At 55.3% G+C, this 57,671-nt stretch carries 50 protein-coding genes (2 of these 50 only partly in view); 29 read left to right on the top strand and 21 right to left on the bottom strand.

All coding sequences use genetic code 11. The annotated features are described in order from the left end of the window. Positions 1–227, bottom strand: the beginning of a protein-coding gene (locus tag VNX88_03720) for a PQQ-binding-like beta-propeller repeat protein (protein ID HWY67745.1). 1,375 nt of this gene lie to the left of the window's left edge; 227 of the gene's 1,602 nt are visible here — the first part of the coding sequence; it begins with the start codon at positions 225–227; its stop codon lies off the left edge, out of view. A gap of 813 nt (positions 228–1,040) precedes the next feature. On the opposite strand from VNX88_03720, the gene VNX88_03715 reads away from it, so the two are divergent. Beyond that, on the top strand, positions 1,041–2,600 hold the full coding sequence (locus tag VNX88_03715; protein ID HWY67744.1) for a TIGR03118 family protein: 1,560 nt from the start codon (positions 1,041–1,043) through the stop codon (positions 2,598–2,600). 240 nt (positions 2,601–2,840) lie between these two features. Here the strand turns inward: VNX88_03715 and VNX88_03710 are convergent, their stop codons facing one another. Beyond that, entirely contained in the window at positions 2,841–4,904 is a 2,064-nt protein-coding gene (locus VNX88_03710) for a sigma 54-interacting transcriptional regulator (protein ID HWY67743.1), read from the bottom strand. Positions 4,905–5,155: 251 nt separating this feature from the next. Between VNX88_03710 and VNX88_03705 the strand changes: the two genes are divergently transcribed. From VNX88_03705 to VNX88_03695, 3 genes are read left to right on the top strand one after another with little or no spacing between them, the layout of a single operon-like run. Beyond that, on the top strand, positions 5,156–5,611 hold the full coding sequence (locus VNX88_03705; GenBank protein HWY67742.1) for a response regulator: 456 nt from the start codon (positions 5,156–5,158) through the stop codon (positions 5,609–5,611). Position 5,612: 1 nt separating this feature from the next. Then, a complete protein-coding gene (locus tag VNX88_03700; GenBank protein HWY67741.1) occupies positions 5,613–6,578 on the top strand; it encodes an aldo/keto reductase in 966 nt (321 codons plus the stop codon). 20 nt (positions 6,579–6,598) lie between these two features. Beyond that, on the top strand, positions 6,599–6,823 hold the full coding sequence (locus tag VNX88_03695; protein ID HWY67740.1) for a hypothetical protein: 225 nt from the start codon (positions 6,599–6,601) through the stop codon (positions 6,821–6,823). Between the two features lie 24 nt (positions 6,824–6,847). Here VNX88_03695 and VNX88_03690 read toward each other — a convergent pair whose 3' ends face one another. Further along, positions 6,848–7,063, bottom strand: coding sequence for a hypothetical protein (locus tag VNX88_03690; protein ID HWY67739.1), 216 nt, complete (start codon positions 7,061–7,063; stop codon positions 6,848–6,850). Position 7,064: 1 nt separating this feature from the next. Here VNX88_03690 and VNX88_03685 point away from each other — a divergent pair, with 1 nt between their 5' ends. From VNX88_03685 to VNX88_03675, 3 genes are all read left to right on the top strand, one after another. Further along, positions 7,065–7,427 (top strand): hypothetical protein, encoded by a 363-nt coding sequence (locus VNX88_03685; protein ID HWY67738.1) that lies wholly within the window; start codon positions 7,065–7,067, stop codon positions 7,425–7,427. 621 nt (positions 7,428–8,048) lie between these two features. Beyond that, positions 8,049–11,213 (top strand): efflux RND transporter permease subunit, encoded by a 3,165-nt coding sequence (locus VNX88_03680; protein HWY67737.1) that lies wholly within the window; start codon positions 8,049–8,051, stop codon positions 11,211–11,213. Positions 11,214–11,249: 36 nt separating this feature from the next. Continuing rightward, a complete protein-coding gene (locus VNX88_03675; protein ID HWY67736.1) occupies positions 11,250–12,470 on the top strand; it encodes an efflux RND transporter periplasmic adaptor subunit in 1,221 nt (406 codons plus the stop codon). A 294-nt stretch (positions 12,471–12,764) separates the two neighbouring features. Here the strand turns inward: VNX88_03675 and VNX88_03670 are convergent, their stop codons facing one another. The 4 genes from VNX88_03670 to VNX88_03655 all read right to left on the bottom strand — a co-directional run bounded on the left by VNX88_03670 (position 12,765) and on the right by VNX88_03655 (position 20,871). Then, positions 12,765–14,450, bottom strand: a complete 1,686-nt coding sequence (locus tag VNX88_03670) for a hypothetical protein (GenBank protein HWY67735.1) — start codon at positions 14,448–14,450, stop codon at positions 12,765–12,767. Between the two features lie 279 nt (positions 14,451–14,729). Beyond that, a complete protein-coding gene (locus VNX88_03665; GenBank protein ID HWY67734.1) occupies positions 14,730–16,571 on the bottom strand; it encodes a hypothetical protein in 1,842 nt (613 codons plus the stop codon). Between the two features lie 380 nt (positions 16,572–16,951). Then, positions 16,952–17,986 (bottom strand): VWA domain-containing protein, encoded by a 1,035-nt coding sequence (locus VNX88_03660; protein HWY67733.1) that lies wholly within the window; start codon positions 17,984–17,986, stop codon positions 16,952–16,954. Between the two features lie 335 nt (positions 17,987–18,321). Beyond that, the gene (locus tag VNX88_03655) at positions 18,322–20,871 is read right to left on the bottom strand and encodes an AMP-binding protein (protein ID HWY67732.1); all 2,550 of its coding nucleotides are present in this window, start codon (positions 20,869–20,871) and stop codon (positions 18,322–18,324) included. Positions 20,872–21,450: 579 nt separating this feature from the next. Here VNX88_03655 and VNX88_03650 point away from each other — a divergent pair. After that, a complete protein-coding gene (locus tag VNX88_03650; protein ID HWY67731.1) occupies positions 21,451–22,170 on the top strand; it encodes a hypothetical protein in 720 nt (239 codons plus the stop codon). Positions 22,171–22,186: 16 nt separating this feature from the next. Here VNX88_03650 and VNX88_03645 read toward each other — a convergent pair whose 3' ends face one another. Next, a complete protein-coding gene (locus tag VNX88_03645; protein HWY67730.1) occupies positions 22,187–23,698 on the bottom strand; it encodes a glycoside hydrolase family 27 protein in 1,512 nt (503 codons plus the stop codon). Positions 23,699–23,796: 98 nt separating this feature from the next. On the opposite strand from VNX88_03645, the gene VNX88_03640 reads away from it, so the two are divergent. From VNX88_03640 to VNX88_03625, 4 genes are all read left to right on the top strand, one after another. Next, positions 23,797–24,912, top strand: coding sequence for an aldose epimerase family protein (locus VNX88_03640; GenBank protein ID HWY67729.1), 1,116 nt, complete (start codon positions 23,797–23,799; stop codon positions 24,910–24,912). A 74-nt stretch (positions 24,913–24,986) separates the two neighbouring features. Beyond that, positions 24,987–25,631 carry a MarC family protein gene (locus VNX88_03635; protein HWY67728.1) on the top strand — a complete coding sequence of 215 codons (645 nt, stop codon included), beginning with the start codon at positions 24,987–24,989 and terminating at the stop codon, positions 25,629–25,631. 44 nt (positions 25,632–25,675) lie between these two features. Next, on the top strand, positions 25,676–26,440 hold the full coding sequence (locus tag VNX88_03630) for a DUF1080 domain-containing protein (protein ID HWY67727.1): 765 nt from the start codon (positions 25,676–25,678) through the stop codon (positions 26,438–26,440). Between the two features lie 15 nt (positions 26,441–26,455). Beyond that, positions 26,456–27,739, top strand: coding sequence for an FG-GAP-like repeat-containing protein (locus tag VNX88_03625; GenBank protein ID HWY67726.1), 1,284 nt, complete (start codon positions 26,456–26,458; stop codon positions 27,737–27,739). Between the two features lie 6 nt (positions 27,740–27,745). Here the strand turns inward: VNX88_03625 and VNX88_03620 are convergent, their stop codons facing one another. Beyond that, positions 27,746–29,263 carry a patatin-like phospholipase family protein gene (locus VNX88_03620; protein ID HWY67725.1) on the bottom strand — a complete coding sequence of 506 codons (1,518 nt, stop codon included), beginning with the start codon at positions 29,261–29,263 and terminating at the stop codon, positions 27,746–27,748. Between the two features lie 186 nt (positions 29,264–29,449). On the opposite strand from VNX88_03620, the gene VNX88_03615 reads away from it, so the two are divergent. Then, positions 29,450–30,085 carry a hypothetical protein gene (locus VNX88_03615; GenBank protein ID HWY67724.1) on the top strand — a complete coding sequence of 212 codons (636 nt, stop codon included), beginning with the start codon at positions 29,450–29,452 and terminating at the stop codon, positions 30,083–30,085. A 68-nt stretch (positions 30,086–30,153) separates the two neighbouring features. Here VNX88_03615 and VNX88_03610 read toward each other — a convergent pair whose 3' ends face one another. Further along, a complete protein-coding gene (locus VNX88_03610) occupies positions 30,154–30,720 on the bottom strand; it encodes an MEDS domain-containing protein (protein HWY67723.1) in 567 nt (188 codons plus the stop codon). Between the two features lie 229 nt (positions 30,721–30,949). Between VNX88_03610 and VNX88_03605 the strand changes: the two genes are divergently transcribed. Then, positions 30,950–31,750 carry a fibronectin type III domain-containing protein gene (locus VNX88_03605; GenBank protein ID HWY67722.1) on the top strand — a complete coding sequence of 267 codons (801 nt, stop codon included), beginning with the start codon at positions 30,950–30,952 and terminating at the stop codon, positions 31,748–31,750. A 191-nt stretch (positions 31,751–31,941) separates the two neighbouring features. Here VNX88_03605 and VNX88_03600 read toward each other — a convergent pair whose 3' ends face one another. Beyond that, entirely contained in the window at positions 31,942–33,036 is a 1,095-nt protein-coding gene (locus VNX88_03600; protein HWY67721.1) for a hypothetical protein, read from the bottom strand. A gap of 457 nt (positions 33,037–33,493) precedes the next feature. Between VNX88_03600 and VNX88_03595 the strand changes: the two genes are divergently transcribed. The 4 genes from VNX88_03595 to VNX88_03580 all read left to right on the top strand — a co-directional run bounded on the left by VNX88_03595 (position 33,494) and on the right by VNX88_03580 (position 36,134). Further along, positions 33,494–33,820, top strand: a complete 327-nt coding sequence (locus VNX88_03595) for a hypothetical protein (GenBank protein ID HWY67720.1) — start codon at positions 33,494–33,496, stop codon at positions 33,818–33,820. Positions 33,821–33,873: 53 nt separating this feature from the next. Continuing rightward, on the top strand, positions 33,874–34,368 hold the full coding sequence (locus VNX88_03590) for a DinB family protein (GenBank protein ID HWY67719.1): 495 nt from the start codon (positions 33,874–33,876) through the stop codon (positions 34,366–34,368). A 141-nt stretch (positions 34,369–34,509) separates the two neighbouring features. Next, positions 34,510–35,412, top strand: a complete 903-nt coding sequence (locus VNX88_03585) for a sugar ABC transporter substrate-binding protein (GenBank protein HWY67718.1) — start codon at positions 34,510–34,512, stop codon at positions 35,410–35,412. A gap of 164 nt (positions 35,413–35,576) precedes the next feature. After that, positions 35,577–36,134, top strand: a complete 558-nt coding sequence (locus VNX88_03580) for a hypothetical protein (GenBank protein HWY67717.1) — start codon at positions 35,577–35,579, stop codon at positions 36,132–36,134. 83 nt (positions 36,135–36,217) lie between these two features. Here the strand turns inward: VNX88_03580 and VNX88_03575 are convergent, their stop codons facing one another. The 3 genes from VNX88_03575 to VNX88_03565 form a co-directional block, all read right to left on the bottom strand. After that, positions 36,218–36,556: a PilZ domain-containing protein gene (locus VNX88_03575; protein HWY67716.1), complete on the bottom strand. Its 339-nt coding sequence runs from the start codon at positions 36,554–36,556 to the stop codon at positions 36,218–36,220. Positions 36,557–36,574: 18 nt separating this feature from the next. Next, entirely contained in the window at positions 36,575–37,024 is a 450-nt protein-coding gene (locus VNX88_03570) for a PilZ domain-containing protein (GenBank protein HWY67715.1), read from the bottom strand. Between the two features lie 186 nt (positions 37,025–37,210). After that, the gene (locus VNX88_03565; protein HWY67714.1) at positions 37,211–38,731 is read right to left on the bottom strand and encodes an AlkA N-terminal domain-containing protein; all 1,521 of its coding nucleotides are present in this window, start codon (positions 38,729–38,731) and stop codon (positions 37,211–37,213) included. Between the two features lie 305 nt (positions 38,732–39,036). On the opposite strand from VNX88_03565, the gene VNX88_03560 reads away from it, so the two are divergent. The 6 genes from VNX88_03560 to VNX88_03535 all read left to right on the top strand — a co-directional run bounded on the left by VNX88_03560 (position 39,037) and on the right by VNX88_03535 (position 45,377). Continuing rightward, complete coding sequence (locus tag VNX88_03560) at positions 39,037–39,921, top strand: nuclear transport factor 2 family protein (protein ID HWY67713.1); 885 nt, start codon at positions 39,037–39,039, stop codon at positions 39,919–39,921. Between the two features lie 35 nt (positions 39,922–39,956). Beyond that, positions 39,957–40,340 carry a LytTR family DNA-binding domain-containing protein gene (locus VNX88_03555; protein HWY67712.1) on the top strand — a complete coding sequence of 128 codons (384 nt, stop codon included), beginning with the start codon at positions 39,957–39,959 and terminating at the stop codon, positions 40,338–40,340. Positions 40,341–40,837: 497 nt separating this feature from the next. Continuing rightward, on the top strand, positions 40,838–41,977 hold the full coding sequence (locus VNX88_03550) for a glycoside hydrolase family 88 protein (GenBank protein ID HWY67711.1): 1,140 nt from the start codon (positions 40,838–40,840) through the stop codon (positions 41,975–41,977). A gap of 302 nt (positions 41,978–42,279) precedes the next feature. Next, positions 42,280–42,807, top strand: coding sequence for a DinB family protein (locus VNX88_03545; GenBank protein ID HWY67710.1), 528 nt, complete (start codon positions 42,280–42,282; stop codon positions 42,805–42,807). 61 nt (positions 42,808–42,868) lie between these two features. Next, on the top strand, positions 42,869–43,006 hold the full coding sequence (locus VNX88_03540) for a hypothetical protein (GenBank protein HWY67709.1): 138 nt from the start codon (positions 42,869–42,871) through the stop codon (positions 43,004–43,006). Between the two features lie 70 nt (positions 43,007–43,076). After that, the gene (locus VNX88_03535; protein ID HWY67708.1) at positions 43,077–45,377 is read left to right on the top strand and encodes a GH92 family glycosyl hydrolase; all 2,301 of its coding nucleotides are present in this window, start codon (positions 43,077–43,079) and stop codon (positions 45,375–45,377) included. A 329-nt stretch (positions 45,378–45,706) separates the two neighbouring features. On the opposite strand, the gene VNX88_03530 is transcribed toward VNX88_03535, so the two are convergent. Then, the gene (locus VNX88_03530; GenBank protein HWY67707.1) at positions 45,707–48,166 is read right to left on the bottom strand and encodes an ABC transporter permease; all 2,460 of its coding nucleotides are present in this window, start codon (positions 48,164–48,166) and stop codon (positions 45,707–45,709) included. A 301-nt stretch (positions 48,167–48,467) separates the two neighbouring features. Between VNX88_03530 and VNX88_03525 the strand changes: the two genes are divergently transcribed. Beyond that, positions 48,468–49,256 carry a hypothetical protein gene (locus VNX88_03525; protein ID HWY67706.1) on the top strand — a complete coding sequence of 263 codons (789 nt, stop codon included), beginning with the start codon at positions 48,468–48,470 and terminating at the stop codon, positions 49,254–49,256. A gap of 77 nt (positions 49,257–49,333) precedes the next feature. After that, positions 49,334–49,747: a glyoxalase superfamily protein gene (locus VNX88_03520; GenBank protein ID HWY67705.1), complete on the top strand. Its 414-nt coding sequence runs from the start codon at positions 49,334–49,336 to the stop codon at positions 49,745–49,747. Between the two features lie 3 nt (positions 49,748–49,750). On the opposite strand, the gene VNX88_03515 is transcribed toward VNX88_03520, so the two are convergent. Next, the gene (locus VNX88_03515) at positions 49,751–51,784 is read right to left on the bottom strand and encodes a serine hydrolase domain-containing protein (protein HWY67704.1); all 2,034 of its coding nucleotides are present in this window, start codon (positions 51,782–51,784) and stop codon (positions 49,751–49,753) included. A 912-nt stretch (positions 51,785–52,696) separates the two neighbouring features. Here VNX88_03515 and VNX88_03510 point away from each other — a divergent pair. Then, entirely contained in the window at positions 52,697–53,236 is a 540-nt protein-coding gene (locus VNX88_03510; GenBank protein HWY67703.1) for a DinB family protein, read from the top strand. Between the two features lie 28 nt (positions 53,237–53,264). Here the strand turns inward: VNX88_03510 and VNX88_03505 are convergent, their stop codons facing one another. Then, positions 53,265–54,194 (bottom strand): hypothetical protein, encoded by a 930-nt coding sequence (locus VNX88_03505; GenBank protein HWY67702.1) that lies wholly within the window; start codon positions 54,192–54,194, stop codon positions 53,265–53,267. Positions 54,195–54,393: 199 nt separating this feature from the next. Then, positions 54,394–54,792 (bottom strand): VOC family protein, encoded by a 399-nt coding sequence (locus tag VNX88_03500; protein HWY67701.1) that lies wholly within the window; start codon positions 54,790–54,792, stop codon positions 54,394–54,396. A 291-nt stretch (positions 54,793–55,083) separates the two neighbouring features. Between VNX88_03500 and VNX88_03495 the strand changes: the two genes are divergently transcribed. Continuing rightward, a complete protein-coding gene (locus VNX88_03495; GenBank protein ID HWY67700.1) occupies positions 55,084–55,392 on the top strand; it encodes a helix-hairpin-helix domain-containing protein in 309 nt (102 codons plus the stop codon). Next, a complete protein-coding gene (locus VNX88_03490) occupies positions 55,379–55,978 on the top strand; it encodes a PadR family transcriptional regulator (protein ID HWY67699.1) in 600 nt (199 codons plus the stop codon). The genes VNX88_03495 and VNX88_03490 overlap by 14 nt, the downstream gene beginning before the upstream one ends. Before the next feature lie 166 nt (positions 55,979–56,144). Here VNX88_03490 and VNX88_03485 read toward each other — a convergent pair whose 3' ends face one another. The 3 genes in view from VNX88_03485 to VNX88_03475 are tightly spaced (each overlapping or abutting the next) and all read right to left on the bottom strand, a layout consistent with a single transcriptional unit that may run on beyond the window. After that, a complete protein-coding gene (locus VNX88_03485) occupies positions 56,145–56,588 on the bottom strand; it encodes a hypothetical protein (protein ID HWY67698.1) in 444 nt (147 codons plus the stop codon). Beyond that, on the bottom strand, positions 56,585–57,517 hold the full coding sequence (locus tag VNX88_03480; GenBank protein ID HWY67697.1) for an MBOAT family protein: 933 nt from the start codon (positions 57,515–57,517) through the stop codon (positions 56,585–56,587). The genes VNX88_03485 and VNX88_03480 overlap by 4 nt, the downstream gene beginning before the upstream one ends. Continuing rightward, positions 57,498–57,671, bottom strand: the 3' portion of a protein-coding gene (locus tag VNX88_03475) for a DUF4440 domain-containing protein (protein ID HWY67696.1). Its footprint extends 285 nt past the window's final position; the window shows 174 of its 459 coding nt (coding positions 286–459); the start codon falls outside the window, past its right edge; the stop codon is at positions 57,498–57,500. Before VNX88_03475 ends, VNX88_03480 begins: the two co-directional genes overlap by 20 nt.

The raw sequence follows: 57,671 nt of genomic DNA, 5'->3' as shown, positions 1-57,671 counted from the left end.
GTTGTGAATACCCATTTTGGGCTGAGGTTCCTGACGGTGGCAGGGCTTATTGAATGCTCTGCCGGCTGGCTCCACGTGTTACCAAGATTCTGTCCGGCGATTTGCCACTGCTTAGATACGGGCTCCTGTGATTGATTTTGCGCGCTTAGTACCGGGATCAAGAAAAGAACGCTGGTCAACGCCGTAATTGGCAAGAACCAGTTACGATTCCTCACTACTCTGTCCATTTATTCTCCTTGGAATTCGCGTGCGGTCTGCTCGCTTGCATTCTCTTGCGTGCACGCACTCTGCCAGAGTTGGGGACCAAGAGGAACCTGAGGTTTTGCTCGATTGCCGAACAACTTAGCCGCTGATCTTTGATAGTGAAAAATGCACACCCAGATAAAGTGACAAAATCCCGTCTCGACAGTGTCTAACCGTCGACTCTGTCGACGACTTTCTCAACTCCCTCGTCTTCATTGCTGCGCTCTTGGCCCAACGTAATGCCTTTCATCGATGATTATGGTGGAATGAACTTGCTCGGAGATCTCCTGCAGCCAAACAACACGATTGCCATTGTTCGCGCGAGCAGCAGCAGAACTGTACTTTCATCGAGACAACGGATCCGTTCGAACGAGCAGATCACGCAAGCGTGAGACAAGATTTGATCGTCGCTGGAAGTGAGCGGTTCCCGCAATAGGAAACGTCTCTTCTGGCCTCTGGCTTCACACAGCGGCCAGTGGTAAGGGCTCTCTTCGCTAGCCGTCTAAAAAAGATCTGCTGTCGGACAAGTCTAGCCATCGACGCACGCGACGAAAGCTCGTCGCGGTTCTGCGGGCTCCACCCATCTCATCCCAGCCAGCGACGCGCTAAGTTGTTCCGCAATCAAGTAGAAGCGTCGAAACTTCTGGCGATGCCTACTTTGGAACTACTTGTGCTGCTCACTCGCCGGGCGGGAGAGCAGCAGCCATTTCAAGGATAAAAACAGTTCCTTCCAACAAGTGCTGACAAAACAGCGGTCTGTTCCGATACTTATCTCAACAAATGCAACTGGAGTACCGATGATTAGTAGAGTCGCTTTATTATTACTTGCGCTGGGCACAATGATAAGCAGTCCTTCCATTCTTTTGGCTCAGCAAATCGGCTACAAGCAAACGAACTTAACGGCCAACACGAGCGGTGTGGCGAATCAAACAGACCCTCAACTGATTAACCCGTGGGGAATAGCTTTTCTTCCGGGTAATCCATTCTGGGTTGCCAATAATCGTAGCGGCACTTCAACCTTGTACGATGCCCAAGGCAACAAGCAGCAATTAGTGGTGACGATACCGAGCGCTTCGGTGAGTCCTTGCAGCCCCGGCTGCCCGACCGGGATCGTGGCTAACAGCAGCGCCGATTTCAACGGAGGCGCTTTTATCTTCGACACCGATGATGGCACTATCGCTAACTGGACTGGCACCAACAGCGCCGTCGTGGCATTCGACAATTCCCAAAGCGGGGCGGACTACAAAGGCCTCGCATTGCTGAATAATGGCTCGGCCAACTTCCTTTTGGCCGCCAACTTCAGCAGCGGGAAAATCGACGTGTTTGACCGCAACTTCAAGCCCACATCACTCTCGGGCTCGTTTACCGATCCCAACCTTCCGCCGGGATTTGCTCCACACGCTGTCCACGTCATCAATAATCAGGTTTATGTTGCATACGCGATGCAAGATGCCACAATGCGTCGTCCGGTTCGCGGTGCTGGGATCGGTGTCGTGGACATCTTTGATATGAATGGAAACTTTGTGAAGACATTCGCGACCGGCGGACAGCTGAACGCTCCCTGGGGAGTGGTTGCGACACCAGCGTCCTTTGGAACGTTTTCGAATGCCATCCTGGTAGGGAATTTCGGCGACGGTACGATTAGCGCATTCGATTCCACGGGAAAGTCTCTGGGCCAAGTTACCGACAGTGCAAACAATGTGATTGCCAACCCGGGCTTGTGGGACATGGTATTTGGAGCAGGTGGGACAGGAGATCCAAATACTCTCTACTTCACGGCAGGAGGACCTACTCTGAGCAGTGGCTTGTTTGCGACGATGATACCTGCGAGCGCCGTTACCACAGGCGACTTTACATTAATCGTCTCATCACAAAGTCTGAGTCTAGCCCAAGGACAGTCGACTGATATATCCGTCAGTGCTAGCGGGAGCGGAGGGTTTAGCGGAGCGATCTCGCTGAGTTGCACTGCTCCGGCAGGTGTAACTTGCTCTTTCTCGCCGACGACAATTACTCCTGGATCGAGCATTGCTAGCTCTACGTTAATGCTCGCTACATCTGCGATGGCCCCGCCCGGGGGGTACGTCACAGCTGGAATGATGGGTTGGTTGCCCTTCTCTGGCCTGGCTCCGCTGGGTATGGTATTTGCTTTCCGCAGACGGAATCGCCAATCCATGGTTAGGCGATGGAAACTTATACTCTGGTCAGGAATAGTGTGCGTGCTGGCGCTTGGCCTGCTACTTACGGCAGGTTGTGGTTCCAGTTCCAATTCGTCCACTGGCAGCACGGTGACAGTAATGGTAACCGGTACGTCTGGTGCGATAAGCCATACGACACCTGTGGCACTCACCATTCACTGAACAGGCTATCTCATAACAGAAAGAGGGCACATCTGGAAACAGATGTGCCCTCTTTCTCCTCACTGACGGGCGTAGGTCCCAGAATGGGATAGATGTTTGGGGATGGACGTCCCGATTCGCAGCTTCTAGCTCGTTACGGCCTTGCTTGCATGGCTTCCTTTTCTTTCTCTTACTAGCCAGATCGCCGCGACTGCATTGATAACGGCAAAGGCAAATGGCCGCAGTTCCGCCAGTCTGTAGCTACACCGGCTGACGAGGGATGCCGAGTCGGCGCATCTTGTAGATCAATGTTGTGCGCGGAATGCCCAGCTTGACGGCGGCTCCTTGATCGCCTCCGAGCACCCAATCCGCGTCCTTTAAAACACGCACAATGTGCTCTCGCTCGGCGTGTTGGAGTGAGTTGCCGTTTCCGTTCTCATGTGGAGTGAGTTTCATCTGGTTCGTCAATTCACTGAGCGGTGGGCGCAATACTTCATCGGAAGAGAGGATCACAGCGCGTTCGATGAAATTCTGCAGTTCGCGAATGTTGCCGGGCCAATCGTACCGAACCAGGGCATCCATCGCGGTGGAAGGAATCGTCTTTACCGGCTTTTTCATGCGCTCCGCATATTTCGATGCAAAGTACCGTACCAAAGCGGGAATATCTTCGCGGCGTTCACGGAGGGTAGGAAGCGTAACCGGGAAGACCCTGAACCGGTAGTAGAGATCGGCACGGAACAGCCGCTCCTCAACCATCTTGCTGAGATCGCGGTTTGTGGCTGCCACAATGCGAACGTCCACGCGAATGGAACGCGTGCCACCGAGCCTCTCAAACTCCTGCTCCTGGAGAACGCGCAGCAGCTTCGGCTGCAGCTCCAGTGGCATGTCGCCGATTTCATCCAGGAATAAGGTTCCTTTGTGGGCCAATTCGAATCGCCCAATCTTCTGTGTAAGCGCTCCGGTGAAGGCTCCTCTTTCATGACCGAACAGCTCGCTTTCGAGTAGACCGGAGGGTATGGCTGCGCAATTCACTTTTACAAACGTATGATCCCGTCGCGAGCTCAGATTATGAACGGTTCTCGCGATCACTTCTTTTCCGGTGCCGGTCTCTCCTTCAAGCAGAACGGTCGAATCGGTCGGGGCAACAGTTTCTATCTGCGTTAGCACGGCTTTCAGAGCGGGGCTGGAACCGACTACTTCATCAAACCGGTGCTCACTGCGAATTTCGTTGAGAAGATAGAGACGTTCTTTCACTAATCTCTCCCTCGATTCGCTGAGCTCCTGATAATTCAGCGCATTTTCCAGCGCTATAGCGACCTGACCTGCGATCTGTCCCAGAAACTCCACGTCTTGAACCGAAAACGCATTCTCGCGCCTGTCCAGCAGCAGCAGTACTCCCAGCTTTCTGTCTCCGCGAATGATTGGGATGAAACAACCTGAGTTGAAACCTTCTCCTGCATTGGTCTGAAGTGAGATCTGCGAGGAATTGTCTGGAGGCTTGCCAAAGGTAAACGGTTTGCCGCTATCGAAAGCGATGCCCGAGCTTGATCCGGAAATGGGAATCGCCATCTCTTCGCGCAGGACACCACGGCCGTCGCGAATATCCACTCCGTGCAGGCGCAGATCCCTGTTGTTCGCTTCGGGCAATGCGAGTGAGGCGGCATCGCACTGCATTGCCTGACGAACACTGGTCGGGATGGCACGGAAAAGCCCCGGCAAGTCGAGACTTGACACTACCGCGTTATTGATATCGAGCAACAGCTTAAGACGGTCGCGCTCGCGCCCCAGTTTCTCGCGTAGTTTCTGTACGGCCTCGAAGTTCAGCGCGTTCTCGACGGCCACGGCCACCTGGTCGGCAACAACTTGCAGCACTTCGAAGTCGTCCTCAACATACGCGCGCCTGTCAGAGCTGCCGAAGCTCAACGCGCCAAGACTCCGGCGCGGAGTCGCCAATGGAACACTGCAGATCGACCTCACGTCGTGCTCAACCAACAATTTCATGAGCTTGGCAAATCTCGTTTCTTCGTGAGTGTCAGCAATAATCATCGGCTTGCCGCTCCGCATTACGAAGGCGGCTAGAGATTCGTCGATTGCGAATTCCATCCCAGCTTGCAGGGGTAACGAAATCGCGCTCTGCAAAACGTGCATGCGCATCACGTCGCGGCTTGAGTCGTGGAGCACAACGCTGAGGTAATCAAAGGTCACCACCGAATGCAAAGTTGTGGCAAGGGCCTGGAAGAGTTCGGTCAGGTTGCTATGCGAAGCGATGGCGCGAGAGATTTCCCATAGGAGATGTCCGCGCGCCTGAGTTGCGCGCCGTGTCACCTCAGCGACGAGCGCTCCCAATGGCATACAGCGTTGGATTTAGAACAACTGCTGTCGGATTCACATCTGCGCCAAAAAATGTCGAACAGTGTCGATAGCTTGACGAAAATCCCGTGCCGGACACGTCACTTCGACTCCTGTCGCACGCTTAGTCCATTCATTTTTGTTGAATTTGTAAAGTCTTGCGATGCAAGTAGGTTTTGGAACGGAAATTGCCGTCTATATAAACGAGACTCGATTGGAGGCATGCAATGAGCGCAGGCAGCTTGAGGAATTTCGCACATCGTTATCGGATTCTATGTGTAGACGACAACGAGTTCGGCGTCTACGTGAACTCGGCGATCTTGCGGAACGAAGGGTACGACGTGGTGTCTTGTTCGGATGCCGAAAAGGCCGCGGCGATTGCCAAAGCACAAGAACAAGAAGAAATAGACCTTGCGGTGCTTGATTATCAGATGCCGATGATGAACGGCGCGGAGCTTGCCGCCCTTTGCAAAGCCGCTAATCCAGACACAAAAGTGATTCTCTATTCCGGGTGGCTCGGCATACCGAAACGTGAACTGGCACTGGCTGACTTGTTCATTCAGAAGTCGGAAGGCGTGCAGGCACTGCTTGACGGAATCGAAGCTCTGCTACATCAACAAGCGACACAACCGAAGCCGCCTGCGATAGAAGATAACAACGCAAACACGAGGATGGAATACTGAAATGGAAACGCGAAGGCTTGGTAACAGCAGTATGAACATCACGCCGATTGGTGTCGGTGCATGGGCGATCGGTGGCGGTGGTTGGGAATTTGGGTGGGGCCCGCAAGAGGACAAGAAGTCTCTTGCTGCGATCCATGAAGCCCTCGATCGTGGCATCAATTGGATCGACACCGCAGCAGTCTATGGACTCGGGCGCTCCGAGAGGGTGGTTGGACTTGCGCTGAAGGAATGCACTAGCCGCCCTTACATCTTCACGAAATCCTCACTGGTTTGGGATGAAAGCGGGCAGATTGGACACTCACTCCGAGCAAAGTCTATTCGTCGCGAAGTGGAAGACAGCCTGAAGCGGCTCGCTGTGGACGTCATCGATCTCTATCAGGTGCACTGGCCCAATCCCGATGTGGATATCGAAGAAGGCTGGACGGAAATGGTGCGATTGAAGGAAGAAGGCAAAGTACGCTACATCGGCGTCTCAAACTTCGACGTTGGACAGATGAAACGCGCACAGAGCATCGCGCCCATCACTAGCCTTCAACCTCCGTATTCGATTCTGGCCCGTGACGCAGAAGAAGAAATACTTCCGTACGCTCGGGAAAACGACATCGGCGTGATCGTCTATTCCCCGATGTACTCGGGACTGCTGACTGGGGCAATGACGCGGACACGAATCACACAGCTTGCGCGAGATGATTGGCGAAGGCGGAATCCGAATTTCCAGGAGCCACTACTCTCCCGCAACCTGCGTCTGGTTCAACTCTTGCGTGAGATTGGTGACCGCTACGAGCGCACTCCTGGTGAGGTTGCTATTGCCTGGACGCTGCGTAACCCTGCCGTCACCGCAGCCATCGTGGGCGTGCGAACACCTGAGCAAGTCAGCGGAGTGATCCGAGCCGGTGATTTCTACCTGGGTGCTCTCGAAGCAAAGCAGATCGAACTTGCGCTCCAACATGAAGCTGCTGTCGCCTGAGCAAGCGGGCGTAGCCGCCGGTGTCGATTAAGAAAAACTCGGGCGGCGTAAAAGGAGACGAGATGTTCTACGTAGCAATTTTTGATTTCGCATTAGCAGGACTTGGCCTGGCTACCTTTGGGTTCTTTGTCTTGTGCTGGGTGGCTTTTGGACAAGACCGCAAGATGCATCCGATTTACAGGCAAGCAGGGATTTCAGTCACGCGCCAGGTGGCAAAAGAGCGCGCGGAAGGACGTTGTGCGTAGAAGCCGCACGATCGCACGCTTGTTTCAATGTGGCACCTGCCACGTCGGCTGCTGTCGGGTTTTTACAGCATTGAGGAGCTTTCGCTGCTCCGGCAAATTCCGGAAGGCGTACCCGCTTGAATCGTTGGCGATATTCCGATTCGCCGGGTTGGCACCGTGATTACTTTTTCCCCACTCATACTGCTCGTTCCAAATGGGCAGATCGTCATCAACCAGGCTGAAAGCCTTAAAGGAGATCATAATGAAATCAAGTCGTACTTACTTACTCACTCTTTTGCTGTTAGGGCTATCGATTACCGCGTTTGCTGCGAAAAACAGCAAGGAGGTCACATTCGACAAGACCACCAAAGTGGGCAACACAGAACTTCAACCTGGCACATACAGAGTCGCATGGAGCGGCACCGGCCCTCAAGTAGAGGTGGACTTCTCGCAAAACAAGAAGAACGTCGCAACGGCAACCGCACAACTCGTAAGTGCTCGAAGCGAGTACGACTCGGCGATACGGGTTCGGGACGAGGGTGGCGTTTCCGCAGTTCTCGAAGAACTCGATTTCAAAAATCTTCAGCTAGTTTTTCCTCAGCAGGACCAGCCTTCAGGAAACTGATAGTCGACCAGATGCGGCGCGAGCCAGGTCCGTTCGCGTCGCGTTCATTTTGGGCCCTGCTGATCGGGGGAGATCCAAATGCGGAGACAGAATCTACGGAGAAAGACAATCGATGAAGAACCTATTAATGGCGAGGACCTCTTGGAGAGAATCCGTTACCTCGATCCAGACTTGCATTACAGAAGAGGTGACCTCATCGGCATTATCGTTTTGTTGTTGGTAGTCTTCTTGATTTGCGCCGTCGGGTTATCCCTTCATTTCCGCGGACTGCGACGGTTTTAGACCATCCTCACTCTAATTCTTTCGGTGCGAGGCGTTCCAGCCTGCGAATTCAGACCCTGCTCTGACAGCGATGCGCCAATGTCGAGTGCCGTCGACCACTAGACGCAAGCAAGTCTCAATATCCTCAAACCCAGACTCCAGCCGCACGTTCCTTTCCTCGTAAATGCTTCCATTTTCAGGACGTGCGCAGAGGTGCAGTCCGTGTGAGCGCGCTGGTACGTCAAATGCTTTCCCCTAGGGAACTGGGGAATGCGTTCTCAGCCCATTTGAGAGTACCGATGGTTACGAACTCCCTCCTTGAGAGGCATCGGCACCCGCGCATTCTCCAGGCCAATAATTATGTGGATAGTCCGAGTCGCGCTAAAGCGGCCATATACCTTTGTGGTAATGGCGATCCTGATCTTGATCCTGGGGATCGTCGCAATCTTCCACACGCCAACGGACATATTTCCTAATATCAATATTCCTGTCGTCAGCATCATCTGGAATTACAACGGTCTCGATGCGCAGCAGATCAGCGACCGGATCATTTCCGTTACGGAACGGAACATGACGACGATCGTTGACAACATTCAGCACATCGAATCGCAGTCACTGAATGGCATTGCGGTGGTGAAGGTCTACTTGCAACCCGGTGCCAGTCTCGATCGAGCTATCGGACAAATCACAGCGTCGTCTCAGACTCAACTCCGGCAGTTGCCACCAGGGACGACTCCGCCGCTAATTATCAGCTACAGCGCGTCTTCTGTTCCGATTCTCCAACTCGCGTTGTCTGGGACTGGGCTTTCAGAGCAAGCGCTCAATGACTACGGCCTTAACTTCATTCGGACTCGACTTGTGACCGTTCCGGGAGCATCAGTTCCTTATCCCTACGGTGGCAAACAGCGCCAGGTGCAAGTGGACCTGGACACTGCGGCGCTGCAATCCAAGGGACTATCGCCGTTGGACGTAGTAAATGCGATTAGCGCACAAAACCTGATCCTGCCTTCTGGAACATCGAAGATCGGCTCGAAGGAGTATGACGTTGATCTCAACGGGGCTCCTCAAACGATTGCAGAACTGAACCGTATTCCCATCAAAACTGTCGGCAGTTCGACCATCTACATTGAGGATGTCGCCAACGTGCGCGACGGCTTTCCGCCACAAACCAATATCGTGCGCGTGAATGGACAGCGCTCGGTCCTTCTTACCATTCAGAAAGCCGGAGACGCCTCCACGCTGAACGTGATTTCGGGAATCAAGGATCAGCTGACTCAGATCAAGGCCGCCTTGCCCCCGGCACTAGAAGTCCGCCCTCTGGCCGATCAATCCTTATTTGTACGTGCGTCCATTCAAGGTGTGCTCAAAGAAGCCACTATAGCGGCATGTCTGACCGGCCTGATGATTCTGATATTTCTTGGAAGCTGGCGTAGCACTTTGATCATTGCGGTATCGATCCCGCTTTCAATTCTCACTTCCATTGTGGTACTCAGCGCCATCGGTGAGACCTTCAACATCATGACTTTGGGAGGGCTCGCCCTGGCAGTCGGCATTCTCGTGGATGATGCGACTGTTGAGATCGAGAACATCCACCGCAATATCGCGCAGGGCAAGGAGATTCAGCAGGCGATACTTGATGGTGCAGCACAGATTGCTGTACCGGCTTTCGTCTCCACTCTTTCCATTTGCATCGTGTTTGTCCCGATGTTCTTTCTCACGGGCGTGGCTCGCTATTTGTTCGTCCCGCTTGCCGAAGCTGTCGTGTTTGCGATGTTAGCGTCTTACCTCCTCTCGCGAACCTTGGTTCCAACGATGGCAAAGTACCTGCTACGCGGACATGAAGAAGAGCCGGCACACCTTTCGACCGACAGCCGAAATCCGTTTGTGCGCTTTCAAGTTCGTTTCGAGGAAGTGTTCGAGGGACTGCGAGATGGCTATCACCGCTCCTTGAATCTGTGCCTGCACCACAGGCGCGTCTTTCTGGCCGGTTTCTTCAGCGTCTGCGTGACTTTGTTACTGCTCGTTATTCCGTGGTTAGGTCAGGACTTCTTTCCTGCAGTCGATGGTGGTCAAATCAAGTTGCATTTGCGAGCGCCTACCGGGACTCGTATCGAAGACACGGCCCGGCTCTGCGATTTGATCGAGCGTTCAATCCGCGAACATATTCCGCAAGAGGAAATCTCGAGCATCATCGACAACATTGGATTGCCTTACAGTGGAATCAATCTCTCTTATAGCAACTCTGCTCCCGTTGGGCCGGCGGATGCTGACGTACTAGTAAGCCTGTCTGCCAAACATCGTCCAACTGAGGAGTATGTCCACGATTTGCGCCTCGATCTTCCAAAGCAATTTCCTGGAGTGACATTTTCCTTTTTGCCGGCGGATATCGTAAGTCAGATTTTGAATTTCGGACTACCTGCTCCGCTTGATCTGCAAATTGTCGGAAATAACAAAGAAGCGAACCATCGGTTCGCGGATGGCCTGATCGAGAAGCTCCGCTACGTAGACGGAATCGCCGATCTGCGGATTCAGCAACCGTTCGATCAGCCAAAGTTGCACATCTGGGTGGATCGTACGAAAGCTCAAGAGATTGGGTTCACACAGCGAGATGTCGCGACAAACCTCCTGGTTTCGCTTAGCGGAAGCTTTCAGACTTCTCCGACCTTCTGGCTCGATCCCAAGAACGGAGTGAGCTACAACATCGCAGCGCAAACACCCCAATACCGCGTAGACACGTTGGAACAGCTGGAGAACATTCCCGTAACCGGAACAAATTCGAATGCGCCTCCTGAGATCCTGGCCAGCCTGGCATCGATCAACCGCGGAGTCGGTTCGCCGGTGATATCTCACTACAACATTCAGCCAGTCATCGACATTTACGGCTCGGTGCAGGGTCGCGATCTGGGCAGCCTCGCAAGCGATGTGAATCGCATTGTGCAGGAGAATCAGAAAGATCTTCCGCGGGGTTCGCAGCTCATAGTTCGCGGTCAGGTCCAGACGATGCGCTCGTCCTACATCGGCCTCCTTGGAGGTCTGGTTTTTTCGATCGTTCTTGTGTACCTACTGATCGTAGTGAATTTTCAGTCCTGGCTCGATCCCTTCATCATCATCTCAGCCACTCCCGCAGCTCTTTGCGGAATCGCTATCTTCCTGTTCGTGACTCATACCAGACTGAGTGTGCCCGCCCTCACCGGGGCGATTATGTGCGTGGGTGTTGCAACTGCCAACAGCATCCTGGTGGTCAGCTTCGCGAAGGAACAGATCGAAGAAGGACGGGACCCGGTGGCGGCCGCTCTCGCAGCTGGATTCACTCGCTTCCGGCCTGTACTGATGACCGCCCTGGCGATGATTATCGGCATGGTTCCGATGGCGCTGGGCCTCGGCGAAGGAGGCGAGCAAAATGCGCCACTTGGTCGCGCGGTGATTGGCGGTTTGCTCTTTGCTACTGTGGCCACGCTGTTCTTTGTTCCCACATTCTTCAGCGTCATGCACTGCAAAAGGACTGCATCGGTTGAGGCGCAATAAGCATTCTTAAAATAAAAAAGAAATTCCGGAGCACTCATGGCAATAACTGAATTAGAGCAACCACCAAGAGCGAAGGATATGAATGGTTCAGAGGGTAGTTCCCCTACACCGTTTCGCAGAAAAACGATCTGGCTTGTTGCTGTAATCGCACTCCTGCTTGTGACTGCGGTCATGTCGTTTGCTATATTGCCGCGAATCAAAGCAAAAGCAGCCGTGCATGGCGAGACCGCGGAAATGGCCGTACCCACGGTGACAGTAATACATCCCGAGCACTCAGCCCCAAGCAAGGAGATCGTCCTGCCGGCCAATGTGCAAGCCTTCAGCAGCGCGCCGATTTACGCCCGAACCAACGGATATCTGAAGCGGTGGTACGTCGATATCGGGACTCACGTGAAGAAAGGGCAACTTTTAGCTGAAATCGAAACACCAGAAGTAGATCAGCAGCTTCAGCAGGCGCGAGCGCAATTAGCAACCGCAAACGCGAACCTCAAACTTTCGCAGATAACGTCTAACCGCTTTCAAGAACTCTTGAAGAGCGACTCCGTCTCAAAACAGGAAACCGACAGCGCCGTGGGAGCCTACGAGGCTAATGTGGCCACTGTCCAGGCAAACGAATTCAATGTAAAGCGTCTTCAAGATCTACAGTCGTTTGAAAGGATTTATGCGCCGTTTGATGGCGTCATAACCGCTCGAAATACCGATATTGGTGCGCTGATTGATTCCGGCAGCGGCGGAGCCAAGACTGAACTGTTTCGTATTGCTCAACCCGGAGTGGTACGCGCATATGTGAACGTGCCTCAGGCATACTCCCAGAGTGCCAAAAGCGGCATCGCCGCAGATCTCAGGCTAGCCGAATTTCCCGGCCAACGTTTTCAAGGCAAGCTGGTGCGCACTGCCGAGGCGATCGATCCCGTGACTAGGACCCTGCTCGTGGAGGTCGATGTCCCCAATCCAACTGGATCGCTCCTTACAGGAGCCTATGCCGAAGTGCATCTAAAGATCCCCTCCGCTTCGTCAGCCTACGTCTTGCCGGTGAATACTCTGCTGTTTCGCTCCGACGGCTTGCGCATAGCCACGGTAAGAGACGGCGCTCACGCACAGCTCGTGCCGGTAACGATTGGGCGCGACTTCGGAGACCGCGTGGAGGTAGTTGCGGGACTCAATGGCGACGAGGCGGTCATCGTGAATCCGCCAGACTCCCTCAGTTCGGGCGCGAGGGTTCGCGTTGCGCAGTCACCAGCGGTCCTGGGCGGCTGATAATCGAGTTGCCAACAATCCACTCTGGAAACCACGCGAGAAGACTGAGCTGCGTCTGAATATTCGAGGTGAAAGGCTCGGAACGGGAATCGCTGTGATCTGGAGCGATTAGCGCGGTCGATAAAGAGGTGTGCCACTCCAAGCAAGCGAAAATACTTACGCTAATGAATTGTTGCCGCGCTGCACATGGCTGGTTGGCCATTCGCTAGGCGCGGCGAACAACTCACGGAAACTCCCGACTTTGCGACCGATTAAGGCATACAACCCTGCGACTTCATTAAGCGCGAGCGTTGGCTAGTTGCCTGAGGCAGCTGGAGCTCCTTTAACTGCCTTTCGCTTTTTTCCCTTTAGAGATGAAGCGACGGCCTTTACTTGGGCCTCGTCCACTGGGCTGGCGTTCGCCACCGTGAAGTTGCCATTGGCTGGAACCCAATAAAGGTCGACCTTGTTTTCACCGGAAGGCCCCTGGCGGACTTCGATCCTGCTCGCGTCCGCCTGTTGCTGGCCTTCACCCGCGGCCAAGTACTCCTTGGCATTGACAGCGCGAATGGCACCCAGCTGCGGTATAGCCGCTTCTTGTTCCGAGTCCGCCGACCCAACGAAAACCACCTTCCCCCCAGGGTCCTTCTGCATTCTTACCGCGACGTCATCAAGGTTGGCCTTGCATTCGTTATCGACGCGGGCAGGGCTCTTTGTGTTATTGAAATTGCACGCGCTCACCAAGCTCTCTGTTACAGGTGCTGGCGCCGCAGGCAGGGGTTGAACGTCTACGCGGGCCACGCAAGTTCCGGTTAGACCGCGTGAATCCGTGACGGCAACGTTGACTTCAATTGGTCCGGAGCTTACTCCAGACGTGTCCAGCGTGGCGGCTGATACCCAGGATCCTACTTGATCTCCGACGCTGGTGGATCCTTCTTTGATTGTCCCGAAATTGCTTGTAACGTTCCGCGACTTGATCGGTCGGCCGTCGGGAGCGGCCCCGCGCGCGGTAAGTGTGACCGGAACGTTGCTCCCGGCCTGGATCGAACTAGGGCTAGCGCCGCAGGCCACAGTCGGAGCTTGCGGTTGCCTCACCGTAAATGCTGTGGTGCAACTTGCACTGTTATTCTTCTTCTGTTTCGGGTCGGTCACATTGGACGTGACCGTATAACTTCCCGGAGTAAGTCCGTTGGCATCTATTTTTGCGGATGAGCCGCTGCTGGTAACTTGGCCGCCGGTGCTGCTCCAGTTGTAGGCCAGATCGTGCTTGGTATTGAAGTTAGTTGTGTTCACCGAGACACTTACCGGGGGATCATCGGGCAGCAGTTCAGACGGAGTTCCTGAGCAACTGGCGATGGGGGCGGGCGGCGTGGCACCGCCGAACATGAAATTAAGGCCGGCGGAATACCTCAGATTGTTCTGATTGCGATCGCGGTTGACCTCTCCCAATCCTGCGAAAAACAGTGGCTGGAACCGGGTGAGGAAGTAATCCAGCTGAAGAGGACGTAAGGCAATGTGTCGGCCGAGCTTCATATCCAGTCCGCCGCCAATTGCCATGGCAAAGGCACTCTGTGAGTTTGCGAATCTTCCGGTTGGCGCTGGGCTTGGGTTTATTGGTTGTGTAGGAAGAGGTGGCAACGCGAAGCTTCTGCTCACGTGCGTGCCGCCAAACAGAGTTTCAATGAATGGAGACAAACGTCCGCCCTTGTGAGCCATGATCTTCGGCCCAAATAGGTATGAAAAAGCAGTCGAGTCAAGCTGAACACCGCTGATATTTCCGTTGTGATAGCCGCCTAAATCAGCCACGGCCGCAAAATTCTTGTTGAAGTTGTACTGGATTGTCCCGATACCGCCGTTAGCGGTAAAGGCGGGTACGATAGTTGCGGAGTTCACTCTCAGAAACGAGTAACCCAGGTAGAGTTCCTCTTTCGGGACTTCCTGGGCAAAAGCAACTGTTCCAACCAGTACCAGGAGCGCAATGATTATTGATGTCTTTTTCATCGGGGTTGTCCTTTTGATCTGCGAGTTCAGTATCGTGCAGGGCCGGATCTTAGAACCGTGAACGTCGAGCGACTGCACTAACTACTTCGTCTTGGCTGCAACTATATTCAGTAATGTTTGTTAGAACACTGGCAAAAGTTATAGGAACTTGGCAGTCATGGAGTGGCGTGGGAAATGGCTCGAGCTGAAGGATTTACTAGGGACTGGTGCAACTTTAGCGGTACGGCGGGCGATTACCCGGCTAAATGTAATGCGACTAAAGGCTTCAGTCTGCCGTCCTCAGTTCGACGGATCGCCCTGAGCAACCAAAGGCAATCTGTTTGTCGACTGCGCGTTTGATTCTGAGAAGGTTCCTACGACAATTCCTCCGAACTGTACAACTCCGAACAGTTGATTTGCAGTCGCAAGTAGTTGGCGTAACGGCCGCTGAGATTCCGTTAAAAGATTCCACGTCGCCCCGGCGTCATTGCTTTCGAACACTTTGTCTCGGCGTGCGCTAAGGGCCACAAGATGCGCTTGCGAGGTGACGTTGATGTAGGAGAGCGTCGAGTGATCGTTGCCCGCGGTCACCGCATGCCATGTATTTCCGTTGTCGCTGCGAAACGCGCCTAGATCCGTGGTTACCCAGAGGCTGAGATCTGGACCGAACAGGACGCCAGTAACCAAGCGTGTGCGATTGGGCAAAGGGAGCTGTTGCCATGTTTGACCCAGGTCGCGTGAGATGAACGCATTTCGCGAATTACCGATGAACAGTTGATCTTGTTTGCAATCGAAATTGGTAAAATCACCGTTTCCGATCACTGCTCCGCCAACCCAGTGTTGTCCTTCGTCGCTGCTGGAGAATACGCCCTCCGATGTTGCGGCGATCCAGACCTCGTTTCCTTGCCGGTTGATCGTGCGAACGTGGAAGACTTTTCCGAGGTACGCCTCGGAGCCGTTAAAGTTGGCACGGGTCCGTGATTTTCCCAGTGACATCGCTCTCTGCATGAGGGAAGCGGACTGCCACATGCGACTGCCGGTCGGCAGTATGAAGACACCGTCATTGGTGCCGGCGATCAGTGTTCCCGTTGCGCTCCTTTCGAGAGCGTAGACATCGCGGTTGCCTAGACCCGCGCCGATGTGTTCCCAGTCGAGACCGGCATTGTGAGATCTATACACGCCTCCGAACTCCCGGTCATTGATCGAGCCGGCGTACAAGGTTTGCGTGTTCGGATCCGCCACTAATGCTTGCAATTGGCGATGGGAGAACCCTCGATTCGAGGGAGTGAAACTTCGGCCGGCGTCGGACGTTGTCAGTATTCCCATCCGATCGGAGGCGAGAATCACGTGAGCCGGCTCACGCCAGTCGACAATTACATCGTTTACTACTACGGCCGAACTCGTTAACTGCTTCCAGGACGCCCCTGCGTCCGTCGTGCGCCAGAGACCCTGGGTCGTGCCGGCATATACGGCACCGGGCGAATCTGACACCTGTTTCAAAACATGAGTGCGTCGAGCAGAGAACGGAATCCCGGTCAATTTGCGGAAACTCTCCCCGGAGTCCTCGCTCTTGTAGATACCTGAGCAAGCACTCGCATAGACAACCGAGGGATTCAGAGGATCGACGATGATGGAAAAAATGTCTGAGTCATCAAGAATGCCCTTGCTCAGCGCAGACCACGTTTGGCCTCCGTCCGACGTCTTCCATCCCAAGTGCCACGTTCCAGCGAAAATAACATCCGAATCTTGCGGAGAGATCGCTAGGGAGTGCACATTCTTGATCGTGGTTCCCTCAGACAGCTTTTGCCAGTGTGCGCCCGCATCCGCGCTGCGAAAGATTCCTTGCAATGCCCCGACAACGAGCACGTCCGGGTTGGAAGGTGCGATTGCTAGGGCGCGGATGCTCTTGTCCAGCATCGCCGGAAGCGACTGCCAGCTCTTGCCGCCATCGGCGGATTTGTAGAGGGCTCCTCGATTCTTGTCGTTGATGCTCCACAGCGCCACATACATGACCTGAGAGTCGCGGGGATCAATGGCAATTCGCTCGAGCACATACTCAGCATTGAAACCAAATTGGGCTGTGAACGTCCAGGTCCGCCCGCCATCATCTGAGCGAAATAGTCCGCCCGAGCTGGTTCCCAAGAACACTCGATCCGGATTCTGGGATGAGATAGCTAGACTCCGTGCATCGCCGCCGTCGGGTCCTATTGAAACCCACTGCGCACGGCACAGATTGCACGACGATATTAAGAGGAAGCTAATCAGGAGGGAACGTATGCTGTACTGAAGGGACCTTGTAATCGCCACGGTCGTTACCCAATTGGAACCTGCCTATTCTTAAGGAAATGCCCGTTTCCATATCGGGTCACGCTCGGCAATCCAAATTGCAGGTGTACGACAGTAGGCGCTTCTTTCCGAGTGAAAGGAACTGCTAAAAGTGCCAGCAGGCGACTGTAAACGCGTTGCGAGAAGTAGTTAAGTTGTCTTGATTTAGGGATAACTGATTACGTGCCGGCCCGGCCCTAACGAAAGGCGGTGTATCCCTTTTTGTAACGGACTTGCAGTGGGGCCGTGTATTTCTGTAATGGCACTGAGTTCCATGATTGTGCCATCCGAACTTTGATCTTGTGCCACTTGCCGTCGAGTTGGGACTCAGACGGCTTATAGCCAATGACGTACTGATTTCGCAGCTCTCTACTCACAGCGCCAGCGATTTCGGGGATCTTTTGCCCATCAGCGACGGAGATGGTCCGCCCTCCTGTAGCTTCTGTTAGGCCGGATAAGACACCGCCACCCATCTTCTCTTCTATGGTTCGGAAAAGCGGCAAGGCGTCAAAAGGACGGATCGCATACACGAGTACGTCGGATTCCCGCGCCAACGCGTAAACTTGCTTTGCCTTATACCTGCTCACATTGTCACCACCATCGGAAATGATGAGGATTGCCCGTCTCTGATACTTTGCGGAGCGCATCCTGTCGAGCGCCAGGTGAACAGCGTCCAGCAGCGCTGTGTAACCGCTGGGCTTGACTAGAGTCAGCTTTCCCTGGATGTCGCCGATGCTGGCATCTGAGTCGGCGATAATCTTTGCCCGACTAGAGACAGCCACAACGAAGTATTCATCCTCGGGATTCGACTGTTTAAGGAACTCCGCCAGCGCTTTTTGTTCAGCGGAGATTTTGTCGGCCATGCTGTTGCTTACATCGAGAATCAAGCCAACGGTGAGCGGCGCGTCCTCGGTGGACAGGAAGCGAATTTGCTGCGCTTGAGCTTGGTCAAATAGCAGGAAATTGTCCTTCTCCAAGCCGAGCACCGGACGGTTCATGGCATCCGTGACGTTCACCGGGACTAATACTAGATCTGCCTGAACCCGAATCGATACCGCTGGCTGGCCACATGCATCGGTTTGAGATCCCGGTTCCGCAGCGTCCTGGCAAGGAGTGACTGGATTTTGTATCGATGTCTGGGCTGACGCGCGAGAAAGGAAGAACGGACTGAGAAATAATGCACAAGTTGCTACAGCGCAAAGACCCTTGGTGTACGGCCCAAACTTGATCATGAGCACTCCCGTGCGAATGATCTCAGTGGCCTACGTTAGATGCAACTGAATTCGGTTCGGAGGCCAAGGCGACTGCTCGCGGGGCACAGACCCCGTCACTCTTGACAGATGAGACGCGCGAGGCTGAACCGAGCAATCAAAAGCGGAAGATAATTCCGGAGCTGATCTGGCCCTGCTGCGCGTGCACGGGATCGGAAACCGTGAAACAGCTGCTAAATCCGTTGCAGAACTATTCCTTGTTAGATTTCAGATAGTGCGTCCCCACTTTGCCTCAAGTCGCAATCCCCACCTGAGGTACAACGAAGTACGCATGAATGGAGTCTCAGGTCAACACTTCAAAGACTCTTTAGAATGTCCTCCAACGTCCTTGCAATGTCTTCTTCGCTGGTTCCAGGTTGGAACTGCACCGGCTTGCCAACTAGGACCTTGATTTCTCCGCGGCGGGCGAAGGTACGATCCTGCTGTTTCAGGGGAAACAGTCCATCAATGCGCATGGGGACAACAGGAGTCTTCAACGTCTGCGCCAAAATCCCTATGCCTGCGCGGAAGGGTGACATCTGTCCATCCATTGTCCGTCGGCCTTCCGGGAAGACGACGATGCTGTATCCACGGTCGACCGACTGGCCGGCGAAGGCGAAGCTCTCGCGGAATCCGGAGCGCTGAGGTAGAGGGAAGACATCGAACAATGCGGTGACCAGGCAGTAGGAAGCTACTTCGATCGCACGCTGAAAAATGTTCATCTCTGCTGGAGGTTTACGCATAGCTGACAGCACCTCGCCTTGCATTGCAATGGCAAGTCGATGCCGATAGCGGGCGGGCATGGCAAACATCAACAATCCGGGATCGATGTAGGTCGCGTGATTGCTGACGAAGAGCAAAGGACCCTTGACGTCCTGCAACTGCTTGCGTCCGATGACCGTTGGCTTGGCCATGAGCAACGTGGCTGGCCACGTGAACAAGTAGTAGACAGCAATCCGAATCAAGCGCACTACTGCGTGCTGTGCCCACCGCGGAAAATAATGACGCGACTCGATCGGTGTAACGCTTGCTCGATGCAGAATCCGTTCTATATCGGCAACAGTTGTCGCTTCGGCAAACTGATTCTCGTCGAGTTCTACTTGATAACGCTGCTCAAGCGCTGTAATGAGGTCCACACGATCGATGGAACTGAGGTTCAAATTGTCATCGAGCTTTGCACGGCTGCTTAAGTCGCTTCTTCCCAATCCAGCAATGGCGGCCTCCACGGCTGTGCGGGGAACGTTGCCATTGCTAGAACCTGTGAATTGCGCGCTCGCATATGCCGCGATCAGGTCCTGTCGCGGCTTCTGTGTCGAAGTGCGGGGAAAATCCGAGTCTGGCCATACCAGCCAGCGGCGAATCTGCTGGTTGCCTCCCAATTTGGAATTGGCTTCGGCAACTGCCCGCGATGCAGTTTCCGCTTCGTTGTTGACGACCAGCACCGCACAGGGCTCTGCATTGCCACCGCGCTCCACGCCAATCACGATGCAGTCTCGAACCGATGGCTGCGCACGGAGTGCAGCTTCCAGATCCTCGGGATAAATATTCATTCCCTCGGCTGTGACGATTACATTCTTCTTCCGGCCCTTAAAGTAGAGGTTCCCGCTCTCGTCTACTGATCCTAGGTCACCGGTGTGGAACCACTCACCTTCACCCGCGGCCATCCGCTGCCCATTCACCCAATAGGTCTTTGCGATGCTGTCGCCGCGCACGAGAATCTCTCCAGAGTCGTCAAGCTTGATCTCGCGCCCGGGCAGGGCCTTGCCTATCGACCCACGGCCGAGCTTGAACGGATGATTGAGACTCACCAGCGAAGTAGTCTCCGTTAGTCCGTACCCCTGAATAACGGCGAACCCAAGTCTTCGCCAGAACTCCTCATCGTCGTGATCGAGCGTTGCCCCGCCGCTGATGATGGCCCAGAACTTCCATCCAAATCTGGAATGGATGCGGCGGAAGCGCCACCACCGCCAGCCGAAATGCTCTGCGCCAGCCTTTTCCATTTGTGCGCGTAGTGATGCTTCTCCGATGGTGGCGCGTAACTCTGTTTCGAGCATCTCCCGCATCGAGCCGAGCAAGCGCGGAACGGTGATCAGAACTGAGACCCGTTTGTCGCGGATTGTGCTCACAATCTCCGATGGCTTGATCGATTCGAGGAACAGCACCGTTGCCCCGATAAGCGGAGGAACGAAGATTCCCATGAACTGCCCAAACACATGGCTGAGCGGCAATAGATTGAGAAAGCGCAAGGGGTGAAAGGTGCGCTCATAGCGCAGATACTTTTGGATCTCGCGTTCGATCGGCTCCAGGTTCGCGAGGATGTTGCCATGAGTAATGACCACGCCCTTCGGTTCGCCCGTAGTACCTGAAGTAAAGACGATTTGCACTGCGTCTTCACCCGTAACCGTGACCGGCGCAAGCGAGCGGGAAGAAGGAAGGGAATTGAAATCTTCGTAGTGGAGAGTGAAATTTGCTTGCGCAAGAGTCAAGCCGTGAGAGCTCACCAGCAGCTTGGCGTCGACCTGTTCGTAAACACGTGAAGCAAATTCTGGCGCTGCAGTGCGATCCATGGGAACCACAACTGATCCCCTCAGAAGGGCTCCCCAGAACGCAGCGAGCCACTCGCCGCAGTTCGCGCCCCACAGCATGATGCGGTCGCCTTTGCCGATTTCACGATCTTCGAGCAGAGTGGCAAGGCGCTGGGAGTATGAGAGTAAATCGCCATAAGTCCAGCGAAGTGTGCGGTAGCCGCGTTGAAAGACGCAGGCATGGTCGCGCTGGTAGCGTGAGAAATACTCCAGGTACTCGGTTACAGATGCGCGGGCCACGAAACAGTGTAGAAGAATCGGGCCATCGGGTGATCGGGTCATGGAGGAATCGGGTGATCCGGCGATCGGGTGATCGGGCGAAGTAGGAAACGTGCTATCGGCGCTCAGCACTCGGCGTGTAGCCGATTTACTTATTGCGACTTACAGAAGAATAGTTGCGGGCCGAAAGCTAAGAGCCGATTGCGGTTCCACTTCACCCGATGACCCGATGACCCGATGGCCCGATTCTTTCCTGTTTCCACTTGCATCCAAACCCGACCCCGGGTACCATTTGATTTGTCTTCCGAATGCCGCACACCCAGGTGCCGGCACCCGCGCTGACGGCCGGGAATTCCGAATTGAATCTGTTTGACTCGAGCCGGGAGCGCTGAAAACAGTAGATAGATCGCGAGCGATTTCCATAACCAAGATCTCAAGCGAAGCCGGAGCTCCGCATTCTGACTAGAGACCGCTTGCAGGTGAAAGTAACGAACTTATTCAGTGGCATTCGCGAGCAGCGAGTCCACCGTTTCTCAGGAATTACGGCTCTAACGAATAGAAACTGCCACATCAGAGCATCGGCGCGAGCCCACCTGGGCTGACCGCCTTCAGTTTGTCAAAACAAGCGTTTACAGGACATCGATGAATAAAGGACCTAACCAGCCTCAGCACCCCGGCAACCGGGGACGACGCCGCCATCGTCGCGGCAAAGGGCAGCACAATCAACCGGGCGGTGGCCAGCAGGGAATGCGCGGTCCCGGGGGGCAGGGTGGTGGTGGCCAGAGCCGTGGCCGGCGTCGGCACGGAAGTCCACAGTTTGTTGGTCCCATGGATCACAGCTACCGCAATGCCCCGGGCGCTGGCAACGATTTGTATCCGCAAAACGGACGCTATCGTGGTCAGGGACGAGGAGGGCCGCAGCAGCAAGTGAATGGCGCTCCCATTGAGCCGGCCCAAACAGCCGATTCTCCTACCAGGATCGTTTGCTTTATCGATGATCTGTTCTTCTTGGCCAAGATTCAGGAAACGGCCCGCAAGCTTGGCATCAAAGTCGAGTTTGCCAAGGCGGAGAAAGAGACTCTCGACCGGCTCACGAACGACGAAGAGGACAAGCCTTCACTCATCATCTTCGATCTCAACAACGCCAACGCCAAGCCGCTTACGACGATTCCCAAACTAAAAAGCAAACTAAAGAAGCAGACGTCAATCGTTGGCTTCCTCTCACACTTGCAAGGCGACCTTAAAGTTAAAGCTCAGGAAGCGGGCTGCGACATGGTGGTACCGCGATCGGCTTTCTCGCAAAACCTTCCCGCTCTGTTGCGGAGACACGGATCAGACTTGCAGGACGCGGGCGAGGCATAGCCTCGCCCAATCGCACTTACTTCGCAAAGACGCGGAGCAGCACCACGCCGTGGCCTGGCACCGTGGCCGAGTAGTCGGAACCGCTTATCTTTACGTCGGAATGCGACCATGCATCCCGCGCCTTACCCAGCTTATCTTTGATTCCGACATCAGACCATTTCACGGTCATCTTGGCGTCGTCTTTTGCTCGGTTGAATAGCGCCACGGCAAAGGCTCCTCCCGCTAGAGGTCGAGCCCAAATCTCCTGATCGCCCGATTTTGAAATGCGCGTCGCCTGTTTTCCATCTGGATCCTGATCGATGGCGATGACTTCCTTGTTCATAAGAATGTCGTGAATCGCCGGAGTCATGTCGCGTAGGTCATTGCCCGCGATCAGAGGTGCAGCGAGCATCGACCAAAGGCTCATGTGAGTTCGGTACTCGGTGTCGGTCATGCTGCCATTGCCGATTTCCAACATGTCCGGATCATTCCAGTGCCCGGGAGCGGCGAACGGCGCCAACTGGTCCTGATTGAAACCGATCTTGGTCATTGAGTCCCAGGCGTCGCGGATGTCGCCAGTGGTACGCCACAGATTTCCACCTACATCGGGCCCCCACTTCCACACGTCATTAAGTCCGTACTGGCACAGGCTGTAGACGATCGGCCGCCCACTCGCCTGCAAGGCATCGCCCATCTTCTGGTAGACGGCTTGCATTTCCTGGTCGGTGTAAAGATTCCGTGCTCCACACCAGTCATACTTCAGGTAATCGATTCCCCACCCAGCGTAGGTCTTTGCATCCTGTTCCTCGTGCCCGTAGCTGCCTTCATATCCTGCGCATGTGTTTGGCCCAGGGGACGAATAGATTCCCAGTTTGAGACCCTTGCTGTGAACGTAATCCACCAGAGCCTTCATGTCGGGGAACTTCTTGTTCGTCGTGATATTGCCGTTGGCGTCGCGGTTTTCACCTTCCCAGGTGTCATCAATATTGATGTAGATATAGCCGGCTTCCTTCATGCCGTTACTGGCCATGGCATCGGCAATCGTACGTACCGTGGCGTCGTCAACACGTCCCGCGAATTTGTTCCAACTGTTCCAGCCCATGGGAGGCGTTTTCGCTAGCCCGTTGTAGCTAACTTTGTGCAGAGCCGGAGGCTCGATGCGGGCCGGCATCGCTCCCTCACCGTCTGCGACTTTATGCGCGACAACTTCCGTAAGGGGCGCCTCAGGACGGCGCCGGGTTGACATGTGCAATTCATCTCCGACGAGCTTGCCTTCATACACAACACGGCGCAGGGTTTTGCCATCCTGCATTGTTCCCGTAACGGTAAAAGAGTCAGGAGTGCCATTGCTTTCAGTGATGGTGTAGTAGAACTGTGTCTGTCGGATGTGTCCGCTGATCTTCGAATCCTGTTGCTTTAAGTCGAAATAAACCTTGCGATTGGTGCCATCAGGCAGCGGCATCGCGGAAAGCCAATTGCCTGTGAGATCTGCAGCCAGACAAGACGGTGCACTCAATGCGACAACCAGAAGCAAGCGGATAAGCCTCATTTGTGGTCAGGTTCCTCCAATAACGTCGCCAGTACTTTCTCCCAGTACTTTCTCATAGGCATAAAAATTTTGACTGCTGAAATCGAGTTCTGCGCATTGTGCGTGCGACAATCCTGTCAATGCCCGATCCTGCGGAGTTCGCTCTAAACACCGAACACACGACGACGAGGAAATGGTTCGGGCAGACTGCCGGTGGCGAAGATGTCTATCTCTACAAACTTGAGAATATGCAGGGTGTAGAAGTGGAGATCTCGAACTACGGAGCCACAATTGTTTCGCTCAGAGTTCCAGATCGCACCGGAAGAGTCGACGATGTCATCCTGGGGTACGACAATCTAAGCGGCTACCTCTCAGAGAAGAATCAATATCTCGGCGCGACCGTCGGCCGTTACGCCAATCGCATCGCCGGGGGACGCTTTGCGTTGAACGGCAAAACCTATCAGGTGCCGAACAACGACGGACCAAACGCTCTACACGGCGGGAAGAAGGGTTTTGACAAACGCCTCTGGTCTGTCGAACAAAGCGCTCCAATAGCTGCGCGGGAAATCATATTGCGATACTTCAGTGAGGATGGTGAAGAAGGTTTCCCCGGTAATCTTGAGGTTAGGGTCTCATTCCGTCTCACTGATCAGAACGAATTGAGAATTGAATACCTCGCTACAACCGACAAGGATACGGTTCTGAACCTCACCAATCATGCCTACTTCAATCTCGCGGGCGAGGGAAGCGGAGATATCTTGCAACACCAGCTGACGCTGTTGGCTTCCTCGTTTACTCCAGTTGACGAATCACTGATACCAACCGGCGAGCTCCGGGATGTCGCGAACACGCCGTTTGACTTTCGCCATGGGACGGCCGTTGGGATCCATATCGACGATGGGGAGCAGCTTCAGCGCGCGGGAGGTTACGATCACAACCTCGTGCTGGATCATGGCGGCGGAAAGTTAGCTCTGGCGGCGCGAGTCACCGAGCCAAGCTCGGGACGGGTGCTGGAAGTCCTTACCACCGAGCCGGGTGTACAGTTCTATTCCGGGAACTTTCTGGACGGCAGTACCACCGGAAAGAGCGGCAAGAGTTACGACTTCCGTTCGGGCTTCAGCCTCGAGACGCAGCATTTTCCCGATTCGCCAAACCAGCCTGCGTTTCCTTCCACCGTACTCAAGCCCGATCAGCGTTTTCAGTCGATGACTGTTTACCGTTTTTCGACTAAATGACTCTGCTATTCGGGGGTGCAAGATCCAACGCACTGCTAGTTGGCTGCTATTCTTACTAACCGAAAGAGTGAACGTTGCACATCGTCGCTCAACTCACTGGCGCTACCGCGGTCGTGGTGGCGGCGTTGTTCCCGATTGTGAACCCGCTCGGGAGTGCGCTGATTTTCCTCAGCCTGACCCGTGGATACCCGGCTGACCTTCGTCACAACCTGATACTTCGCATTACCATCAACAGCCTGCTGCTGCTCGTGATTTCCATGCTGATCGGCAGCCATGTCTTGCGGTTTTTCGGAATCTCAATTCCGGTGGTGCAGGTTGCGGGTGGGCTCATTGTGGCGGTCACCGGCTGGAGAGTGCTCTCACAGAAGGAAGTCGACCCAAAGCCACAAACGGTTAACCCGGCGACGATCTCTCAGCAGGCCTTCTATCCACTGACTCTCCCGATAACGGTTGGACCGGGATCTATCTCGGTGGCTATCACTCTTGGCGCCAACGAGGCCCGACATACTTATTCCTGGCCGGTTCTTCTTGCTGCATTTGTGGGACCATCCATCGTCGCGTTGAGCGTGTATATCTGCTACCGTTCCGCAGAGCGACTCGAACGAATCCTCGGCCCGGTCGGATTGGGCGTCTTTCTGCGGCTGTCGGCATTCATCGTTATTTGCATTGGGGTGCAGATCACGTGGAATGGAATCGCCGCCCTCGTGCATGGATTGTGACGGTGGGAGCTGCGAGACGAGCATTTTGGTAAGCTCTACACGCTATGAAACTCGTCGAGCTTCGCAGCCGGGTGCTGTTACTTTCAACATTCTTCATTTGCGCGTTCGTCACCTATCCGGCGCACGGAGCCAACAAAGAGATTCCGCCGCACGGAGCTGCCGTCACGTTGTTTGACGGCGCTGATCTCAGCAACTTCGACACTCTTCTCAAGAGCAAAGGACTTAACTCCGATCCCGAGCGTGTGTTCCAGGTTCAGAAGAAAGAGGTCCACATCTCGGGAAAAGAATTTGGCTACATCGTCACGAAGCGGGAATTCGAAAACTACTACCTGAGAGCGGAGTTCAAATGGGGAGAGGGAACTTACGCCCCACGAGCCGGTCAGGCGCGTGACAGCGGAATCCTCTACAACATCCAGGGTGAGCAGAAGGTTTGGCCTAGATCCATCGAATTCCAGATCTGCGAAGGCGCGACGGGAGATTTCTGGATGACCGATGGAGGCGCCCTCACCAGTAAGGATGGAAATCGTGTCGAAGGTCCGGCAGGCAAGGGCGCGAAGATCGATCGCATCGGCAAAGGGGCTTGGAAGAACGAAGTTGGATACCGCGATCCATCTGGAGAAGTCGAGAAGCCTCATGGGAAATGGAATGTCGTCGAGCTTGTGAATCAGGCAGGTCATGTGAAGCAGTATGTAAATGGGAAGCTCGTGAACGAGGGGTCCGAAGCGTTTCCCGGAAGCGGCAAGATCCTGTTTCAATCAGAGGGCGCCGAGGTCTTCTTCCGTAACATAAGGCTGTATCCGCTGAAGTAGTTCCCCAAAAAAGCCATGGCAAACACTTTATTTGGCACACTCGTGTTTCTGGCATTCTGCTTCCCTCTAACTGGACAAGAGGAGAGGAAGGCAACACGCGGAAATGGTCCGGAGGACATCCCTCAAGCGACGTTCTTCGTTCACCGTTTGGGAACCGATCACGCCGAGGGCATCACGACGCTTGACATGAATGGCGATGGACGGCCCGACATCCTTAGCGGTGCTTACTGGTATGAGAACCCAGGTCCGCAAGGAGGCGAGTGGAAGCGCCATCAATTCCGCACGGTCGGTATTCACGAAGAGTTTGTCTCCGACTGCGGCGAGTGGGTCATCGACGTGAACCATGACGGCGCACCCGATCTGGTTACGACCGGCTGGATTACGAATGGACTCTGGTGGTACGAGAATCCGAAGCAGACCAATGTGATGTGGCAGCGGCATTTCATCAGCGACAGCTATGACACCGAAGGAGGCTGGCTAGCTGATGTGAACGGCGATGGTAAGCGAGATCTCGTTCTCGCCCACTACCAGAGACAAGGAATTATCTGGGTGGATTTCTCCGGGACCCAGCCAAAAGTGCATCACGCCGGCGGACCCGAGTCAGACGGCCACGGCGTTGGAGTTGGGGACGTTGATGGAGACGGTAAGCCCGACATTCTCACACCGTATGGCTGGCTGAAGAATGTGGACGCCGAACATGATCAATGGGAATGGCATCCAGAGTGGAAGCTGGGCGATACTGGATTTCCCATTGTGGGCTACGACGTGAATCAAGACGGAAAGGTGGATATCATCTTCGGCCGCGGCCACAGCTATGGGCTTTATTGGCTTGAACAGCAGGGTACGGGTGCCAGGCGCTCGTGGATCAAGCACGCCATTGATGAATCTTTCTCACAGGCACATGCGCTCGCCTTGGCAGACATTGATGGAGACGGTGAACCGGAGCTTATAACCGGTAAGCGCTATCGCGGACATTCTGGTAACGATCCCGGCTCGTACGATCCGCTCGTCGTCTATTACTACAAGATCGATCGCAAGAACGGACGATTCACCCGCTATACGTTATCAGTGAATGGCACTGCCGGTGTCGGCACACAATTCGTAGTCGCTGATCTCGATGGAGACGGCGACATCGATATTGGAACCGCCGGGAAAACAGGCGTGCACTTTTTCGAGAACCTCAAAGTGGATCGCGTGCCAAAAGAACAACGGGAGAAGGAAGTGTTGCTGGAACGGAACTGGCCGTTCGAGTCGGAAGGTCCAAACGTACAGCAGGAGGATGCCCCAAGGCCGAAGTGATGGGTGTCACGTGGCAGCGACAACTTCTCTCTCGGAATTCAGGCGGAGGTAATGCTTAGTGCCGCCTGCAGGATTTTCGGCGATGTATTCGATAAAGGACCTGATAGCGGTCGCTCCGTCTTTGTATCCTTGCTCGATCGCTGGACGCACGATCTTGCCATCAAAGTCGAGCAGCGTGGCTGCGAGAGGCGTCGCTGGCCGGATCGTGAATGCCTTCAGATAACGATAAGAATGATCTCCGATCTCTAGAACCAGCTGCTCCGGACGTAGGCCGACTTTGGCAGCGTAGGTTTCGCAGATTCGATTCACACTCTCCAGCACTCGCAAGTCGGACCTCACATTGCGGGACATCAGAATGTCAAAGGCTCGCATGCCGACGTCAAGGAAGGTTCGGATCTTCGGAACAACTTCCTTCTCAGCTTCGACGGCGATGAGAAAAACTACATCCGCTCCCAGCCGGATCGCGGGAATGATGGGTTGCTTGGCCACAAGTCCGCCATCGGACCAGAGCCCGCCGTGCATCTTCACTGGCTCGTAGGCCATTGGAAACGCCGAGGAAGCAATCACGGCCTTCATCATGTCGTGCGCGTACTCGAAGTGAGAGCGAACGAACGCGGCATCGACGCCAGGATCGTTCGCTAATTCCTCGATCTTCTTGTTCGCGAAATATTTTTCGCGTCCGGTGTAGAGTTCAGCTGCGGTCATTACCACTCGGATCGGGGAACGGCGGAGGCGACGCTGATGAATGCGATCCCGCAAAAAGCGAGAACGCTCGTAATTCTGGAAAAGACCTGAGTCGAGCGGAGACCTCAAAATTCTTTGGCTTAACCGGCTCACCCGATTGCGCAGCATTGACCACAACAGCACGCCGATCAGCAACGCAATCCCAAGCCACAGATCATTCCGAGGGGTCAGCCAGAAGACAGCTTCCGCCTTAAACTCCACGTGGGTCGAGACTAGTACCCAGCAAGTGAAGCCCAGCACGACTGCGTTCGCTATTAGTGACCAAGTGAGCTTCTTCTTGTTCGGCGCCCAGCGTTGGCCGCGCATAGGGTGAAGCAACACATAAAAGAGGTAGGAGAACTCTGTGTAGGAGAAAAGAACAGTTGTGCCTGCCACTCCCAGGAATAGCCATGTAAGCAGGGGATCGTCTTGACGAACGACAATGCCAAGGCGGTGAAGCAGTACGCCAAGTGCGTTTCCGAATCCGGCCGTCGCTGCTATGAGTCCGGTGAGGACGATGATGTATCGCGACCAGTCGATGCCCACGCTGGCTGGAGTAAGTTGCAGCCATCCCTCTACCAGGGGCTCCGCGTTTCCAAGATATCCCCGGCCATGCCCTGCATACGAAGCACCGTTGATGGCGCCAATTGAGGTGGACGTAAGAATGTGCGTCGGAAGGCGCGCATCCTGAAGCGCCAGCAATACGCCCGCTTCGTAAGCGCCGCGGGCTCCTCCGCCCGACAATACCACCGCTATCCGGCCAGCGAAGTCCTTCCACAGCGTCCCAGGATTCTCAGGCAAGCTGGCTCGGAACTGCTTGCGCTCCTCTTCGAGGAATCTTGCAGGTTGGGAACGGACGTCGATGAGCGAAGCATACCGCGTTTTACGGCCACAAGTGTGGATTACTAGGGTACTCTGACGCCCCCAATGGCGTTATTCCTCTGGGGCTTTCAGCAGCAACACTGGGTGTTACACTGCGCTACTTGCATGCGCGCACCTACGCTCCTTCCGGGGTTGCTAATTCCTGTGACGCTTTTCTTGATGGCTTGCAATGATCCTGCTCGTCCTGGAAAACGCGTCGGCAAGGCCACCAACCCTGCCGCCCTCTGCGTCTGCAAACCAACACACATCACCAAAGACGACTGGCGCATCGAGTTCAAGAACGAATCTCTTCCCAAAGCCGAGCCTGTCGATATCAGTGCAGCGGCAATACTGCAGTGGGCGGAAGGGCCTGAGCCTGGCTCTCGCAGCGCGAGGTCAGGAAGGGAGATGGCCCTCTATCGAGTTCCCAAGGCTTATCTGCAAACAGTCTTCTTTCGCGCCAGCGATTGCGACCTTCATCTGGAAATCTCGGAAGAGCCGAGCAAAACCGCGTCCCGAATGATTGTAGAGACTCCTGGAACCCAAGAATACTGCTTGCCAAGGGCGTCTTTCTTCGCGGACCTTGAACGAAGAGGGATCACAATCACTGATGTGAATCAGGAGCTGTCGCAACCATTTCCCGTAGAAGTGATCGGCGTAGCATTCCGAGACCAGGTGCATCCAATGGGGTTTGCCAGGGGAAGCGACAGGGTCGATACTCTATGGGAGCTGCATCCCGCGACCGTCAGAGTGCTTCGGTGACACGCCGCACGGTAACAGCGAAGACCAATTCGGGATAAACCTAAGTATGATTGTGCGCGAGATCTTGCTTAGGCCGCTTGCCCGATTACGTGAGAGTGCCCTTCGCAGACCGAGCGAAGCAGGATGGAATCACGATCCCCGGTAAAGAGATGTCTTGGATAGGCACAATGGAGATGAAAGGTTCCATCGTCGAGCAGTTCATTCCAAAGATGTTCGAGTTTGAGTGCTGCAGCGTGATTTCCTTCTTGCCAAAGAACCGCTACCATCTCGCCAAAAACCGTCAAGCCGCGCTGCATATTCCAGGAAGTCTGCTTCGCAGCCTTCACGAGAGCGCCAACCTTAGAAAGGAATAAGTCGCGGCTAGGCAGATCCTCAACCATGAACTGATCGAGCAGTTCACGGGCATCAAGCAATTGCAACCTTCCCTCTTCCTCAAGACCAATTGGGTTGATCCCCGATTGCTCGAGTGCCGCCCTGAGTTGGTGCCGATGCTCCTCGGTTGCTACCACGAGGATTGCATTTCCGACCTCCACCCCTGACACGATAATTCCACGCAGCCTTTGAATGAGGGCGTCGTCGTGGTCATAAAACTGAACAGAGTGGATTACCGGTGTCGAAGTATTCGCTGAAGACAAGAATTTAGCTCACTTTTTAATAGAACTTATCAACATCGTAAACAAACAGTTGTGGGATGCGGACGCAGAGACTTTGGTTTTGTGGAAACCGAAGCCGCTATTGTCAGTTGGAGAGCGCTCATCCACTGTTCAATTCTATGCAGCTACTCTGGCCTGACCTCCCGTACCGCTCTGGACGCATCCAAGTTTCCGCCACTCTGAATTTTTTTGAGTGAAGGAGACTTTAAGTATGAATTCGGCAGTGAAGAGAATTTTGCTGGTCGCTGGAACGGTCCTGCTTGTAGGCGCAGTTGGGATAGCGCAAACGGATTCTAGCGGCACTTCCAGCAAGACAAAGAAAAAACGCTCAACTTACTCGAGCACCAGTTCCGCGCAAAACGGTTCAAGTTCAACGGCAAACAGTACTTCAAACGCCGACCCCTCGACGCCCTCGTCGAGCGCCACCACGAGCCAGTCGGGAGGTGCTCTCCCGCAGAGCGATTCGGCGTCGCCAGCGACTGGTTCCAATACGCCTGCTACCGATGGCGGCGGTTCCGGCACGGTGAAAGCAGGAAATAGTGGATTTGACGAAACATCATCGTCCCATAATGGAACTAGCAGTTCAGCCCAAAGCAGTCAGGCATCGCCTTCAACCCCGAGTGCCTATGGAAGTGGTTCCGGCGCTTCAGGACAAGGCTCTTCTGCGCCCTCTGGATCGGAGGCATCTTCCTCGAATGACATTAGCAACGGTCCAGTAGCCGAGACGGTGAGCGATTCCAATGCGCTGATCGGATGGGCCACACGAAATGCCGCCAGCAACACCGCCATCAAATACGGCATAAACCGCGCTAACCTCTCGCAGGCCGCTCAGGGAACAGATGGCAGCGATGGCAAGAACCATCACGCAAAGATGGAAGGCCTGTCGCCGAATACTCGCTACTATTTCCAGATTACGGAAAATGGTCAGCCAGTGGGTGGAGTCGGGACTTTTCGGACCACTGCTGCCGGCGAGCAGCCCGTGCAAAGCAAGGCAGTCATTCCGCAGAAGTAGACTGTTGTACGCAGACGATCGTCGCTGTTAGTTCAACAAAGCAAAAGCCCCGCTTTTCAGCGGGGCTTTTTCGATGTTCCGGCAGCCCTCCCCCAAGTTCTGCCTGAACAGCAACTGAGACTGTATGGCCGATTTGTGTTCTTTGCACGCGGGGCTTCGCCTAATTACCCCGCTAAGTTTTGTACTTAGCTCTATAGCGGCCTTGCCCCCAATGCGTATGAATTCAGACGCATGAACCAGCCAGCCTCGGCCGAGTACCAGGTCCAGGGAAATCCCTTGTTTACGTATTTAGTATCGATGGACTGCGTGTAGGTCGCCACGCGAGCAGCATCCCCCATTATGATGGCGGCGTCTCCAACGAGCACCCACGGGAATGGATCCTGTGCGTTGTACGACAGCGACGGCCATCCCGGCCACGCGTTATTGAGACTGTTGTAAGCCTGTTGCGATCGTGAATCCGATGCATCGATGACACCCTGGAGCACTGGGAAGATCTGGCTGGTAGCGTCGGGAAACCACTTGCCCATATTGGGAGCGACAAGATTTCCGACTCCGTCCTTGGACATCGCCCACGCGCCATTGCTCCACATGCCTTCGATGCCCTGCAGCATCCGGTCGGCGGCGGCGTTGTAGTAGCCCGCCTTGCTCGAATCGCCAACGGCATTTTGAAATAACTGCGCGAGGTCCCGCAGCCCACGGTAGGCCTCGCAGTTGTCCATTAAATACTTGATCTGGTAATCAGGCTTCGCCCAGGTCAGGCCGTCGCTTTGCTGTGTCTGAATCAGCACTCCACCAATCGAGTCCAATTGCGATGCGATGCTCTTCACATAGCTCTGTGCGGCGGCATCACCGGTCCGGTAGAACGCCCAGGCCAGCGTCAGAAACGTGGCAGCGTAGGAGTCGGTGGAGTCGGCGAACACGCGCGAGGTTGCTACGCCATTGTTGTAGTCATAGTCGTAGGTGGTGCCGTAGAGGCCCCACTTGTCCGGCCAATTCAGGTGATTGACATACCACTGCATCCAACGCTGGACGGTTGCATAGCTCAAGGGATCGTGAGTCAGGCCGATCGCAGCCAGATTGCTGTAATACGGATTGATCTGCGACGAACCATACAGAATCGCGCCGTCCGGGGAGACAGAGTTTGTTCGTACCCATTGCCCGGTAACCGCGAGGTTAGTCTGAAAGGGCGAACTGGGGGAAGGACTAGGTGTCGGTGTCGGGGCTATAGTGCCGCCTCCGGAGATTGAGTTTGACGGAGTGGTGGCTCCCGGCGAAGAAGATTGCATTCCCGCTCCCGCGCCACAGCCTACAGCTCCTAAAATGCCCAACAAGACTGCCAGAAACCTGCTGTCTGCCTTGCGCAAAGGTCGCAAACGAGCCTCCAGGTCGGGGTTCCGACGCGAAGCTCAGGTTAGGCGACAGGTAGCGTTTAAATGATCCAGAGAACGCCTTACTGTAGGTCTCAATACCTACGTAGATCGTTGAAAACTAAAGCCGAAACGCACCTAAGGTGGAAAATACCTTAGCTGGAGTGGAAGTTCTAAGAGAACCGCCAAATCCTTCTTGAATGGGAGCCGAGGAACCACTTTTCCGGACGTTTTGCTCGAGTTGCACGGGTTTGCAGCATCCTATCCCTCGAGTAACAGCTCCTGATTACCCATGAAATCTCGACGGTTTGCGACAATTGATGCCTAATAGGAGGGATGGATCGGAAGTAAAAATCTCCCCGGGGGAAGTTCTGGAATGTCGACGGGCCTAAGCCTTTCACAGTTACGCAGGGATAATCGCATTACAGTGGTCCTCCCGGTGAAGATCTCCTTACACAGCGAACCCACCAAAGTTCGTCCGGCGTGCACCTGCGAAGTCTCTTCGCGCGGCGCCAAGCTGATGAAGATTGAAGGCATCGGCGAGGGAGACATTCTTTGGATCGCACGGAATGCTCGGCGCGCAAAATACAAGGTTGTCTGGATCGGAAAGTCTGGTTCCGACCTGGAAGGCAAGATCGGCGTCGAGAGCCTCGAGCCGGACAAGTTCATCTGGGACGACGACCTTCGCGGCAAGCTCGCGTAACCCGGTCTCACGTGTCCCCACTCGTCTAAAATGTGCAGGATTCCTCCTGCTCCATGACCGTCTATCAAGCTCGCCTGAGCGCCTATACCGAAGGCAGAGATCCCATTGCGATGCAGCGGCAAGCGCCACTCATGTTGGCGGAGCTCATTGACGGGGTAAGTGAGGCGGACCTGCAGGCTCGTCCAGCACCCGGAAAATGGTCCGTTGGAGAGATTTTGGCTCACTTGGCAGAAGACGAGATTGCAACCGCCTGGCGATATCGCCGAATGATTGAACACTGCGGCTGTGACTTGGCTCCGTTCGATCAGGACCAATGGGCGCAGCTCGGAAACTATGCTTCGTGGAATCCGAGGGAAGCGCTTGAGCTATTCAGATTGTTACGCACAGCGAATCTGCGCATGCTAGGCCAGCTGAGCGTCGCTGACTGGCAGAAGTTTGGCGTGCACGCAGAACGCGGCAACATCACAGTCTCAGATCTGGCGCGGCACATGGCTGGTCATGATATGCATCACATCGATCAGATCCGGCGAATTCTTGCTCGCCAATAAGCTTTCGAACTCTTGCTGCGCAAGCCTTCGTCAAATTACCAAAGGTCGTTGTTACCCAACTCCCTCTTGGGAACGTTCCCTCCGAGTAACCTTCTTTCCCGCGCTCTCGTGACCTATCATTCCACTACCTGGTCGACTTCCATGAAGAAGCTGAAACTGTTGGTTTCCCTGGTCAGCAACGAGAACGACTATCAGCGTGAGCAGGCTCGCGCGGTCACCGAGATGGCTGAGCGACTGGGCGCTGAGGCGCAAGTCATCTATGCCGAAGGCGACGCCATCAATCAAAGCCAGCAACTCCTCGACGCCATTCAAGGCGTGCCTGAATCGCGCCCCGACGCAGTTGTTTGTCATCCGGCAGGTACGGGCCTGTCGCAAGTGGCGCACGCAGCTGTCTCGAAAGGAATCGGATGGGCGGTGGTTAACCGCGACATCGATTACTTGACTGAACTGCGGGTGAGTAGCAAAGTTCCGGTCTTCTGCATCACTGTGGACCAAGAGGAAGTCGGGCGCATACAGGCGCGCCAGATCGCAGCCCTTCTTCCTCAGGGCGGTCTAGTGCTTTACATCCAAGGACCCTCGGGCAATTACTCTGCCGAGCAGCGCACAATTGGCGTCGAGCGTGCCAAGCCTGCCAACGTGCAACTACGAATGCTTCGTGGACGCTTCACAGAAGAAAGCGGATATCACGCGCTGAAATCCTGGCTGCGTCTTTCCACCTCGCGTCAGATTCAGGTGGATCTAGTCTGCTCGCAGAACGACAACATGGCTCTCGGAGCGAAGAAGGCGCTGTCCGAAGAGGGTGGCCGTTGGGCCGACTTGGCCTTCATCGGTTGCGATGCGAGCGGCAATGCCGGTCAGGATCGGGTAAAGAGAGGAATTCTCACGGCTTCGATCTCCCTCCCAACAACGGCGGGACTAGCCGTCGAAACGTTTGTGCGCGCCTACCAGACCGGAGTCCCCCCGCAGGAGCTCACAGTTTTGAAGCCGGTGTCGTTTCCTCCGGAAAAACAATTACTTGCTCTTCTTCCCGCCGTTAAGGCCTAACCTGCACGCACCTCGTCCGAAAGCACTCCCGATTGGACGGAGGTGCAGCCGTTTGTCGAAGATTGCCGGGAGGACAACTTACCGCGTGTACCTGCGTAACGTTGTCGATAAGAGGCACTACTGAGAAGCTGCCTCTACCTCCCTCACTTTTCGGTCGGGCTCTTATGAAATATCTCGCGTTGCTTTTTCTGGCCTGTGCTGTCTCTGTCGCCCAAGACCGGACTGCCAGCACTTGTCCCGTCCTGGTGTCAGTGGCCGGCACTGACGTCCCCATGGAGACCGGCAAGCACATCGTTCTCTGGTTCACAAATCAGTCGAGCAAGATCGTTTCCGGTACGCAGTTTAAGCTCTCTGCAGTCGATAGCTCGGGCCTTAGGTATTCGGTGTCGGATATTTACTACGCAGCCTGGGAGACAATGCCGGGCGCTGGCGGGCTAGTGGTTAAGTCGGCCAAAGATGAGGAGAAGTACTTTGGTTCAACCTGGCGGAATATGCGTGGAGTGGAAGTGCAGGTGAGCCGGGTCTTTTTTTCCGACGGCACACAGTGGCAGCCCTCCGGAAACTCTTGCAGTCGCGTTTTCATGAACGCGGACTTCGTGCATGACATGAGACGGTGGAACACCCAAATACGCGCTGAATGGAACCGAACGCATCCGAGCGACCGTGTTCCGGCAGGGTCCCTCGCAGCCTGGCTAGATCCCAAGAACGACGGCTGGCGGTAGGAACGAGATATTAAAATAAAAAAGGACCGCCCGCGCGCCCTCGCGCAGGTTATTGTCGATACGTCTTGCTTAGAGGATGCCTGCTAAGAGGGCTTCGGCGCCGTCTGTTCTGTCTTCTCGCCCATCTCTCGACTCAGCCGCGCCAGTTCAGCCTTCTGCCGGTCTTTGAGAAGCACGAATTCGAACCCGTGATAGAAGGCCCGTGAATACCGCACAGCAGCGTACACCTTGAGAGACGGCGAAAGTTCGATCTGCAGCACTTCGCCGGAGCGCAATTGCTCCGACATCTGCGCGCCCATGCCACCTTCTCCGAATTGCTGCCAATGGCCGCGAATGCCCACTTTCATCTCTTCGTAGAGTCGGTATGCAGTGAGAGGCCTGTCGATGGGATACCGGGGATATCGACGCTTCAGTTCATGCATTGGGGAGCCACTCCAAACCTACAAAATTTTGTCTCTGAAGTACCAGGCGGCAGCAGCAATAAGTCCAGTAAGCCCCGCCCATGCCCAACCCTGAAACCCGGAGTTCGATTCGTCCGGTCTTGGCCGGTCATACATCTGACGGAAATGTGCGCTGGCGGTGGGTACCATCTCTCGGCACAGGCCCGAAATCACAACTGGTCCCACGGCCCAATTCCACATAACGGAAGCTGCAATTTCGTGCTGCGCGGCGTCCGAAATTCGCACTCTCTGGCCGATCAAGAGGTCTCTGCGCCAGTGACGGATCGCAAATCCTCCGTCGCTCGCATTCACGAGCACGGCATGAAATTCCTCGCCACCGCCTGGCTGCTCAACTCGAACAGTGACGCCAGCGGGCTGGTTTAGCCGCGGCTCACGGCGTCGTTCCACGTGCTCGGCAGCAATCTGTTGCAACTCTTCTGGGTTCACCATGGGCGACGTCAATACCAAGCTAGAGCAGTTACGCCGGGGAAGCAACGAACGAAGGTGTAAGACCGGGAGGTAATACCTAGGCTATAGAAAAAGAATGACTTAGCTTTGCGCTATGGGTCGCTGAATTGTCATGAGAATAGTGCAGGATAGAGACACAGTATGCAGCGCCTCTGCAGGAGTCGCCGCTTACACCTGGCTCGCAGATATGCGACGCGCATCTTGCTCCTGGCGAAAGGCTGCCTTGCTGGGAGGTTCCACTCGTCGAGGTAGCTTGGCCCAAGCGGGGCTACCCCAGAGGTACATCGCAGCATAGGCCCGCCAAGGCCGCCAGGCCTCGGCACGCCGCTCCAGTTCGCGAGGCGTCTTTGCGTCCAGCGCGCGAAGAAGCCCCAGGTCGGAAGAAGGGAACGCATCGGGTTCTCTAAGGGCACGCATGGCGACGTATTGAGCGGTCCAGTTCCCGATGCCGGGTATCTCGCAAAGACGGTTTAGGAACTGGTCGACGTCGATGATTCCCTCAAAGTGGATCTGACCGTCGCAGACCGCCCGGGCGAGAGCACGAATCGTAGCGGCCCGAGCCTTCGGCAATCCAACGCTGGAAAGGTTGGCATCGGCCAGAATTTCCGGAGCGGGAAAGATGTGCGTCAGATTGGCCGCGGAAAACGGCTGTCCGAAGGCTCGGGCGATTCGCCCTGCGAGGGCCGTGGCCCCTTTGACTGTGATCTGCTGCCCCAGAACCGCGCGCGTCGCCAGTTCAAATCCGTTCCAACAGCCTGGCACACGCATTCCTGGAGCGGCATCAAGTCTGTTGAACAGCTCTCGGTCTGCACGCAAGGCCGTCGAGATGCTCGACCAGTCGGCGTTCACGTCGAACATTGCGCGTATGCGCTCGACGATAAAAAACAATGCGCGAGGATCGCCGAATTGAATGCGCGCAGTGAGAGTGTGCGTGTTTTCGTCCAGCGAGGCTTCAAAGTAGCCGTGCTTCCCATTTAAGGAAATCGAACGGCGGTAAGTTCCTGCGTCCACCGCTTCGACACCCGGTGTAGCCCGAGCCGCCAGAAATGCCAGCATCCCCTGCCAGTAATACGGCGGGCGAAACCGAAGTCGAAACAAATACTGATTCTCCGGCTCGATGGTCTTCTGCCGCGCGAGGCGGCGAATCTGCACTGGCGTGCGTCCATAAACATTCCGAATTCCCGCATTGAACCGCCGTACACAGCCGAAGCCGGAGGCCAGTGCAACCTGATTCATCGGAAGGTTGGTTTCATCAATCAGCTTTTTGGCAAAATGCAGCCTGCGCGTGCGAGCAACTGCGCTCGGCGTCGCTCCCAAATGTTGGAGAAACAGGCGGCGAACATGTCGCGCTCCCAATCCCAATCGTTCGGCAAGCGCTTCGACGCCTCCATCTTCAAGGCCGCTTTCATCGATCAGGCGCAGGGCTCGCGAAACTGTGTTTGAAGTTCCGAACCAGGCTGGAGTTCCCGGGGAGCACTCCGGACGACAGCGCAGGCATGGGCGGAAGCCCGCCTCTGCGGCTGCGGCCGCGGTCGGGAAGTAACGAACGTTCTTCTCTTTGGCCGTAGGCGCGGGACAAATCGAACGACAGTAAACCCCGCTGGTGCGGACTCCGATGAAGAACTTCCCATCAAATCGCGCATCGCGTGAGAGTCTCGCCTGCGAGCAAGCCTGCCAATCAAGTGCCATGGTTTTCGAAGCTCATCATAGTGGATTCTCCTGTGAGGAATGGACGTTTTCGGACACGGCAACCAGGCGCTTTTTAACTTTGTGGCACAGCCCCCCTCGGCTGTGGGTTTGGCCGATGGCCAAACATGAGCCTAGTCCCGGAAGGGGTGGGTAAACGTCGGGGAGCAACGTCCGGAAACGTCCATCCCTACGCCGTCTCTAGCTCTATCTTGAGTGACGAGACGACCGTTTTGAAAATAGGTCTGGGCACTGGAGGCTGGGGAGTTTCACAAATGAGATTTTTTGCTCGATGTTTGAAGGTCAGCGTGGCATCAATCCTCCTTGCTTTTCCGCCGAAGGATCTTGCTGCAAACTCACGCACCTCCAATGAATCCCCAAAGTCCACATCCTGTGCCACTCCTGAGCATCGGCAATTCGACTTCTGGATCGGCGATTGGGACGCATTTGACTTCGGCACCACCAACAAAGTCGCGCGCACGCGGGTGGAACGCACACTCAACGGCTGCGTGTTGCGGGAAGTCTACGAAGATCCGACTGGGCTCAAAGGCGAGAGCTTCACTATCTATGACGCCGCGAGAAAAACCTGGCACCAGAGTTGGGTAACGAATCGCGGACAGTTGCTGACAATCGAAGGAAAGCTCGAAAACGGCGAGATCGTACTGAGCGGACACGATCACGCGAAAGACACTCTGGTTCGCGGTACGTGGAAGGCGGTCGACGGAGGTGTGCGCGAAACCGCATTGACCTCCACCGATAACGGAGGCACGTGGAGGCCCTGGTTCGATCTGCTCTTTCGTCGTCACACCGAATCAACTGATGATCCAGGCAAGATCGTTGCAGCACTCGACAAGGAATATCAGGCTGCAGTGCAGAGGAACGATGTCGCCACCATGGACCGCATCTTGGCCGACGATTTCACGCTCGTTACCGGCTCCGGTAAGAGCTATACAAAATCTGATCTGCTCAAAGAAGCAAAATCCGGCCGCGTCATCTACGAACAGCAGGACGACATCAGTCAAACAGTTCGCGTGTGGGGCGATACCGCCGTTGTCACGGCGAAGTTGCGCGCGAGAGGTGCAGAAAGCGCCCAGCCGTTCGATTACGCGGTTTGGTTCAGCGACACATATGTAAGAACACCGGCGGGATGGCGATATGTGTTTGGGCAATCGTCATTGCGGTTACCGAACTAGGTCGGGAAGTACGTGGGGAGATTAAGCCAATGTGGATGAGTAACAATGTCGTGAGCGCAGAATCGTCAGAGCAGAAGCGGCAGCCGGACGATCGGCTCATCATCAAGTCCGGCGGGCGCGTGATCTTTGTTTCTGTGGACGAGATCGATTGGATTCAGGCCGACGCGAATTACGTTCGTCTGCACATCACCGGAAGAGATCCACTGCTGTTCCGCAAACCAATCAGCAAGCTCGCAGACCAACTCGACAACGCCCGCTTCATCCGCATTCACCGCTCCTACATCGTGAACGTTAGCCGAATCAGCGAACTGCAACCCTGCAACAGCGGTGAATTCATCGTCTCACTACGCAATGGCAAAGAGATACCCTGCAGCCGAACCTATCGTCACTTCCTGCAGGCTTTATATGTGCAGCGATAGCCTCGATGTCCCTTGGCCTGCGGATGTCGACAAAGCAGGATCAGCCGGTCAGAATCGGCCTCAATTTCAAACTATTCTTCGAGGAACCTTACGCAGTTCGACAATGATAGGGCCGGAGGCCCGGCTGGCCAAACGTCAGCCCAGTACCGGAAGGGCTGGGTCTGCGTTTACCTCCGTTTATTCCGCTGTGCATTGGCCGCATCTGCCGTTGTCGAACAACATCGACGATAACCTTCAAAGGCGACGAATAAGCTGGTGCCGGGCCTCCGGCCCTCATCATCTTGTGCTTGCATCGCCCCAGCCCTTCCGGGACTGGGCTGACGTTTGGCCAGCCGGGCCTCCGGCCCTATCGTCTGTGAGGGATCATCGATGATCATGTCTCGACGAGCGTTTCATTTGCAGCGCTCTTCGTAGTGGTCACTTCGATCAGGTCATTAAGCACTGAAGCGAGTTACATCCTCGTTTCGCCTGTAGAACCATGTGGTAAGAAAATACGCATGAACCTTCGAACACCTCGTCCGATGTTCGTAGTGATATGCCTGGCCATGATTGCCAGCACCGCCACGCAAACATTTGCTGCGAAGCCGCACGCCGCAAAATCGAAAAAGAATCGCATCAAGGAATTTGAAAACTGGCCTAAGGGTTCGTCGCCTCAGGAGATCGGCAAGCGTGTCGCAGAGCGTTTTGCTAACGGACCACACACGAACTTCGGCAGATCTACTCCGCCTGCTCATATCACCTACCCGGAGACCTGCGCATGGTATGGCTCGCTCACATTCGCGCAACTCGCAGACGACAAAGATCTCACGGCCAAGCTGACCACTCGATTCGATCCGCTATTCGGTGACGAAGCAAAGTTAATTCCCGAACCGAATCACGTGGATTCGACTGTCTTTGGCGCGGTTCCACTGGAGCTTTACATCGAGACCAAGCAGCAAAAGTATCTCGATTTGGGAAAGTCGATGGCCGACAAGCAGTGGGAAGATGCCACGCCCGACGGGCTCTCGAAGCAGAGCCGCTTCTGGATCGACGATATGTACATGATGGAAATCGTGCAGCTACAGGCGTATCGCGCGACCGGAGACAACAAGTACGTCGACCGGGCCGCTCTCGAGATGAGCACATACCTCGACAGGCTCCAGCAGCCCAATGGGCTCTTCTACCACGCGCCTGACGTCCCATTCTTCTGGGGCAGAGGCAACGGCTGGGTAGCCGCAGGAATGGCGGAATTGCTTCGCTCCCTGCCCGAAAATCATCCACAGCGTGCCCGCATCCTCGACGGTTACCGCAAGATGATGAAGTCGCTGCTGCAGTACCAGGGGAGCGACGGAATGTGGAAGCAGCTCATCGATCATCCAGAGTCGTGGCCCGAATCTTCATCGACCGGCATGTTCACCTTCGCGATGATCACTGGAGTTAAGAACGGTTGGCTCGATCGCAAGACCTACGCGGCCGCAGCGCGCAAAGGCTGGCTTGGGCTGGTGAGCTATTTGACTCCTGACGGCGACATCCGGAATGTCTGCGAGGGCACGAACAAAAAGAACGATCTGCAGTACTACCTCGACCGCGCAAGATTGACGGGCGATCTTCACGGTCAGGCGCCGATCTTGTGGTCAGCCTCAGCGCTGCTGCGGTGAAGCTGGTTCAACGATCGGTCAACCCAAGACTTTGAGGCATCCTGGCTCGGCCGCGCTGGGTATATTCTTTAAGGGATGTGTGAGAACTTGTCTGCCAGTCCCGTTTTGTGACTGTCATCCCTCGCGCGTATTTTGCGCGGGGGATCTGCTGTTGTTTGATTTGCAATGAGGACAGCAGATCCCCCGCTCCGCCTCGGAATGATTGCCATCCCGAACACTCACGCGGCGGAGCGAGGGATGACAGTATCCAATGAGACTCGCCACGACCGCGAGAACCTCAATCGCGGAATATAAGAGACTCCATGACCAACGACGAAATCAACGCTCTGCTCGACTATCACTATTGGGCCCGTGATCGCATGCTCGCTGCCCTCGATGCGCTGACGCCCGAGCAATTCACTCAACCCGTTGAAAGCAGCTTCAAGTCCATCCGCGACACTGTAGTTCACACGATGGGAGCCGAGGCTGTTTGGTACTCACGGTGGCGCGGCAACCCGCAAGGAATGCTCACGACGGAAGGATTTCGCGATGTAGCCTCGCTCTGTTCTGCGTGGCGCGAGCTCGAATCTGGTGTGCGCGCATTTTTTCAGGGATTAGGCGCGGAAAGAATTGAAACGCGGATGGAATACAAATCACTCAAGGGCGAGCCGCACTCGTCGACATTCGCGCAGATGCTCCAGCATGTCGTGAATCATGCCAGCTATCACCGCGGTCAGGTGACCACCATGCTGCGCCAGATCGGCGCGAAGCCGCCGGAGAGCACTGATCTCATCAACTACTATCGGATGCAAGAGAAGGCTCGTGCCGCTACACCTGGGCGGACCGCCTGATGTGCCTACGATCTTTTGCCTGTCATCCTGAGGCCCGGTGTTGGCCGAAGGATCTACCGGAATGAATCGGATTCAATTGCAGCTTCCCGGCTCTTTCACGAAGATCCTCGCCAAAGAGCCGCGAAGCTACATTTTTGTACCAGTCATTGCGGGAGATCCTTCGGCGAACGCCGGGCCTCAGGATGACAGTCGCTTTTGACCCAGAGCGCTCTCGCAATGCTCCCACATCGTCCTACTGCTTTCTGTGTTTGCTATCCTGACTGGCCCAAATGTTTCCGACGCTCACACTCAAGAAGCCGGACGATGCTCTTCATGGCTGTTCGTCTCTACTCCTTCTGCTGCTCTTTCTCTGCACGATAACCTGCGCCCAAGAGAGCCAAAGGGTCTCTGCCCGTCCGAACCCCGTCGACTGGGTGAACCCCTACATCGGCACCGCAGGCGCCGGCAGCGACTACGGTGGAACCATGCCGCTCGTGACTACGCCCTTCGGCATGACCAACTGGACGCCGCAGACTCGGCAAAACAAGATCAGCATCACCTCGTACCACTACGACGACACGACCATTTCGGGATTCATAGGTACGCATCAACCTGCAATCTGGATGGGAGACTTCGGATACGTCACCATCGTCCCCGAGCTGGGCGAGATCAAGACCACTCCCGATGCTCGCAAACTCAAGTTCACACGCGAAGATGAGCTCGCCACTCCGTACTACTACTCTGTCGTGCTGGATGCCGGGCAATCGCGGGAGATCCACGCCGAGATGACGGCGACGGATCACTGTGGTTTTCTGCGATTTACCTTCCCGGCGGATACTCGACCGAGCGTTCTGGTGGAAGCGACTCGTCCAAACATCATCGGCTCAGTCGAATTAAACCTGGAGCGCAAAGAGATCAGCGGATTCAATCCTCATCGCATGGACGCTCACCTCGGTCCTTTTGCGCTGCCGAATTTCAAAGGATACTTCGTGGTCCAATTCCGCGATTCTTGGGCAGAGAGCGGCACTTACCAGGGCTCGGATACGCGTGGGGATCGAACATCAGTCTCGGGAAACAATGTCGGAGCGTATGCGACCTTCCGTGCCAGAGATGAAAAGGTCATCGAGGTGCGTGTCGGAACGTCTTTCATCAGCATCGACCAGGCGCGTGCGAATCTCCAGAAAGAGATTCCGAGTTGGGACTTCGAAGGCACGCGCGCAAGACTGCAGCAGACCTGGAACCAAAAGCTTGGTCTTATCAGCATTGACGGTGCGACAGACGACCAGCGCGCAATCTTTTACACCGGTCTTTACCATTCGCTGTTATATCCGCGGCTCTTCTCGGAATACGGACGCTACTATAGTGCCTTCGACGATCAGGTTCATAACGGTGTCTCCTATACCGCCTTTTCCCTTTGGGACACATTTCGCGCCGAACACAGCCTGCTCACCCTGATTGCGCTAGAGCGCGTTCCCGATATGATGACGGCATTACTGCAGAATTACCGCGAAGGCGGCTGGATGCCGAAGTGGCCGAATCCTTCCTACACCAACATCATGATCGGCACGCACGCGGACGCCGTAATCGCCGAAGCCATCAACAAAGGATTCCGCGGATTCGATTTCAACCTCGCATACCAGGCCGCGTACAAAGACGCGATGACCCCTCCGGATGATGACACCAAGCACAAGTGGCTCGATCGTGAGGAGCACACGCCATATGAAGCGCGTGCAGGGCTCACGTATGCGAAAACTCTGGGCTACGTGCCGGCAGACAAAACCTCCGAAGCCGCCTCGTCAACTCTGGAAGATGCCTATGACGACTATGCCGTAGCTCAAATCGCCAAAGCGGTTGGCAAACAGAGCGACTACGAGTTCTTCATGAATCGCTCGCACAATTACGAATTGCTCTTCAATCCCAAAACAGGATTCATGCAAGCCCGCAATTCTGACGGTAGCTGGGCCGATCCTGGCGCAGGCTGGACGGAGGGCGATACCTGGGTTTACACCTGGTCGCCAATGCACGATATTCCCGGACTGATGAAGCTGATGGGTGGCCCGGATGTTTTCAACCGCAAGCTCGACGAGCATTTTAACGGCGGGCACAACAAGCACGACAACGAGCCCAGCCATCATTATGGCTATCTCTACGATTTCAGCGGCCAGCCTTGGAAGACGCAGGCGAAAGTTCGCGAAATTGCTACCCAGGCGTATTCCAATACGCCAGTAGGCATTCTAGGCAACGAAGACTGCGGGCAGATGTCGGCCTGGTACATCTTTACGGCAATGGGCTTTTATCCACTGAATCCCGTTTCGGGCGAGTACATGATCGGCAGCCCGCTCTTTGAGAGGGTCACATTGAATCTGCCCGAAGGCAAAAGCTTCGTAATCTCAGCTCGTGGGAATTCGCCGCAAAACATGTATATCCAGTCGGCAAAATTAAACGGCAAACCCTTGGCCATCCCTGTACTGCGCTATCAGGACATTCAGCACGGAGGTAACCTCGAGTTCGAAATGGGCCCGACGCCCTCGAAGTGGGCCAGCGATTGGCATCCGGAGCCATTACCACGGTTTCAGAACCGTCCGCGGTAGCGGATGGTAAAGATAGAGAGAGCACGGAACTCACCCCGAATCAATAGCTTAGCGTTAGTTGTGATTTGGCAGACGCCTTCCGGTAACGCGAGTAATCGCTGAATTTGCGCGGGTAATCTTGTTGGCTCCGGTGGCTCCGGATACGCTCTAGATGCTGACAAGGAGTGCCGCAAATGAGCGTCGCCGTTGTAATAGTCGCGGTTTTGGCAGTCTCCTCCATCCTGCACCGCCGCTCTCCGGAGCGATAGACAGTACTGATTAGCGGAGCGCCCTCGCTCGGCGGACTATCAGTCGTTACGGCGTTCTATTCTCACTCTCCCTTACATCCGTTACTCGTGCCGCAGCGCCACAATCGGGTTCACTTTTGTACTGCGTCGTGCCGGCAGGTAGCAGGCAGCTAGCGCAACCAGAGTCAAGGTGGCGGAGACAGTAAAGTACGTCAGCGGATCAGCGCCGCTAACCACCAGGAATTTGCCGACGAGCTTCGCGCTAGCAAGCGCGCAAGCTAATCCAAGCACCAGTCCAGCACACACGATAATCACACCTTGTCGGAGAACAAGGCCAAGAATCGAACCAGGCTGTGCTCCCAGAGCCATCCGGATTCCTATCTCCTGTGTTCGCTGGCTTACGGAATACGAGATCACGCCATAAACGCCGATCACCGAGAGAATGAGGCCAAGACCTCCCAACACGGCAGCCAGACTCGCGCCGAGTTGGAACATCAGCAATCCGTTGAGTGTGTATAGGGCCTGCTTCATGGTCTTTACTTCGAAGACCGGAAGATCAGGGGCCAGAGCGTGGATTGTCCGCTCGATCTCGGGAATCATGCTCGCCGGATCACCATGGGTCCGCACCTGCAAGACTTGCAGGCTACCCAGGGCTGCGTGCTGCGTCAGGGGCATGTAGAAGTGGTTCGAGAATGGTCCATTACCACGCTGGTAGCGGGCATCCTTTGCTACGCCAACGATCTCGAGCGTCTGCTTAGCATTGCTGACCATGCGGAAGTGACGCCCGATGGGATCCTGTTTTGGCCAGTATTTCTTGGCCATGGTTTCGTTCACGATGGCCACATTTATCGCCTTATCGTTGTCAGAGTCTTTGAAAGTCCTTCCCTCGGCGAGTGGAATCTTCATCGTTCCAAGGTAGTCTCCGGAGATCAATTCATATTGCGATCCCGGACCAGGTTGACCTTGCGGCGGCTGGTATCCCTCGATAATCAGTCCATCCCCGTTGCCGTAGTACCCCATAGGCGCGCTGCTGGCAGTGGCCGCCGTTTCCACACCCCCGAGTTGTGTGACCCGCGCGAGCAAGTCGCGATAGAACTGGAGAGTCTGGTCGGGCTTGTAACCAAGCTCACTGGGATCCATGTAAAGGTTAACAACGTGATTGGGGTCAAATCCCAAATTGGTCCGCTGCGCCGCTTGCAGGCTACGGGTAAAGAGTCCGGCAACGATCAGCAGGATCAGCGAGCCGCCTACTTGAACGACCACTAGAGCCGTCCGCAAACGGGCACGGCCACCTACGACACCGCGTCCAGTTTGGTGCAGGACAGCATTGAGATTCCCGCGTGAACCGCGAACCGCTGGGACAATTCCAACGACGATCCCAGTAATCAATGCGGCAGAAAACGCATATCCAAAGACGCGCCAGTCAAAGCCGAAGTCGAGGTGGATAGGCAAGTCAGTCTGGAGATTGAGCGAGCCCAGCAGCGAGCTTCCGCCGAATCCCAACACGATGCCGGCAAGTCCACCCAGCAACGCAAGCAGAACGCTTTCCGTGAGCAGTTGCTGGATCAGCCGTTTTCGCGAAGCGCCGAGCGCAGCCCGAATTGCGACCTCACGCTCGCGCACTGTCGCCCGCACGAGCAGGATGTTGGCGATGTTCATGCACGCCAGCAGCAGAACCATCGCCGCCAGTCCGAGAAACAAACCTGCGACGATCACCACCGTATTGTCGGAATCCGGCTGAGGACGTGAATGGACCTCCGAGTAAGCGCGAATTGCCATGTCCTTATCAAAGTCCGGAAAGTCTGAGCCCAGGTGCTGTCCAATCACGGCAAGCGATGCAGTCGCTTGTTCAAGCGCAACCCCATCTCGAAGCCGGGCCATGAGGACCACTTGGCGCATACCGCGATTCTCCATGAAATCGCGCGGCGTGCCTTCCACTACGTTCATACCCAGTGGCAGGTAGGCCTGAGCTTCCAGTATGGGATACGGTCCATAGAATTCTTTTGGCGCAACGCCGATCACGGTAAACGGCTTCCCATCGAGGGAAACTTTCTTGCCTACGATGTCTGGCTGTCGACCAAAGCGCTTTTGCCAATACGGGTATCCGAGAACGATCACCGGATCGGAATCGACGTTCTCACCCTCTTCCGGCAGGAAGAGACGGCCGAGTGCCGGCTGCATGTTCAGCATGCGGAAGAAGTTTCCCGTCACGTAATAGGTCATGAGCCGGTCGGCTCTGCCCTCGACGCTGAAGCCGTCTATGCCGATTTGGTATCCGGCAACGTCCGAGAAAACATTCGTCGTCTGGCTGCGTATAACCCGATAGTCGGGAACCGAGAACTGATTCTGTGTGTTGCCATGCCTCTGGCTGTAAGCGAGAACGCTGATCTGCTCCGGCTGCGTCACCGGCATGGGCCGCAAAAGAAGCCAGTTCACGAGGCTGAAAATCGTCGTGTTAGCTCCGATTCCAAGTGCCAGCGTCAAGACCGCGACAATTGTGAATGCGGGACTCTTGCGCAGCATGCGCACGCCATAAAGAAAGTCACTCTTCAATGTATTCATGAAATGTCTTCTCGCTCCGGCCGCAAGCCACCAGACAGGGAACCGCTCTGCCGGTTCTTACGCACATAGACGCGCCAGAGTTCAAGTTATTACGCAGGGAGCATGACTTTGTCTACTTCGAGGACTTCACGGCCGTCGAGGTTCGTCGCCCTAGAGCGCCCAGGCGCCCTCCCCGGCGAATCATCAAGACGCGGCTTGAGTCCATCACAGACCAAACAACTCGTTTCTGCCCTTGCTGTGCTACCTTATCGCCGAAATGCAGAGCGCTACGCAGCCAGAAATTGCCGTCAAAGTGGTACCTATGCCAGATTCGGTTACTGTGGGATCGATCGGGGTCCTTGCCTACATGCTTGGGAACCTGTTGCATGAAGGAGCAGGCCACGGTGGCGCTTGTCTTCTCACGGGCGCCCAGCCTCTCGTGCTGTCTTCAGTTCACTTCGAATGCAGTGTGGATAGCCGCCTGGTGATGGCTGGCGGCACTCTCGCGAACTTCATCGCCGCGGCCGTGTTCTTTTTCCTCGGGCGAATCACCAGTCGCAGCCGTCCGCGAATGAAGTATTTCTTTTGGATTGCGATGACTGTAAACCTTTTCGCTGCCACAGGGTATTTTCTGTTTTCAGGAATTGGCGGCATCGGTGACTGGGGAGAATTCATTCGTGGACTCGGCCCACAATGGATCTGGCGAATCGGTCTGACTATCTTCGGCGCTGTTACCTACTTCCTGGCCGCGCGTCTTAGTTTGCTTGAGTTGCGTCCGCTGATTGGCAGCAATCAGGAGCAACGCTACCGAAGAGCGGTGCGCCTCTCTACGATCCCGTATTTTGCCGGAGGAATTTTGATGTGCGTTGCCGGAGCATTGAATCCTAGAGGGATGATCCTGATTCTGATCTCCGCCGCCGCCTCGACCTTTGGCGGCACATCGGGACTCATGTGGGACCCCAACTTGCTTCGTAAGGGAACGATGATTCCCTATGGGCCGCCGGCAGAACCAATGCCGATCGAGAGGAGCTGGCCCTTAATCTTGGCATCTTGTGGGGTCGCGATTGCGTTCATTGTCGTACTGGGTCCAAGCACTCGCTTCGCCCATTGAGAATGTCAAAGGCTAAAAGGACGAACATATGCCCGATTCATCGTTGGCGAAAACCGTTTTGATTTAATGGAGTGATCATGACTGCATCTGCGACTGAGCCCACGACGGCGATTACCTTCGTCCGAACCATTCCCATCCTGCGCATTTTCTCCGTGGAGAAGGCCAAGGAGTTCTACTGCGGATTTCTCGGCTTCACGGTTGACTGGGAGCACACGTTTGAGCCCGGCATGCCAGTGTACATGCAGGTCTCGCGTGGTGGACTTCGCCTGCATCTGAGCGAGCATCATGGCGACGGTTCGCCCGGAGTACACATTCATGTGGAGATGACCGGTGTCGACGACTTCCACCGCGAAGTAACCGCGAAGGGCTATCGTTTCTTGCGTCCTGGCGTGCAGGACGAATTCTATGGCGCACGCGCGATGCACGTGATCGATCCGTTTGGAAACCAGATCAGCTTTAACGAGTTCAAAGAGCCGCGAGCGTCGGCTTAACCCTCAATGTGAAGAAGCGGTCAGTGCGGCCTCCGTGAACGTGTATTCGTGCTGGCCGTCACGGATAATTAACGCGCGCCGGCCATTCCGTTCGGCCTTCACGAATTCGAAGCCATCATTTGTGGGATCGATGGTGATGAACGAAATTGTGCCATCGTCATTCTTTCGTGAGGCGACGGTGCTCTTCCACTCGCCGAAGTCGAACGTCGTTGCGCCATCCTTATTTGTTACCGTGAGTTCGCCAAGGTCCTTGCTGGAATACTTGGACGCCAGTTGTGACACGAGTGATGCATCTGCCGGAACAACGAGTCGTAGCCGCTCTTTCTCGAGAACGGCCTTATGCCGCTTGGCCTGAGCGGTAACGTCGTCAGCCGCTTCAGGTTTGCCGTCGAACAATACCTCCAGCAATCGCCGCCTGAAGGGTCCCAGCAGCATTCCACCGTTGTCGGAATTCGTGAGCAGCACTGCGCCCACGCCGGAGTCAGGCAGAAAATCGATGTCGCTCTTGTAACCTGCCATGCTCCCTCCGTGATGAACCACCGGGACGCCGTATCTGCTATCGACCATCAGGCCCATGCCGTAATAATGATTCTCTCCGACGTCGATCTGCCGGGCGCGTCGAGCCAGTAAATTCTCCGTCGATACCAACTGTTTGCCATTGGGTAGCTTTCCCCGAGCAAGCTCAAGCTGTACGTAACGAATCAGATCGTCGGAGGAGGTCCAAACGCCTCCCGCCGGACGGTGGGGTCCGACCGAGTAGTCAAACGCGATGTCGGCCACACTAGGCTTGCCATCCACATCATCGCCGTGAGGGCTGGCATGGTTGGCTCTTAAGGCTCGCGCCATATCGAAGGTTGTGGATTTCATTCCGAGGGGATCAAAAATTCTCTTTTGCATGGCAGCGTCATAGGCGGCCCCGAGTTCCATGTTGGGATACACAATATGTGCGCCGATGTATCCCGCCGCAGACGCCATGAGATTGCTGTACTGAAAGACCTCGCCATACTTGCTGGTGGGCTGCATGGTGCCAAGCAGAGCGAGTGAAGATTCCGGAGTGGCCTGCTTAAACTGGAAGATCCATTCCAGATCCTGCCGAGGTAGTCCGGTGCACGCGCAGATCAGGTTTTTGACGAGCACCTTCTTAGTTGTTTCCGGATCACCAAGTTTGAAGCTGGGATAGGCGTCAACGACAGGCTCATCCCACCTCAACTTCTTCTCGTCCACCAGTTCTGAAAGCAGCAGCGTCGTCATTCCCTTCGTATTCGACGCCGCCATGAAGAGCGTGTTTTCGTCCACAGGGTCGGGTTTACCGAGCTCGCGTTTTCCCAATCCGCCTGCGTACACGATCTTGCCGTCGTCAACCAGCGCAAGCGAAGCTCCCGGGACGCCAAGCTTTTGCATCGAGTCTTCCACGAAGGCCTTGATCTCAGCGATTCGGGCCGCATCCAGCGGATGTGCTTTCCGTCCGGCGAATGACTCACGCTGATAGCCCTTGGGACGCAGACTCTGAATGATCAATCCAATCGGCGCGTTGCGCTTCTCAAATGTCGGTTCCTTTCCGTCTAGGATGACCGCAGTCCAGGTGCTGCCAGCACGCAGCGCAATCGCCTGTACGACAGCGCGTTCGTTGGGAGAAGTTTCGTAGTCAAAGACATGGCGATCTTCCCAGCCTTCGCGCGGTGGGCGTGAGGTGACAACTTTAACCGGCCACTTGTGCTCAGGCTTGTATGCCGCCCAACCCGCCGCGACCGCACCTGCAGCATCGGTGGCTTGAGTATCGACAATCGCTATATGCGTGTCGGGCTCTGGAGGCTGAAGGATGACCACGTTCTTGCCCGTGACGATCGACCAGCCGGCGGGCACCATGAAACTCGCCCCCGCGGCGGTGACGCGCTGTGTGTCAGCCGCCAACTGCTGTGGCGCCGATCTCGCTTCGACGGCAGGCGCAGCCGCCTGCATCATCGGGGCTGACGGTGTGCTGTGGGTTAGCGTTGGAATTGCAAGAACGGCAAGAACAGTCAACCGGCGGATCGTCATGTGCATCACCATAGCTAAGGGATTGAAATGGCGCACGCAACGATACACCGTGTATTACGGGTTTGTAAAAATGTTCTGGGGCGGGTTCCGTAACCCCGGAGTTCATCCCAAAGTGGGACTCGTCGTCAGGTCAGCGTATTCATCAATTCGATGAGCGCATGAGGCGTAAAAACCGCTTTGCTCTTCTCAGGACCGCTTCCGGGTGATGGATTTAACAGTACGAAGAGCGCCTCTGGTAAGCGGATGAAATCGCCAATCCTGTTTTTCGCCAAATCCCTGTTTTCGGATCTCCTCGAGTGCATTTTCCAGGCGCCTGCTCTCTGCCGGGCCCATGTGAATGAAACGGAATGCTTGCGGGGGAAGTGCACCTCGATGTGCTGGTCCGAGGAATTCGATGGCGCTAGTAATTGGTCCTGATGTTGCCCGTATTGTGAGGTCGGCAACGGTTCCTTTCGACATTGGCTTCGACAAACGTAAAGAGCCGCCGGTGACCGATAGTTTGCACAGGACACCGAGGATTCGCTGCGTTCCGAGCGCAACTACCGCTTGTTCCTTGTTTGGGACATTAACGCGCGGAGCGCGGACCGAATCGCGATCTTGGTTGGCGGGATTGTGCATGCGGCAAGCATTTCATTGGGGAGGACTCACATCAACATTACGAAAGCTAACCAATGCCTCGTATCTGGCTGCAACGTTTGCGGAGCATAGCTTTAATCCTTTCGTGCGCACCCAATTCTTCAACGAGTTAGCAGCCCAAGCGAGGCCAACCTGACCGAAGTCCGATGGACCTTGGATTCTGAAAAATTCCCTCGGAACATAGCATCAGAGCGGCCTGAACGGGACTGTTCGTCTCTTCCGATAAAATGCGACGGATGCAACACGGCTTCAGGAAACCGCAGGAAAGGAGCTTCGGTGAAACCGTCTCTGATCAAAATGTTCTTAGTATGCCTCTTGTTGATTGTTCCCAATGTCTTAGTGGCTCAAGCGCCTGAGGGGATCTGGCAGGGGTACGACGGAGAGTGGAAGCATGTTTCGCGACAGCTCATTGATCTGGCCGAGGCCACTCCTGCAGACAAATTCACCTGGCGACCCGCGGCCGGAGTGCGCTCCACAAGCGAAGTCTACATGCACATCGTTCTGGCGAACTTTTATCTACTGAGCGTTACCGGTCCGAAGATGCCCACAGACCTGAAGCGGGACGCGGAGACAACTGTCACGTCAAAGGCGGAAGTAATCAGTTGGCTGAAGCGATCGCTGGACGCGGTGAAAGAGGCACATCTGGCTGAAACGCCCAAGGACCTGGCACGTAAAGTCCACGTAGCTGATCGAGACGCCACGGTCGATGGCATGTACCTTCGCATCATCGTTCATGCCAACGAGCACATGGGCCAGCTCATTGCATACGCGCGCATGACGGGTGTCGTTCCACCCTGGTCGAAGGCTAATAGCTAACAGCCCAGAGGTTAAGAGGCTAGCATCTTCAGTGTGCCGGCGCGTGCCCAATGCGAATGCCGATGCTGAAGGAGAAGCTATCCAACTGCTGGCGCGCACTGCGATCGTAGGTGAAGCCCATATCCATGTAGCGGCCCATCTCGGCGTTCAGTCCCGTCGTGAATCCGTTGTCTTCGGTGAAGCCCTTTCCAAAGGCAGCAGCAACTTGCTCATAGATCGGCGCCGACTTGCCCTTACCACTCGAGGAAACGGAGCCCGGTCCGCGATTGAACTCCTGGCTATAGAGTTTTTGCAATCCGAGCGGCAAGTTCTCGTAGCCGGCAAATTCAAGACTTAGCCGCTTGCCGAGCGGAAGTCCGAGTCCCGCCTTATAGTGCGACAGCATACCCAGAGTGGTGTATGGACGCTTCACCGCATTGATGAGTGCGCTGGTGTTGGCAATTCCCAAATCGAGAAGCGGAGAGAAGTGACCAAGATCGAACTCCACATGATTGTTGAAGTCTGCAGTCACCCGGCCGGTGCTTAGGCCGATCGACGTATCGCCCGTCGGGGCCGTACCGGTCACGGTGACAACGTACTTGATGATCGGAGTCGGCGTCGCGAACCTCAACCCAATACGCGTATCGCCCATTGCTTTAAACCCAGAGATCGGCGTGAACTGCGTACTCGTCCCGCCAGTCGGCGTTGTAGTCGAAGTGAAGAGCGGCTGGTTGTACGCAAGGTAGAAGGGGGCTCCTACGGAGACGGCGAAGACTCTGTTGAAGTTGTAGCTGACGGTGGAATCCACAATGCTCGTCCAGTTGGCCGAAGAGTCATAGCTCTGCGACAGGGTCGTGTAAGAGCTGAAGCCTCTATCAGGAAACCGCAGTATCGGGGACGACGGAGTCGCTTGACCCATGCAGGCCAAAGCCCCAAGCATCAGCAACACGAGTGCGAAAACAAAATTCCGCTTCAACATAAGTTTAAGGAGTCCTTAATTGGGATCGTGCTGGGGGAGATGGTGCTCACGGCATTATGTGCGGGGAATGCGGCACCAATAAACGCAAACCGCTCATAGAGGGATTACGAAAGGGAAGTGGCAACACCGTACTAGCGGGCAAACAGCAGAACCGTGCGCAGTAGCGCATGGGTGAGTGGCCCCAGCGACATCTACGTGCTTACTGCTCCTGCTGCGCGCCCATCTCGGCGAACACAACTACGTGTCCGGCAGGATCTTTGACGCCGATCTCCGTAGCTCCGTAGAAAGTTGTCCGTACGGGCAGCACGACATTCGCATCCTTCGTCGCTTGAATGAAAGGTTCTAGCTTCTCAACTTCGACATACAGAAACGTGCGCTCTCCTTCGATCTCCTTTGAAACGATAGGAGCATCCTTCCTGGCGCTGGCAAAGCTCTGATACATGAGTTCCAAATTGCCATTCTGCAGGATCACGAATCCCAGGCGGCTCCCATCCGGCACTTCCACTGTCTTCTGAAATCCAAACCGCTCGGTCCAGAACTTTACGCACGATTCAAGCTCATCTGCGTACAGAACCGGCGTAATTTTCTTGATGTTCATAGCTAGTCTCCTTATTTACCCTCAGAATTTACCCTCAGACCCCTCACTTGGCACTGTCATCCCTCGCTCCGCAGCGAAGGTGTCTGCGTTGCCCACTGCTTTCACCGCGGAGCGGGGGATCTGCTGTTCTCGCGGCGTAGGAAAAGCAGATCCCCCGCGCAAAAAGAGCGCGAGGGATGACAGTGTCGATAGAAAGTTTCGGCACCCACAACTTGCCGCGCCAAAATCTACTTGCCTTTAGTAACTAGTCTCAATTAGACTACTGCAACAAGAGACGTTACAGGAGCACCTATGCCGACGTCAACTAGAATTTCATCCCGAAACGAGAAGCAGAAGTTGCAGAGCTTGATCTCCGTCGGCCCCGCCATGCTGCGCGATTTCGAGCTACTGGGCATCAGCAGCGTTGCTCAACTCGCCAAGTCCAATCCTCGCCAGATGTATAGACGCTTGTGCGAAATCACTGGAGAGAGGCAGGACATCTGCTGCCTCGACGTCTTCCAGGCGGCGGTGGCGCAGGCGCGCAATCCGCGATTGCCGGCAGAGAGATGTGTATGGTGGTACTGGAGCCGCAAGCGGAAGGCAAGGCGTGCCCAGGCGTAAGCGCAAGCTCGATCTCACCACTGCAGACCTCGTAGTGCTAAGCCTGTTGTCGGAACGCCCGATGCATGGCTACGAAGCCAATCTCGAATTGGAACGCCGTGAGATTCGGGACTGGGCCGGAATCTCCCGGCCGCAGGTGTACTACAGCCTCGACAAGCTGCAGCGCCTCGGGTTTTTGCGCGCCAAGGCAAGCAAAGAACCCGCTGCCGGTCCAGAGCGAAACGTCCTGACTGCGACCGCCGACGGGCGTGCGGCTCTAGCCGACGCCCTTGAGCGTGAAGATTGGACCACCCAACGCGAACGCCCTCCTTTCCTCACCTGGATCGCTCTCTCCTGGCTCGCCAGGCCAGGAGTCTTTAAAACGCAGATTCAGCGCAGAAAAAAGGTTCTCGAATCGGAGCTAGCCCGAGAAAAAGAAGTGCTGAATTCCGTCCTCCAGGAAGTAGGACATCCCTATCACGAAGCCGTCTGGATGCTGAAGCTAACCCTCGAGCAATTCAAAACGGAACTCGCATGGCTCGATAAGTTGGAGCAAGAACTTCCACACCGCGCTCACGCAAGGAATGCCCAAGGCTCGGGAAATTAGTACCGGCGGCGGCAGCCGCTGGGTGAGTGTCTGGGTACCTAGAGCGCCGAAGGCACGCCATTCTTGTAGCCCATGGGCGTGAGCCATGGGTGAGATGAGAAACGGTGTGAGCCCAAAGGGCGGGATTCTTGTCCTCGAGCACCACAAGAGGATGCCCGAGGGCTGTCTAGTTATGCCGCAAAAAATGCCACCCGCACAATCCAAGATAGCTTATCGCAAGGGCAGCAAAGAGCGATGTCAATAGAATGTGCCCCACTACAAATTTTGTTCCGTGCGGCCAGTCGTTGTGGGAAAAGTAAAACGCGTCGACGAGAATGCGAGAGGTCCAATAGATGCCGATAAATAAAGCAAGAGCCAGCGCAGCACGATCGCCCCGAAGTAGTTCCACGTGTAGGGAGAGCGTCAGGATTCCGAAGGCGAGGATGGTCAGGACAGTGAACGCGCCCTGGACCCACAGCAGCTTACGGTTGAATGGCTTCAGTTGCTGCAGGTCTACTTTCCATTCGAGGCGAAAAGGCACTTGAAAACTGGCGATCAGAATCACGAAGTGTCCGAATCCAGCCAGCCAAAGATCCCAGTCGAACAGCCGTTCCCAGAGTGGGCTCGTCATATCGCCCTTATCGCTCGCATAAATGGGAGTATTACACGCGTAACAAACTGAGGGTGGAAGAGCCAGTACGCAGGGGCCGCAGTTACCGTTGCCATAAACAACCAGCCTAATGCGTGCCTTCCCAGTCCAAGTCGTTTACCGAACTGGGAACGTTCAACAGCAACTCCGAGTCCTTGAATGACGAAGTACGTGGTGGGAAGTCCGTAGCCTGCACGAGCAGGAAATGAAATCACTAAATCATGCAGCAGCCCAGAAACTACAAATACGAGAAAGCCCGTCGCCGGGCCGCCGAGCACTTTGTGTAATGGGGAGAAGATCAAAAAATCATAGGCAAGCTGGCGGAATCCTAAGTTCCATCGTTTGCCCCAAAACTCGCTTAGAGAAGCGGAACGCAGAGGTGCGTCCATGATGGGCACCGCGTCAACTCCCATGGACCTCCATATCAGCGCAATAATCTTGAAGGTACCAAAGTGGAGTAAGAGGATTAGGCCAAGCATTCCCACCCATCCACGCATGAGTGGGTGCTCCTCGGGAATCCTTCGTGCCAGGACCCAAAGCAGCGTGATACCCATCATCGCCGTGATGAGCCCTGCGACCCACTGCCGTACGGCTGGTTTCGAGACAGGACAGCCTGATTTCAGAAATGATTCCGCGTCCATTCCAGGCCAGCCGAGAAGATACGCGGCAGAACGCCAGTTTGAATGGCGAATTCGCCCTTGTACTCTCCACCAGCTCAGCCACTTGAGGCCAGTGTAGATGGCGGAGGCCAAGCTCCACATGAACGCCCACGCAGGCATCAGATTTCTGAGCGCTATCGTGCCACATGCAGCAACGAGCAGAGGAACCCGGCCGACCCACTGGCGAGTTCGCATGTCTTTCATAGGGTAAATCGCTGTCGCGGAGTCCACGTCAAGGTCGGCTGTTCCCATTGTCCATATCAGACATGATGAGCCATCTGCTGTCGGCGCCCTTGCGAAGCGTCAACGTAAACTTTCCCGTATCGGGATCGCCTTTGTGCCGCGTGAAGCCGCCGATAATGTAACCAATCGAGCCCTCAGTCGCATACGCCAGAGCCCGCAGAGA

The sequence above is a fragment of the Terriglobales bacterium genome (assembly GCA_035567895.1).
Taxonomy (GTDB): Bacteria; Acidobacteriota; Terriglobia; order Terriglobales; family Acidobacteriaceae; genus Gp1-AA112.
Note: the sequence above shows the minus strand (reverse complement) of the source record. Positions and strands in the feature narration are given on the sequence as shown.

Coding starts and splice junctions, on each gene's coding strand:
- VNX88_03715 (HWY67744.1), top strand. CDS start 1,041: ATGATTAGTAGAGTCGCTTTATTATTACTTGCGCTGGGCACAATGATA.
- VNX88_03705 (HWY67742.1), top strand. CDS start 5,156: ATGAGCGCAGGCAGCTTGAGGAATTTCGCACATCGTTATCGGATTCTA.
- VNX88_03700 (HWY67741.1), top strand. CDS start 5,613: ATGGAAACGCGAAGGCTTGGTAACAGCAGTATGAACATCACGCCGATT.
- VNX88_03690 (HWY67739.1), bottom strand. CDS start 7,063: ATGATCTCCTTTAAGGCTTTCAGCCTGGTTGATGACGATCTGCCCATT.
- VNX88_03685 (HWY67738.1), top strand. CDS start 7,065: ATGAAATCAAGTCGTACTTACTTACTCACTCTTTTGCTGTTAGGGCTA.
- VNX88_03680 (HWY67737.1), top strand. CDS start 8,049: ATGTGGATAGTCCGAGTCGCGCTAAAGCGGCCATATACCTTTGTGGTA.
- VNX88_03675 (HWY67736.1), top strand. CDS start 11,250: ATGGCAATAACTGAATTAGAGCAACCACCAAGAGCGAAGGATATGAAT.
- VNX88_03670 (HWY67735.1), bottom strand. CDS start 14,450: ATGAAAAAGACATCAATAATCATTGCGCTCCTGGTACTGGTTGGAACA.
- VNX88_03660 (HWY67733.1), bottom strand. CDS start 17,986: ATGATCAAGTTTGGGCCGTACACCAAGGGTCTTTGCGCTGTAGCAACT.
- VNX88_03655 (HWY67732.1), bottom strand. CDS start 20,871: ATGACCCGATCACCCGATGGCCCGATTCTTCTACACTGTTTCGTGGCC.
- VNX88_03650 (HWY67731.1), top strand. CDS start 21,451: ATGAATAAAGGACCTAACCAGCCTCAGCACCCCGGCAACCGGGGACGA.
- VNX88_03645 (HWY67730.1), bottom strand. CDS start 23,698: ATGAGGCTTATCCGCTTGCTTCTGGTTGTCGCATTGAGTGCACCGTCT.
- VNX88_03630 (HWY67727.1), top strand. CDS start 25,676: ATGAAACTCGTCGAGCTTCGCAGCCGGGTGCTGTTACTTTCAACATTC.
- VNX88_03625 (HWY67726.1), top strand. CDS start 26,456: ATGGCAAACACTTTATTTGGCACACTCGTGTTTCTGGCATTCTGCTTC.
- VNX88_03615 (HWY67724.1), top strand. CDS start 29,450: ATGCGCGCACCTACGCTCCTTCCGGGGTTGCTAATTCCTGTGACGCTT.
- VNX88_03605 (HWY67722.1), top strand. CDS start 30,950: ATGAATTCGGCAGTGAAGAGAATTTTGCTGGTCGCTGGAACGGTCCTG.
- VNX88_03600 (HWY67721.1), bottom strand. CDS start 33,036: ATGCAATCTTCTTCGCCGGGAGCCACCACTCCGTCAAACTCAATCTCC.
- VNX88_03595 (HWY67720.1), top strand. CDS start 33,494: ATGTCGACGGGCCTAAGCCTTTCACAGTTACGCAGGGATAATCGCATT.
- VNX88_03590 (HWY67719.1), top strand. CDS start 33,874: ATGACCGTCTATCAAGCTCGCCTGAGCGCCTATACCGAAGGCAGAGAT.
- VNX88_03585 (HWY67718.1), top strand. CDS start 34,510: ATGAAGAAGCTGAAACTGTTGGTTTCCCTGGTCAGCAACGAGAACGAC.
- VNX88_03580 (HWY67717.1), top strand. CDS start 35,577: ATGAAATATCTCGCGTTGCTTTTTCTGGCCTGTGCTGTCTCTGTCGCC.
- VNX88_03575 (HWY67716.1), bottom strand. CDS start 36,556: ATGCATGAACTGAAGCGTCGATATCCCCGGTATCCCATCGACAGGCCT.
- VNX88_03570 (HWY67715.1), bottom strand. CDS start 37,024: ATGGTGAACCCAGAAGAGTTGCAACAGATTGCTGCCGAGCACGTGGAA.
- VNX88_03565 (HWY67714.1), bottom strand. CDS start 38,731: ATGGCACTTGATTGGCAGGCTTGCTCGCAGGCGAGACTCTCACGCGAT.
- VNX88_03555 (HWY67712.1), top strand. CDS start 39,957: ATGAGTAACAATGTCGTGAGCGCAGAATCGTCAGAGCAGAAGCGGCAG.
- VNX88_03550 (HWY67711.1), top strand. CDS start 40,838: ATGAACCTTCGAACACCTCGTCCGATGTTCGTAGTGATATGCCTGGCC.
- VNX88_03545 (HWY67710.1), top strand. CDS start 42,280: ATGACCAACGACGAAATCAACGCTCTGCTCGACTATCACTATTGGGCC.
- VNX88_03540 (HWY67709.1), top strand. CDS start 42,869: ATGAATCGGATTCAATTGCAGCTTCCCGGCTCTTTCACGAAGATCCTC.
- VNX88_03535 (HWY67708.1), top strand. CDS start 43,077: ATGTTTCCGACGCTCACACTCAAGAAGCCGGACGATGCTCTTCATGGC.
- VNX88_03530 (HWY67707.1), bottom strand. CDS start 48,166: ATGAATACATTGAAGAGTGACTTTCTTTATGGCGTGCGCATGCTGCGC.
- VNX88_03525 (HWY67706.1), top strand. CDS start 48,468: ATGCCAGATTCGGTTACTGTGGGATCGATCGGGGTCCTTGCCTACATG.
- VNX88_03520 (HWY67705.1), top strand. CDS start 49,334: ATGACTGCATCTGCGACTGAGCCCACGACGGCGATTACCTTCGTCCGA.
- VNX88_03515 (HWY67704.1), bottom strand. CDS start 51,784: ATGACGATCCGCCGGTTGACTGTTCTTGCCGTTCTTGCAATTCCAACG.
- VNX88_03505 (HWY67702.1), bottom strand. CDS start 54,194: ATGTTGAAGCGGAATTTTGTTTTCGCACTCGTGTTGCTGATGCTTGGG.
- VNX88_03500 (HWY67701.1), bottom strand. CDS start 54,792: ATGAACATCAAGAAAATTACGCCGGTTCTGTACGCAGATGAGCTTGAA.
- VNX88_03495 (HWY67700.1), top strand. CDS start 55,084: ATGCCGACGTCAACTAGAATTTCATCCCGAAACGAGAAGCAGAAGTTG.
- VNX88_03485 (HWY67698.1), bottom strand. CDS start 56,588: ATGACGAGCCCACTCTGGGAACGGCTGTTCGACTGGGATCTTTGGCTG.
- VNX88_03480 (HWY67697.1), bottom strand. CDS start 57,517: ATGGGAACAGCCGACCTTGACGTGGACTCCGCGACAGCGATTTACCCT.